Here is a 56768-nt window from a genome sequence, read left to right as displayed (position 1 = left end):
GCTTTTTGTGGTCCAGAGCTTTAAAAAGACCAACTGCACAATCTCTTTGGTTTTATCAGGATTTCCATTTGTGAACTTAAAAATAAAACCATAGATTAATTTAATATGCCTGTCATAAAGTTCTTCCAGAGCAGGACGATGCTTTTTCATTACTAATGCCATCAATTCCTTATCAAGTTTTTCTTTCAATCGCACCTGCAACTCCTCACAAGTAAATTTGGAAAAAACGTGTAACAGGAACGACCATCAATGATCGTCCCTTTTTCTTATTTTGGAAAAACCGTCTTGTTATTTACAATATACCAAACATTTTTCACGCCTTCGCCATTGACATCTCCCGCTGCCTTATCATTCACAAAATAGTAGAGCGGAAAACCTTTGTACGTTACCTGCTCTTCCCCTGTATCTTCCCTTTCAATGGTTCCAAAGTCTTTTTCCTCAAATCCTTTTGGAACAGCAAAATCCCTTTCCATGAACGGCGGCCATTTTTTCAGACAATCACCGATGCAATTGCTTTTTCCTGATTTATCATTCTTGAAAAAGTAAAGTGACATTCCCTTCGAATCAGCCAAGTATTCGCCTGTTGTTTCACTTTCCATTAATTTTAGGGTTTCTGCTTTTTCATCGGCAGTACCACTAACCACTTGATCATTTTGGGATGAATCATTAGCTTCATTTCCACATGCCGCCAAAACTAGAACCATCATAAAAACTGAAAATACCATCCACTTTTTCATATACTCTCACTCCTCGTCAATTTACTTCCATCCCCATTTTTGAAATACTTGATGGGATTCTTCCGTTTTAAGATAATCAATGAATTGTTTTGCCTTTTTCTTGTTTTCACTCTTACTCGTTATGCTTATCGGGGTTCCTCTATAGAGCTTGTCTTCCTCAGGGAGCTGAACCAGGTCCGTCACATCCGCAAGACGGTAATGCCAGGATTCATATGTGATCCAAGCGTCCAATTTTGAATTTGCCTTCCATAGATCGATAGCTTCGGCACTGGACTTCACTGAAATGTCAATATTCCTGCTAATTCCAGGAATCAATCCTTTCCTTCCAGCCAAATCTTCCCATAGCCCCAGTTGCCCGGCTCCATTAACATCCACAATCTTTACGCCCTTCTTCGATAAATCCTCCAGGGACTGTATATTCTTTGGGTTTCCTTTTCTAACCAGGATGCCAGCTGACCGTGTATACAATTCAGTGCGGCTCTTTTCATTAATGATACCTGGATGATCATGCATAAAATCTGTTAGCATATACTCTGACCCTCCGTAAATGATATCCGCATCCCGTTTGGCTTGATCAATCCATTTTTCTTCGGGTCCCGCTGTTACTTCAACTTTTATCCCGGTTTCTTTGGTGAATTGTTCCGCCACTTCCTTGATTGGTCCAAGAGGTCCACCTGGTCCATATACTTTTACTACGTCGTTGACAGCTTGCCCCCGTTTCGCACCCATTTCCGGTGAAAATCCTAACAGTACTAGCATCAATGATATACACCCGACAATAAGAACCTTTTTCAAGTCTTTTCTCTCTCCCTTCTAAAAAGCCTTTGTACTATAGATAACGGGACAAACTTCAAAACGGTTTGAAAAAATTGTTAATTATTTATAACTTGCAGCAAAGCACACTGATGATTTCTAGTTTTTTACTTTTTCTCTCAACAAAAAAACCATTCGAAAACGGAATGGTTGCAGACTGTGGACAAACTCCTTAGTAATTGAGTTTGTCTACTATTTGGCTTTTAAAATTTGACGTTTTGGAATGTAGGGCACTTGCTTTCCACGGGCGATCCTCCCCACTCAGGTGTCTCGACCACCCGCTCAAATCACCTTTGTTTTAAAATTAAAATAGAACTCTTTCTACCAGCTTTCATGCACATACTCTTTCAAATCTCTTAAAACAACTGGCAGAAAAGCTTAGCTTGATTTGCTTCCCTTTCTCTGTCTTTTTCTTTTACTGATCATAGCAATTCCCAACAATATCAGAGGAATAATCGTTTGCATCAAAACCCCATAAAAAGGGAAGGCGATAATATCAAAACGACTGACATCCATAGCGCTAGGATACGACCAAAAGCTGAATTCTACAATCAAAAACCCTATCGGCCATACAACCGGACGATAGTCGGAGAGATTCAGCCACTGCGCGGTACCTAAAGCAGCCGCATAATAAAACACAGAAATTTTGACAAACGCTCCTACTATCCATACGGCCATGATGGCGGACTCCAAATGTTCAAAAAAGTCGGCAAAACTGATGTACCGAGATACATTCATCAGGGGATAATTCTTTGTGGATGTTGTTGATCCGAGTACAAAAAGAACGATAAGATTCACCACAACTAACGTCATCATTACGGCAAACACAGTCATCATCCCATATTTCATTCCTTTTTTCATATCCGCCAAATAAGGGAGGAGAAAAATCATCAGAAAAAACTCGCTGAACCATCCACCTGGTACAATCGAACCCTTGATTGGAGGCATAATTCCATTCCCCAATATCGGGAATATATTCTTAAATTCAAGATCAGGGCCCAGTAAGATGATTAAGAGGAGGATTGGAATGATAAAAACGGGAACAAACAATTGGGCAGCTCGCCCCAACACTTCTATCCCTCCGCGTACGATAAAGGCACAGAGGAGTATCATCGATGCCATGACCACGCTTATCGGAGTTTTGACCAGAAAAGAGTCGACAATATATTCTCCGTAACTTCTTAGGATTTGCCCTGTGATCGGGATATAAAAAAACAAGAATAAAAAACCGAGAATTTTCCCCGGAATCCGACCAATGATCTGTTCACTGAATTGGATCACCGTTTGTTTCGGATAAAGTTTGTGCAGTTTATAAGCGATATACACCGTCGCATACCCGATGAGAGACGCCAAAATGGGGGACAGCCATAAATCAGTTTTGGCATATTTGGCTGTGATGCTTGGAACACCGAGAATGGCCGTTGCCACAATCGTCGGATACATCATGAATGCCATCTGTAGAGATGAAATTTTCCCTTTCTCCATCATCTTCCTCCTTTCTGTGATAGTATGGAAATTTGAAATCACGCAACCCACTGATAGATCTACTTTTTCATAAACTCTTAAAACGGCTAAAAAAGAGATGCAATCCATTCAGTTGGTCCTGCCCTCTGCGCGAGTACGAATATTGATAGCACCTTAACGATAGGATATTTAGCATAAAAAATGCCCAGTCAGCTGGTTTCGGTTCCTTTACGATTTCTTTTCCTTAAAACAGCAATCACCAACAATAACAGAGGAATAATCGTTTGCATCAAAATACTTTGTAAAGGGAAGACGTTGATATCATTACGACTGACATCCACAGAGCTAGGCAACGACCACAAACTGAATATGACAATCAAAATCCCTATCGGCCATACAACAGGGCGATAGTCGGAGAGATTCAGCCACTGTGCTGTACCTAAAGCGGATGCATAATAAAACACGGAAATTTTTACAAACGCCCCTACTATCCATACCGCCATGACGGCGGACTCTACATGTTCAAAAAAGTCGGCAAAACTGATGTATCGAGATGCATTCATCAAGGGGTAAAGCTTTGTGGATGTTGTTGACCCGAGTACAAAAAGAACCGTAAGATTCACCACAATTAACGTCATCATCACGGCAAACACAGTCATCATCCCGGATTTCATCCCTTTTTTCATATCCGCCAAGAAAGGAAGGAGGAAAATGATCAGGAAAAACTCGCTGAACCATCCTCCCGGTACAATCGCACCCTTGATTGGAGGCATTATACCATCCGCCAATATCGGGAATATATTCTTGAATTCAAGATCGGGAATCAGCAAAAGGATTAAGATACAGATTGGAAAAATGAAAACAGGTACAAACAATTCAGCAGCTCGCCCCAACACTTCTATTCCCCCGCGTACGATGAACGCACACAGAAGCACCATCGATGCCATGATCACACTAATCGGGGTACGTACCAGAAAAGAGCCGACAACAAATTCTGCGTAACCTCTAAGGATTAGCCCCGTGTTCTGGATATAAAAAAACAAGAATAAAAAACCGAGAATTTTCCCCGGAGCCAAACCAATAATCTGTTCACTGAATTGGATCACCGTTTGCTTCGGATACAGCTTGTGAAGTTTATAAGCGATATACACCGTCACATACCCTATGAGTGCCGCAAAAATGGGGGACAGCCATAAATCGGTTTTGGCATATTTCGCTGTGATGCTGGGTATCCCGAGAATAGCCGTTGCCACAATCGTCGGATACATCATGAATGCCATCTGTAATGATGAAATTTTCCCTTTCTCCATCTGCTTCCTCCTTTCTTTAATAGTATGAATTTAATCCTGCAACACCCACTAATAGACTTACTTTTCCATAAACTCTCCAAATGGCCTGAAAAGAGTTTCCACCCATTGAGTTGGCCCTGACATCTGTGGGAGGTTGAACATGGACAGAATCAATCCAGTGAGGAGCAGTGTAAGAAATGCCATTTTATCTTTTTTAGGATTTTGTTTCATTTTCGGCCATTCAAACAAAATGATTAAAGCTACGATCACGGCTGTACAAATAAAAGCCCCCCATCTCATTTGTCCTTCACCTCTTCCTCAGACAATCCTGCCGGTTTGTTTATATAACCCTGTCTGCGAATATTGGCCGCAACATCGATTTCCACTTCCATTTCCGCGAATATCTCATCCCAGTGGTTTTCGACCTTATTAAACTGTTTAGGATATTTCCTATAGAAATCTTTACCCAACCCTAAAATGTCCGCTTTCTTCTGCTGAGTATTCAGAAAAGCCATCTTGATGCGTTTTTCTATATCTTTTTGATATGCTCGTTCTGCAGCTTTTAGAGACTTAGGATTTGAAAGGTTTAAATTCGTTCCATTTTGTATAACAGCTCCTTCTGTATTTACCTTCATCAACAATTTCCATTTATCATTGATAATTTGCGGAATGATCTTGACTTTGGCTGACACTGGACTTAAAGATATCTTCCCCTTCACACCTTTAGGTTGTAAGGTCACTGTGTATGATTCCACTTCATCTCTTAACCACAATAGCCCTCTAGTTTCCTTTTCAGTCATCGTTCCAGTCATTTTATCTTTTTTGAACACGGCTGTTCCGACAATGTAAGGAATTCCCTGTAATTTCGTTTGCCCTTTTGCTGGTGGTAAAATTTTAACGAATGGAAGTGCGGCCGCTCGGGGTTTACCCGTTAACATTTCATCTAAATCCTGCATTGTGACCAGCATCCCTATATGTAAATCAGATAGTTCTCTAAGCACTTCTCCTGAATAGTTTTCCAGGGGTGGCAAAGATTCAAGGATAGGCTTTGCTTTCCCTTTGCTGACATACACATTTGCTTTCTCTCTTGGCTGCGGATGGCGCAGCAAAAAATCCAGCTGCTCTTTAATTCCTTCCTTCGCTAACTTTTCACCGAATACAAATACTTTACAATGTCCCCAAAATACTTTTCGCGGAAGCTTGCTTTGAAGCTTAGACAATGCATCTGAAATATTGGCGCCTTTTTCATATCTCACCAATGTCGTAACAGCACCCCCTCCTTGACTGGTCCCTCCTCCTTGACCGCCGCCTCCACCACTTATTGAACTTGGAATAAAAACTTGGACGGATAGTTCGATTTGATTATTATCGTTCTTATCGATGGCGGCTGCTGTGACAATCGCCAAGTCAGTGATTTCTATTCGATCCCAACAACCGCTTAGAAAAGGGGTCGTTCCACAAATAACGAGCAAAAGAAAGACGCTTTTCATGAAATGACGCCTCTTTACTTTCTCCAATACCTTTGTTCTCCTCCAACCATTATTCACTCCGTTTCACTTCCCCTTTTTGAATTTGGTCCCTGTTCCTGTGCTTGACGGTATACATTAGAATCCCCTGTGAGGCGCGGGCGTGTATCCATCTTCCACCAAGGAGCCCTCCACAGCACATCTTTCAGCTCTTTACCTTTTAACGGTGCCAGTGGCGTTAAGTAGGGAACGCCGAAGGAACGCAAGCTGCATAAGTGAATGATTATGGCGATGATTCCCATCATGATGCCAAGCAGTCCTAAGGTACCGGCAAGCAGCATCATTGGGAAACGCAGCATCCGGAAAGCAATTCCGGCAATATAACGAGGCATCATAAAAGAAGCGATTCCCGTAATCGCAACCACAATGACCATTGGCGCTGAAACCAACCCCGCTTGTACGGAAGCTTGACCAATCACTAGCGCTCCAACAATGCTGACAGCAGAACCTACCTGCTTCGGCAAGCGAACCCCTGCCTCTCTTAGTGCTTCAAAGGTAATTTCCATAGCCAATGCCTCTACTATTGCAGGAAAAGGGACCGATTCCCGGGATGCCGCGCTGCTTAGCAGGAGTGCGGTTGGGACCGCCTCATGATGGAACGTCAAAATAGCAACATATAGGGACGGAAGCAAAAGAGATAGTCCCATAAAAATATAACGTAACCAACGGATAAAAGTGCCTGCCATAAAACGTTGAGCATAATCCTCTTGTGATTGAATCAAAGAAAAGAAGGATATTGGTGCAATTAAAGTAAAAGGGGTTCCTTCTACAAGAATGACAGCTCGTCCCTCCAACAAGCAAGAACAGGCTACATCCGGCCGTTCTGTCGTCATGATCTGAGGGAAAGGTGAAAACGGATTGTCCTCGATCATTTCCTCGATGTACTCGCTTTCTAAAATACCGTCTATTTTAATTCGTTCCAACCGAGTTGTAATCTCTTCAATCAGTGTTTTATCCGCAAGGCCATCAATATAAGCAATTGAAACATTCGTCCTGGTATACGTTCCGATCTTCATCGATTGTAATTTAAGGGCAGGACTTTTAATAATACGTCGCAATTGGGACGTATTTACCTCTAGAGATTCAATAAATCCCTCTCGTGACCCCCTAACTCCCCCCTCTGCCATAGGTTCTTCAATCGCCCGCTTTTCCCATTTGGACAATCCTAAAGAAAATCCATCGCTTTCCCCTTCATATAGAAGGATCGGGTTTCCAGTGGAAATCGATTCAATGCAATCCGCCAACATATTCACTTTTACCACTTTAGGAACGGGCATTTTATGTTCAATAAACTCATTTAATGGTTGTGGTTCTTTTGATGACTCCTGCATGAGTGGAGATAGCACATATTGCTCTATCGCCTCGATGTCTGAGAGTCCCGCAATGTAAATGAGCATCGCCCGCGTCTTTCCGAAAAGTAAGAACGAGCGGAACATGACATCCGAGCAATTATCATAAACAGAACGAAGTGTTTCTACATTTTGATTGAAATTCGCAGCAAGTGCATCTGCAGGCTTGGAATCCTGGTAATTATTTTGTACACTGGATTTTTTTTCTTTCGTTTTCCTTAACAATCTACCTACATTACGAATCAAGCTGAATACCCCCATTTTTTTGCAGGTCGCTCTAACTCCATTTTTCTATGTTTCTTCATTAAGGGTATTTTATACAGGAAATCCTGTTTCCGGCATTAACTAATTTTCATGGAAAAGCTATGTTATAAGTGATTTTGAATAAACCGTAAACTCTTGTGATATCCTGTTTGTAATTAATAACTAAGGGGTATATCAAAAATCGAGGCTACATATTAAAATACTGTCTCTGGCTAAATATTGTTTTTTGAACAAGCTACACAAGACCATAAAATAGGGGTTATTTTTTAAAGATGGATATTCGCTTTAAAATACCTCTTTTTTTCTTTTTAAATAAGTTTCATGGGCAAGCAGACTAAAACGATAAGGGAGATTCTATGTCATTCTTAATCACATTGCTCGGATTATTGGTGTCCACAATAATCGCTACAATATTAAATGCCATATGGCCTCGTATCCCACTTCCGATATATCAGATATCCATGGGAGCAGTGCTTTCATTATTACCATTTCAATTATCATTTGATTTTCATTCAGAATTATTTATGATCTGTGTCATTGCTCCGCTGCTTTTTACAGAAGGAAAAAATACGTCTCGTAAAGAAATGCTTGAATTGCGTAAGCCTATTCTGTTATTAGCCTTTGGGTTAGTATTTGTGACGGTTTTTGCAGGAGGCTTTTTCATCCACTGGTTAATACCTGATATGCCGATGGCTGTGGCTTTTGCTTTAGCAGCAACAATTACCCCTACGGATGCGGTAGCGGTACAATCGATTACAAAAGGATTGAAATTGCCCGGTAATATGATGCCCATCCTTGAGGGTGAATCACTTTTCAATGATGCTGCTGGAATCGTCGCTTTTAAAGTTGCCCTGGCAGCTGCCTTAACTGGAGTGTTTTCTATAAAAGATGCATCGCTTAATTTTATATTTGTAGCTTTAGGCGGTATCTTTATAGGGATCCTATTGGGCTATTTAATCGTTAAATTACGATTATTTTTACGGGTTCATGGACTTGAAGAAATCCCAATGTCTATTGTCATTGAACTAATTACGCCTTTTGCCATCTATATGGTAGCTGAAGAATTCCATGTTTCCGGAATCTTGGCAGTGGTTGCTGCAGGTGTAATTCATGGCATCGAGCGGGATCGCCTTCAGAATTCCACGACTAAATTGCAAATTGTATCAACTAATACATGGTCTGTATTAGGTTATGTCTTGAATGGACTTGTATTTGCTTTGTTAGGATTTATGTTGCCGAGTGTTTATCAGGAAATTGAGTCCAACTTAAATAGGGGCATTCTTTTTGGGATAAGTGTCTTGATCGTTCTTTTATTATTGGTGATCCGTTTTATATGGGTATACATCCTGCATGATACTTTTACGAAAAACAGAGTGAATCCATTAGAGCAATTCATTATGTCCAGGGTTCACCCAGAAGATAGCGAGGACACTGATGAGGAGAATGTTTCAAGATCCCGATTTGCATTTTTGACATCCGTTTGCGGCATTCATGGAACCATTACATTAGCTACAGCTTTATCCATACCATATTTCATGCGGGATGACACTTTATTCCCGATGCGTAATACTGTCTTGTTCATCGCAGCTTGCGTAATATTGTTAAGCGTCACCTTGGCTACGGTTCTCTTGCCACTACTGGTAAAGACACCGACTGAATTCAAAGATGAGCGGCTAACCTCTGAGGAGGCTTATAAAATTGTTTTAAATAAAACGATCAATCAGCTGAGCAAAGAAACAACCATCGAAAATCAGAAAGCGGTCCATCAAGTAATGGAGGATTTGAATGAACAACTGATAGATTTGGAACGGGGAATAACGAATCGGCCGGATAATCGGACAATACGCGATTTAGTGGAGCTGGGAGCCAATAAGGAATTGGAAGTCGTTTCTGGATTAGTCGAAAAAGGGACTATATCTGAAACAGCCTTTGAACTATATAAAGTGTATCTTTCAAGAACCTCGAATTATATGCAAAAATCCTCCATGAAAAGGGCTTGGATCAATTTGCAGGCGATTCTTTTCAAGAAAAAGATCAATGTCAAATGGGATAAGAAATGGGAAGCGAAATTAGAGGACTCCATCGTTAAAAATGCGGACCTGATCCAGGAGTTTCGTAAAGCCCAAAAAGAAGCTTCAAAGGAAGCCATTTCATTGCTCAAACAACAAACTACACCTGAAAACCGTCATGAAGTGATGCTTGTCATTCAAAGATATAATCGTTATTTGAATCCATTCGGAACATTAAGTGAAAAAGAAGCACATCGCTTTGAAGAGATGGTGAGTCATTTTCAGTTGATTGCAATGCAAATCGAACGTGATATCATTCAACAAATGGTTGAAGATGATCAAATATCCATGCAAACAGCAACTGAGCTTAGACAAAACTTAATCTATGATGAAATGATAATGATACAAAGTTAAGAAATGTTAGAGACACCGTTACGACAGGGAGCGGTGTCTCTTTATTTAAATCCACAACCGCTCTCAATTCCTTCTTTTATCAAGTCCATCATTCAATATTTTCACTTGGAAGCGAAAGTAGAGATAGAATACGGTCCAGATGATCATATAGAAAGGTATGAAAATCCCAATTCCTATAGCCAATCCTTTTAAGCTGAATGGAATCCAACCAACAAAGAAAGATAATAGGAAGTAAAGAATGCTGACAGTAAGGAAGTGCAGAATGGTTTGAGATAACAAACTCCATTTTTCATTTTCAAAGAAGATTGTTGCCGTGCTGAAGAACCAGCCACATAATATGCAGCCTATCGCGTTTTTTACAAATATTCCACTGTCTAATGCAGTGACCTCTCCAAAAGCGATCACTGCAAAACACGTCAGCACCATCACGAGTGCCCCAAAGCAAATCCCAACAAAGCTACGGAATAATAGTGTTTTCATCATAATCCCTTCCTTTTCCATTGAAATGCTTTCTTGATTCCTTGAACATAGTGCCGAGAAACATATTCTTTTTCCCCTGATCGGAAATACACACATAAGGTCCCGTTGAAAGATGCCTCGAATCTGCTTAACTCATCTAAATTGGCAATCACTGACTTGGACAATCGCACGAATTGATTACCAGGAAGGTCCCTTTCCAGTTCATATAACCTTTCTTTCATTTCGAAAGTCCCCTGTTTCGTCCGCACCATTATGGAATCTTGCTCTGTAAATAAACAGATAATTTCCTCTGCCCGAAATACGTGCTGCATTTCTTCTTTCCTGCCGACAAAATACGGTCTTTTCTTTTCCTTCAAACGCTCCATCAGTTCCTGGACTTCCTCATTCCATTCGTGATTTCTGATAAGCACCTCTATCGCCTTGATCTCCTTATCTATCTCTACGTTTATTTTCAACTCTGCGACCTCCCTTTGCTTATAATGTAAGTATATTGATATTTTTGACAATTCGCTTGTGATTTCCGGTTACATGTAACTTTACAGTGATAACATGCTTGAAATGGATACTCAGATACACTAAATAACCGTCCAAATAATTGGACGGCCCTTTAATACAAAAAATTTTGTTCTGCTTTTGAATCCGTTTTTATCAATCAGCTTACTATTGACCTGTTCCAAGGGTCCGGATCACTCTTTGCTTGTAAAAGTGCTTGGCATCACCACAGCGATTACCTCTCCACGAGCGCAAAGTTTATCGATGGCAAATACCTCTGTTTCGATTCTCCATTTCTTTGGATGAACCTCATGAATGGTCCCAACGGCTGTTAATGGCACATCATTTGGGGTTGGCTTTACGAATTCCACTTTCAGTGATGCAGTCACAAACCTGGGAGGCTCCACTCCATCTCCAACTTCATGCCCATTTTTACGATGCATTGCCAATGCAGCGGAGCCTGTCCCATGACAATCAATTAAAGAAGCAATCAAGCCTCCATAAACAAATCCAGGAATTGCGATATGCTCTGGACGTGGTGTATAAATTGTCCTTGTTTGCTCGCCTTGCCAACCGGTTCGAAAGTGATGACCCTCTTCGTTTAAACGACCGCATCCATAACACCATGCAAATGCATCTGGATAATCATCTTGAATCGCTTTTATCACTATCTCCTCCATCATCTCTCCTCCTTTTTCAGAATATTATAACATCATTAAAGAGAATTCCCAGATAGTTTATTGAGCTTTCAGCTTTATACATACTGCAGAAATCGATAACATACATAAAAAGTTTGCAAGAATCCTTGCTCCTTTTCTCGATAAATGACAAAAGCCCCTGTTAGCAAGCAGCATTCAGGGGCTTTCATTTGAAAATATATATAGCTAAGAAGTGTATCTATTATTTTGTTGCAGTTTACCTTCTTAAAAGTTAAGCCTTTTTCTTAAATCCCAATACTTGAATGTCATTTTACCCATTTTCGACTTCGAAAGTGAATTATATTTACGTTTAAGTGCTTGGTTTTGTTTTTCTAGCTTAGTAATTTGTTTCAGTTGAACTGTGTTCAGTTTTTTTAATTGCTTTACTTCTTTAGCTAATTCTTTATTTTTCCCTTTCATATCATATTTTTCTTTATCAGCAGTTGCCCGTCCCTTCATTGAAATTTCCACATCTTTTGGCTTTAATTTAGGATTTCCATAGGTTTCAAATCCTATAGTTTTTAAATATGGCATGTTGTTTTGAAAATTTTGTTCATAGTTTCCATAACTTTTATGGATGTGGAGAAATGAATAACATCCGGCTTTTTCTGCTGAAATGATTTGCCCATATCCAGACAGTTTAAACAGTTTTTCGACTCGTTTTATTTCTTCAGGTATGTTTTTGACGATATAGGTGAAAACTTCGTCAGCACTTAACTCTGCAGGCAATTTTTTCACTTTATTTGATGGTGCATGCTTAGTCAGTTCATCAAAGTCATCTACATCAACATAAAACATATTTGTGCTTTGCTCTACAAAATCTGTAATACGTTTGCTCCACAATAGTCCTTGCAGTTTTTTTATGGCTTCCGAAAATAAAAACTGCCTGCTGACCTGATACATTCGTTTTGCCGCAAACTCATATATATCCTTATTGCATAGTGCTAATTTGACAGCGTCACGAAAATCCTTCTCTGTAACAGCATATAACGGGTAATCTTCGCCAAAAAGCTTTATATGCATTTTGGTTGGATTCATTATTACAGCCTTCCTTAAAATCCCATACTCCAATAGCTTTGTAGACAGTTCAAGACTGCTGTCCATTTCCTCGCTTCTCCAGGTTATCCCAATATCACTGTTCACGATTAATTGTTGGGCATTCTCCCTTGTCAATGCACCGTACCATGTAAGACCATCTGTATTTTTAAGAAGGTATGCCGCTTCTTCCTTAAACTGAGAATCATCCTTAACCCATTTGAATTTATCCCCCGCAACATCAAGTGAAAGATTCGGAATTTCGCGCTTTAATTCTTTAAAAGCAGTAATGATCGGAATGGTCTTCCAATCAGGGTCGAACTTCCCTGTATATACAAGTTTGTTTTTTAACCGGGTCTGCCCTTCTGCTGATTCAATGTTTGGTATCATCGGGGTAAGCAGGGAAACTTTGTTTTTTTCTTTATTCAAATTAAGAATCTCAATGACAAATTCGCACATCTCTTCTGTTTGACATAAGAAATACGCACACTGATCATATATATTTTTGATGCTCTCAAATTTTTCTTCATCAACATCCTGGCCTATGTGAGTCAATCCTGTAGCATAAACTAAAGTATTCTTTATGATATGCTTATGCTTTGCTATTTTTTCAACAGTCTCAATGCTTCTAACAAATAGCCAATCATATCCCTTTTGACTCCAATAGTGAGTAATGAGCATTTCAGCTATATCAAAATCAATGACACCTTTTTTTACCCATTCATCATCGGTGGCACTGAAAAAAGGATCAACAAAAGGATTGAGAATGGTTATATTATCAAATTTCTCAAGAGGCCGAATTAAGATATCACGTTTGACCGGGCTAGCTAGAAGTAAGTCAACTTCGATGTTGGAATCTAGCGCAATGGTCGATGCTAAGGAAGATAAAAATACTGCAGATCCATCCATTGAATTCATGTCAATAAAGCCAAATAGAAGTACCTTCATTTTTCTGTTTTCAACTAGTTCATGTGAATTCAAAGTTTTCACTCCAATGACTGAAATCTGATATGAATCTTTATTTTTTTATTTGTTCTTTAATAGATGATTTAAGCGCAAGATATTTTAACGTGAATTTTCCTGCATATGTAACGTTGAATTTGTGTTCTAATAGCTTAAGTCTTCGTATTTCTTTGTTAAGCTTAATATTTTCTTTTTGTGCGATCTTACTTTTTTCTAATTCTTCTCGCAGCATATTATTTTCTTTTGTAATGTTCTCAATGATTTTTTGTTTTTCAGTGCCATTGCCCTCTATGAGCTCCAATGTCATGGACATCATGTCTTTCATTTGTAATTCGAGTTCCTCGTACATAGTTTTCCAATATTCGTTTCGCTCTTCCATATTGAAAAAACTCCCTTCGATTAACCTTGGATAATCTCCAATTCTCTTTTAATAACAACATCTACTGCGCATATTTCTCGAATCGACTGAGAAGCTTGTTTTGACACTCTTAAAAATACGTCCGGATTGTAATATAAGCGCTCTATTGCATCGGCAATTTCGATAGGAGACTCAGGTTTTGTTAGAAGGCCAGAAACGTCATGTTTAACGAATTCCGGGATTGCCGTAATATCTGTTGAAATCGGCACTAGCCCGCTCGACATTGCCTCACACATTGAAACCCCTTGAGAATCCAAACGGGTCGGGCAAAGGAAAATTCCATACTCCTTATGTAATGCAGCGATTTGATCCTGAGATAGGAAACCTTTATGAATCGTTACATTCTCAAAATCCCTGATTGGCTCAACGGTTTGATCGAATAATTTTCCATCACCATAAAATGCAAATTCCAACTTATCGAAGTATGGTCGCTTCGATAGTTCAATAACTGCTTTCACCGATAAATCATTGGCGTATTTTCGCGAAGCGTATGGCCTGATTGAAAGGACTTTTGTCCGCATTTCAACTGGCTTTTCAATAAAGGTAAAGAGATTGTCATCTATTACATTAGGAATGATTACTGAATTTTTCGATTCTGCTCTTGCATCACATTCCGCTATATGTTCTTTGAACCATTTGGAAATATGAACAAAGGTTGTATTCAACTCATTCGTTTGATAAAACCAATTCATGAAAGAAAGCTGAGCTACATAATAGTCGTCCGACATTTCAAGTATCTTCCGCAAGCTTTCAGGGCTCTCAAGAAAATTAAACCACCTTCTATGCCATGCCTCCGTTTCAAATCCATGTATCCAGGTAATAATCGGTAAATCTGTGTTCGTTTCTTTTATCGCTTGTACCATTTTTGGATTAACAAAATGAATGAGCGCTTTTTTATGTACTTTATGATTTAAGAAAATGCGCAGATGCTGTTCAGTTCCACGATAAACAGGTACATCTTCATACGTATACTTTTCTGCTTTTTTATAGGCAGGATGCAAAACAAAAACATCAACTTTCAAACCCTCATCCAGATAGGCCTTGACTCTTCGGTGGATAAACCCATTCCGATATAACTGATCTTCATGTGGATAAGCATTCGTAATGATTACATATCTATCTTTTTCACTAAATGTAAGCTCATATAGATTTACAGATTCATCCATTTTTGTTCACTCCTACTATTCAGTCATCTTCAATCAGCCTGCTACTTATCTGTAAATGAAGGATTTTTAAGAGACTCTTTTCCAATCACCTTTAAAACCGTCAACCGATTATAACAAACATGTATTACTGAATATTGACATCAATATGAGAATTCTGTAAATAAAAGTAAAGTTTTCATGAACTTTTATATGCTTTTGTAAAGCTTCATTAATGTCATGACTGGGAGCATCAGTAATAGCATGAAGGTGGATGGTAAATAAACAGCAACATAGAGAAGGAGGGCGTTCCATTTAGCGGAAACGCCCTCCTTCATTAAACAGTTATAAAGTGTCCACTATTCCCCCCATAACTTGTCTACACCATTACAATAAAAATTCATATTATATAAGAAAAGGAATTGTCTAAAAAAGAGGTGCGATCTTACATGATACCCATAGATGATTGTAAATTATTGATTTCATGCTGCAATCATAAAGGCGGTCTATATTTAGTCCAATTTAAACAACAACAACATGAAATAAAAAAGATTTTAAATGTTGGATGCACAGGCATTACAAAATACGGCAGCTCTTTTGTCGTAATTTCCAATTCTCATGGAATCTTCATTTTGGATGAAAGCTTAAAGGTTATAAAGAATAAGGCTTTATCTACAGAATTAGATTTACATGGTGTAGCGGTAGATAATGATAAAGCTTTTATTATTGAAACCAAAACTAACTCAATTGGTGTTTATGATTTGGAAAACGATTTGGAAAGAATTGATGAAATTAAATTTTCACCTAAAAATGACGATGTTTGCCACGTCAACGATTTGTATATAGCAAATGATAAGTTATATGTATCGATGTTTTCATATCCTCCAAGGAAAAATTTACCCTCTTTAGCAAGTTATTTCCCTAATAAAACAATCCACAAAGGTGTGATCCTTGAATATTCTTTACAGGAAAGAAAAGTGGTTAAGATTTGTCATGATAAATTACTTCAACCTCATAGCGTACTTCATTATGATAATAAGATGTATTATTGTGTTTCAGGTGAATTCCTAGTAAAAAGAAATGAGGAAGATATTTTTAAATGCCTTGGTTATACTCGCGGATTAGCAGTTAGAAATCAAACGATGTTCATTGGTCAAAGTGAGAGTAGGCACATACCGGTTTTACTAAAAAAACATACGAACATATTATTGGATTGCGGGATTTATGTTCATGACATCTCTACGAAACTTTCATCTTTTATCCATATACCTTCTGAAGAAATTTATGGAATATTGGTTATTTAAAAACAGTGAAATCATATTTTTCAGTTGTTGAAATTTTTTTATCCTTAATGGAAGTTATTCGTTTAGTTACCAGATCATAAGGATATCTTTCTTTATTCACTTGAACAGTCAGTGAACTTTTTTCTACCTTCAAGAATTATTCAAGCATGTTTTTGTAAGAATAGAATAGAATCGAAAAAAGACCAATTTGCTGAAGAGAGTGATATAGATGGAACCAATTACCTTTAAAGCATTTGCAATCACTAATGAAATCGATTTGAATAAAATCGCCATTCATTGCGGCATACCGAAAAAATTCACCTGGGAAGAGCCTTTAATCCTTAAAGGCGATTTTCTAAGTTCCATCCTAAATAAAAATGTGGACGAATCGCAGCAGGTGCTGGTTTTTTCCTTTGGCAGCATTGTCTTCATCAATTACTCACACGCAAATGAGATTAAGGAATTTTCATCCTTTATCCATTCTTTCGAGCCGGTTATTGATCTCGACAATTTAGATAGATATACAGACGATTACAGCCTTCACTTCAGTGAAACCGGAAGCATCAATTTGACAGACGAATATGTAGTTGTACCTAAATATGAATTTTTCTACCCTGAATTAATTTCCACCATTCTCGCAAAATCGGTGGCACTTGAAAAAACTGAGGAACAGCTCGGAAAAATCCACGACAAGCTCGAAGCCATGATAGACCGACTGGAAAAAGGCAAGCTGAGAATCGGTAATAAGGAACTAGCGAGGACGACTGCCAAAATCGTACGTCACGAGTATAATACCCTAGCGTACATCATGATTCTGGACAAACCTGATATTACATGGACAAGCAGCATTGCCGGCGAATTTTATGACAGAATGCTTGATTTTTTTGAATTGAATGATCGGTATAAAATCCTGAAAAGTAAAACCGAAATTTTATATAACATTATGGATGGGTTTTCTAACATCAGCCATTCGATCAGGGGACTATTCGTTGAATGGATCATTGTAATCCTCATTGTCTTTGAGATCGTTCTGACGTTATTAGAAATTGCAGGATGGATTCCATGAATTCTGAATCATATCGTATGGAATACCTTCCAAAAAAATAAGCATCGTTTAAGTGCTTCAGACTGTAGACAAATTCGAAAAACCGGTTTGCCTACAGTTTTTTCTTTGAAAAACGTTCCCATTGATTTCAATAATCCGCTCCCTTTCCGTGGACTGTCCATTTCCTAAGTTTTCTGATGGTCGTCTCATAGGTGCCTGTTTTTCTTTTATCTTACTTTCCCAAAGTATTTCATTTGTTTAATCCAGGGCAAAGTGGAAAATTAATTCCTCCCCTTCTTCCCCATTGAATCTATATCCTTTATCAATGAATCCTGCTTTTTTATATAAATTTATCGCTGGAACATTCGTATGATGCACTGTTAGAATAATCTCATCTTTATCTGGATGACTTAGTTTGATCATATCAGGCAACACTTTTAAAGTCTCAAAAGCTAGACCCTTTTTTTGATGGCGCAAATCCAAGGAGAATGATTTTAGAAGAATCGCATTCTCATTACTTGTATATTGATTTCCCGCTTTATCCGTATATAAGGCAAAACAACCAATCAAATCCTTATCTAAATAAATGACCATGGGGAAGTTATATTTATCCTTCCTGAAGTCTTCAATAACTTTCAAAGGTAAGGAAGTATAGATTGCTTGTTCTATAGGTAAACAATAATTGCTCAGCGCCTCATAGTCATTTTCCATAAAAGGTCTGATAGTTAATCCAGTCATCATACTTGCACCCCATTTTTACATTTCTATAAATCCATATTAACAGATACTAAAGTTTTACAATTCACTGCAAAATAAAAAAAGGAATGGTTTGTTTACCATTCCTTCAGACTGTAGACGAACTTGAGATAAAGCGGCGAGAATCCGCTCCCTTTCCGCCGACAGTCTGCCAAGCCCTCATCAAAGGAAGCGGCTATGGGGTACTGGCAGACCAGTTATTCGGCAGGTGTATCGCAAATTTCTTCAACCTATTAAGAGTTTCATAACCATGAAGATGTTAAATCATTCAGACGCTGATAATTCACTTTCCGTTACCCATTTATGATTCTTCACTTTTTCTCCTCCCGCAGTCGGTGTGAAGTCGACCATATAAACAGTCGTTTTTTCAGCAGATTCAACTTCAGCGACAGCCCCGTTCATTCCTTCCATATGAGAAGCATTTACTGTGACCTCCGCTCCGGGTTCATATGCTTTCTCACCTGCATCTTTGATTTCTTCGTGAATGATCCATTTATGATTTTCAACTTTTTCTCCGCCAGTTGCAGGCGTATACGAAATTGCATAAGCAGTCGTATCAAAGGCACCCACTATTGTTGCTTCCGCCCCCTTCATGCTTTCCATATGACCTGATTCGATAATCGCTTGACTTCCAACTTCATAGGTTGGATTTTCTGCAGCTTTTAACTCTTCTGGAACATCACCCGTGCTAGAATGGTTCATGTCCATTTCACTATGTTCCTTTTCTTTTTTTTCTTCTTTGTTTTTATCATCGCTGTTGGAACATGCGCCAAGGACTAAAAACAGGGCTGCTAATAATGATAAGATGATAGGCAATTTTGTTCTTTTTTTCATATTAATAAAACCTCCCTTATGATTACATCCATCTTACCAATTAAATATGCAGAAAATATGGAGTACACTCGTGGCAAAAGAAATGAAGCCTCATACTTTTTTAGGAATAGTCCTGCCTCAATTTAAGCGTTCATTAGCCACCACAGTCGCTACTTTTATTGCTATTCGATTTTTCTTGAAGAAACTTTTTGAATTGCTCTTTTGTAACATCCGATTTCATTGCCAATATTACTAGTTCCAGCCATTCGTCAGGAAGGTTTTCATCAAAATCCTTCATATCATCATCTCTTTCTTTTTATCTTTAGTTGGTTTAACTGTATGGGGTAAGGTTCAATATTGAGGCTATTTTTCCACGTGAAACTATATTCGGAATATCATTATAAATTATCTCAAGCGTCCATAGCTGGATTTTAGTGTAAATTTAATAAGTCTTTACATTTACATATAAGGCCTCAATGTTTGTTTGTTATCTAATCAAGGAATTCCCCATTCTTCTATATACCTTTAATTATAAAAGTGAACAGCATGCTATCGGGAGTGTTTTAACAGAAGTAAAAAGAGATGGTTTATTGATAGAGGTTATATGAGGGGTATTCAATCCAAACGGATATTGCTTGGAAACCAAGCAAGAAGGACTTTGGTAAAAGTCCTTCTTATGTTTAGTCTCCCAAAGCTGATTGTTCGATTTTTTGCATGATATGTGAAAGGTTCATGGAGGCATGTCTTTTATAATCCCTGCCTATGGATTTAAATAATCCTTTTGCTATTCCTCTTAACATGATTTTGGTATGACCATCCGAAATAATGGACTTATTAGGGAAACTTGATTCAGCTTGTGCACCGCCAATCTTATTAGCTGTTTCCTTAATAAAATCAATGATTTTAATTTCCTGTATTTTACCTTCGATATCGGTTTTATAGATAATTTGATTTCTCCAAAGCTTTAGCTCAATCCTCTGTTTAGTATAATCGAAGATGTCTTCCGTAATATGAACATTGCTCATTTGAATGGAGTCCTTAATAGGATACAATCTCGGGTTAGGATTGATTTTCTTTATTAAGGATTGATCAATCGTGACCTTTTCCCGCTTTATGCGCGTATTCTTCGTTTCACATAAAATCAGCCTTAACTGTCCGGCAATTATATTATTGAACTCTTCTAATCCAAAGAGCTCAACGAGCATTACGCTATATTCCAAAATGGTGATAGCTTCATCGAACTTTCGTTTAGCAGCAGCATTCGATCTAGTGAAAACCAATCGATTCTTCCTCTCCATATCCTTCTCACCCCACTGAATTCATATTTATTTAGTGAATAGTAAAAACATCCAGTTGATTTCATCCGGAGTCTTTTTTGGCCGTTCTCGATTTTTTTCGTCCTTAACAGCACTTTATCCGGCCATTCTCGGACTTATTCGACCTTCAACGCACTTTATTCGACCCTTCTCGGACTTATTCGACCTTCAACGCACTTTATTCGACCGTTCTCGGACTTATTCAACCTTCAACGCACTTTATTCGACCGTTCTCGGACTTATTCAACCTTCAACGCACTTTATTCGACCGTTCTCAATTGTTTCTTCCTTCACCTCAGTATACCTGCGCGGTCTCGACAATCATTTTATTCATAAAAAGACTGTCGAGAATGGACAGTCTTTCGGTATGGACGCCTTTGATATTCAGTCCTTTTCCACTATCTATCGAAGTGCTGTTTCATTAACTCTTTAAATCGTGTTCCATCTATTTCTTCTTTCGTCACTTCCCCATCTTCCCACCGGGTAAAGGATGTATCAGTTAAAGTGATGTTCCCGCTGTTTGTCAAACGGGTGATTAATGGATGCTTATTGAATGGCGATTGGGGATGTTCCCTGATGATCGTTTGGACCTCATTAAGTTCCGCTACATTTCCTACGGGTTTTGAAGAATCGAAAGCATACCCAATTCTCCAATCGCGATCTTTATGTTTCAGTTTTAATTCAAGGACATGACCTCCATGGTCGGTACTTTCTTTTTTTATTCGGAATTCACCATTTTGGGAAACGACCGTTTCTCCGTTCAGCGGAACTGGTTTTAAAGGCAGATTCCCGCCAAAACCCGTATCGATCAGATAGGTTTGGCCCACATGGTTCAATAGAATGGTAACATGGGTCCTTCCTATGGTCATCCACCCCTGATTATAGATGACACCTCGAACCAAGAATACATCAAAGTCATTTTCCTTCAGGAAAAAATAAAGAGCTGCATTCAATTCATAGCATAATCCACCCTCATTCCTCACGAGGACTTTGTTCATGATATTGGCTTTATTGATATCACTTAGATGGGAGGCCATGATTGATAAGTTTTCAAACGGAATGGTTTTCGCAGTTTTATCCAGAATTTCATCTAATTTTCCAAATGTCAGTTTCACATCTTCCTGGAGCCCTATTCTTTTCCTGAATAATGCATTCAGTTCATTCATTACGATTCCCCCATTTTAACAGATACCAATGAAGAGCATCTTGACTTTGTATATATTCATTATACTTTGCCCATATTTCATTCTTCAACGATATGCCATTAACAAAACCCACATTCCACCTAGCACCATGAAAAATAGGCCGCCAAATAATGTCGTAATTTTGGGTAACTGTCTCCAAACATGCTTCAAAGCTGCTTTAGTCATTCATTTACTTGTAAAATGATTTTACCCAAATTCTTATTTGCTTCCATATGTTCATGCGCCCTTTGTACCTCTTCAAAAGGGAAGACATGATCGACGATTGCCTTGATTTCATGTTGGAGGAACAACGGCATGGCTTTTGTAATGAATTCTTCAGTTAACTCTTTTTTATATTCATCACTCCGAGGAGTTAAAAGAGTTCCTTTTAATTGAACTCTTTTTAAGAGAAGTTCCATCAAGTTCACCTTCTCGACTACTGTTCCTCCTAGAATCCCTATCAGTACCCAGCGTCCATCAGTTTTTATGCTTTTAAGGTTTTTCTCCCAGTAAGAAGCACCGATGAAATCCAGGATAACATCCACTCCTTGATTATTTGTAGCTTTCATTACTTCCTCATCAAAAGATTGTTCTTTATAATTGATACAGATATCCGCCCCTAATGAGTGACAGAAATCCAATTTTTCCTTTGAGCCGGCTGTAGTGATGATCTTCGCTTTTGTCAGTTTTTTTGCCAGTTGGATAGCTGCTGTGCCTACACCGCTTCCGCCAGCATGAATCAATACCGTATCTTGATCCGTCAATTCACCTAACCAAAATAAGGTTTGGTACGCCGTTAAGAATACTTCAGGAATTGCAGCCGCTTCTTCAAATGACAAGTTATCCGGGATCTTCATTGCTCTATCAGCCGGCATCAAGGCATATTGAGCATAACCGCCGCCGTTTACAAGTCCCATCACCCTTGTCCCTAATTGTAAATTTGCACCTTCCCCTGTTTCCACAACTTCCCCAGAAACTTCAATCCCCAATATTGGATTGGCCATATAACCCGATTTCCCTTCTCGTGAAACAATATCCGTTCTATTTATAGCAGAGGCTTTCACCTTAATTAATATCTCCCCTTTTCCGGGCATCGGCTTGGAAAAATCCTTAAATAGTAATTGATCTGCTCCACCCGGTTCTTTAACTACCACTGCTTTCATCTGTCCCACTCCTTACTATTAAATTAGTGACCACACTTTTAAAATGGTTTGTCTTGAAGATGGAAACTATGCTACTCCAAAAAATATCCACAAGCAAATAATTAGGTTTTGTAAACATGTTGATAGAATAAAAAAAGCCGATGTCCCATTAGGGGCCATCGAGCTTTTTTTGAAAAGTTTCCTATTATTATCTTTTATTAAGCGTTTGACTTCTATCCAGGTCATGATGCAATTGTGCTGCCGGAACCTTAGGGTTAGGAATCTGCCCTTTTGCAACTGGTTCAGCTACATAAACAAAATCTCCTGTACCATCTGGGGCGCTTCCTGTTGCCCATAGTCCGTCTGCTGATTCATTACCTTCTGACAAGTTCCAGAATTCGTACGCTTCCGGTTGAGATTCCATTTCCGCTTCCGGTGGGAATGACGCGGGAACGACAACGCCATTTTTTTCTTCAAGTTCTGCAATGGCCGCCATCCATTGATATTGGTGGTAACGATCACGGGCTAACATTTTACGGAAGGTGGCACGTACCCCCTCATCTTTGGTCATATGATATAAACGGGCCACTTGAAGGCGTCCTTGGCTTTCAGCATGAAGATTCGATCGCATGTCCGCTAATAGATTTCCGCTGGCTACAATATAAGATCCGTTCCAAGGCACCCCATTCGAGTTGGTTGGCAGTCCCCCAAGACCGCTTACGAGCAAATGCTGGGGATTGATTCCACCCATGATGGCTGCTGTTGCAGGATCTTTTGCGGCTTCTGCTTGATCTTCCGGAGAAGCGCCATCAAGCAATTGACTAATGAGCGAACAAAGCATCTCTACATGTCCAATTTCCTCTGTACCAATATCCATCAGCATATCTTTGTATTTTTCTTCTCCACGGCAGTTAAAACCCTGAAAAAGATATTGCATCATGACAGTCATTTCCCCAAACTGTCCACCTAACACTTCCTGAATTTGACGGGCAAGCATCGGATCTGGTCGATCTACCTTAACTTCAAATTGCAATTCTTTTTGATGGCGAAACATATTAACTCCTCCTTTTTTTATATGATGTACGGTTTTTTATTACCCGCCTGTCCATGCTTGAAACCTGAATTTAGTTATAACGAACAGTAATTAGAAAAAATTTACATACCATTAACAATGATTACTGAACTAAAAAGCCAAGGACTATCTTTGGGCTATGAATCGCTCAATAAATAAGATTTATAAAAGGTCCATTTACTGTCTATAACTTTACAATACAGGGTAAAGTAGAAAGAACCATATATAGGAAATTCAAAAAGGAGGATGGAAAATGGATTTCAAGCCCCGAAATCAAAAAGATCAATCTATTTCACAATTACGTTATACTTATTCCGCTCGTAATCTATGGTCCGGTTTTCTATTCGGGATCGGATTGGTGGCATTCATCGATGAGTCCATCTTTCATCAACTATTGCATTGGCACCATTTCTATGACAAGTCCACATCCAATATTGGGCTTATCTCGGATGGTTTATTTCATGCCCTTAGCTGGTTCGCAACGGTCGGGTCGTTATTCATGTACGCTGACCTTCGCCGTCGAAAGGGATTATGGCTGAAAAGGTGGATAGGGGGAGTTTTGCTCGGGGCAGGTTCTTTCCAGTTATATGACGGGATCATCCAGCACAAGCTCATGCGTCTCCATCAAATCCGCTACAATGTCGATATTCTCCCATACGACTTGATTTGGAACATTGCAGCCACAATCATGATCTTGATCGGCATTATCCTTATCATTCAAACAAGGCGCAGCGTACTTAAAATGAAAGAAGATACCAGCAATGCACAGTAATGGACATATTCATGATAATGGGGCTGGTTTTGAACCGATTTTATTGATTCTTCTGGCGCTTGTGATAGTGATTTATATCGCAGCTGCCGTAATTTCAAACCGCCGCTATAAAAAATGGCCCTTATACCGTACGCTCTTTTGGATTCTTGGCACCATCTGTGCAGCCTCTGCAATTATAGGTCCCATAGCCAATCGCGCGAATATGGATTTCACGGCGCATATGGTTGGTCATTTACTGCTTGGAATGATTGCACCCATCCTACTCGTGTTTACCGCACCTATTACTCTTGCACTGCGAACACTTGATGTACAATCAGCAAGACGCCTTTCAAAGGTGTTGAAAAGTTGGCCGCTGCGCATTATAAGCAATCCAATCACTGCCTCTGTGCTTAATATTGGGGGGCTTTGGATTCTTTATACGACTGAGTTATATGGGTCGATGCATCAGAATGCCCTTCTACATGCATTAGTGCATTTTCACGTGTTCATGGCGGGCTATCTATTCACTGCGTCTATGATTTATATGGACCCGACGCCCCACAGGTTCAGCTTCATGTTTCGTGCTGTCGTATTTACAATTTCACTGGCCGGCCATGATATCCTTTCTAAGTATATTTTTGCCCATCCTCCAAGCGGAGTCACAAAGGAACAAGCGGAAAATGGAGGAATGTTAATGTACTATGCCGGCGATGCCATTGACGTTGCACTTATTTTCATCCTTTGCTATCAATGGTTCAAAGCCACCCGGCCTAAGGAATCACTTGCCTTGTAGGAAGGAAGGCTACTTATTACTTAGTTAAACTCCTATGTTTCTGTTTAATCGTCCAACATTTAGCTCATACTAATTTTTGATGAAAAAAATTTAGGATGGAGCTGAATGGAAAATGGAATTTGAAGCTAACAATTCTACTGAAAATGCTCTTCGTGATTATAAAGCTGGAATCGGTGCCTTTACGCATAAAATGCCTGTTCTCGCAGAGAAATTCAATTCGTTTACGGAAGAGTGCTTTAAAGAAGGTCAATTATCCCAGAAAGAAAAACAGCTTATCGCATTAGGAATAAGCTTATATTCACAAGATGAATACTGTATTATCTACCATACAAAAGGATGTCTTGATCAAGGCTGTTCCGAACAGGAAATTCTTGAAGCCATTGGTGTGACCGCAGCATTTGGCGGAGGAGCCGCCATGAGTCAGGCTGTAACACTCGTCCAGGAATGCATCCAAGATATAAATCAGATGAAACAGTAAGAAAGAAGGGATAGGACAAATAGTCCTATCCCTTCTTTCTGTTGTTGACAAATGCTTTTAATGACTCATGTTGTTGTTATTGTTATTTCCTTGTGCTGGTGCATATGAATTCAACATTTGCTGCATATCCTGCTGTGCAAGCTGCGGAACTTGATAGTAATGATGTTTGTTTTGATATATCGAAATCTCATATGCCATTTCAATGCAGTTCGGAACGGAATCTGCAAATACGCGGCGAACCACCGGATTCGTTATTTCAAGCGCTGCCATCGCTTTCATGGATGCAGCAGACTTAACAGCTCCAAGCATCAAACCTGAAATGCATTCATCCGTAATTTCCGATACGGATTGCAAAGGTTTCTTTGGCTGAGTTGGTGTCAATCCATATATAAAATCGTTACCTTGATTCATTTTGTAGCTCTCAGTCCGTTTAGAAGGATCCTGGCCCGATTGGAAGCACTCCAGTGAAATATTATATTCATCTTGGATGAACTGATATTGACGATCCAGAATATCAAGTAATTCCTGATCCTGAATATGCTGACGCAAAAGAGTATACGTGTTTAAAGTACCAATCGTTCCCGACAACACTTCATGTACATCGAATACTTCGTGACCACCGTGATTCATTTGTGGGGGAATGGCACCCGTTTGCATGTTCTGGTGTACTTGACCTTGTTGATATTGGTTTTGCATTGTATTTCCCTCCTCGTTTTATCAATGATGCGAACAAGTTTAGTATGTTAAACCCCAACTGGATTATTCAATCTAAACTCTTCCAAGAAGACCAATAAGCTGCTGCATCATGTTTTCTGTATAAAAAAAACGTGGCGTTTTAAACTATAGACACTTTATATGTATGGGAGGATTTCCAATGACACATCAATGCTTCTATTGTAGTGATGTTACGGAAGAAAAAAAAATCCATGTGGTAACGTTTCAAGTTTCTGACACGGATAGAAATGAAATGCTCTGTGATGAATGTTATCAAGAATGGCTACAAGGAATAAAAGGTTAAGCGTTAAAGCCCTCTAACATTTCACAAACATCAACAATGCATACTTGGATGAACTCAGGGTAACTTAAATCCGTTAAATAGTGAATTTCAAGGAGGATGGTTATGGGAATTTTAAGCGGTAATCCGAAAGAAGAGCCAATGCATTACGGAGAGGTATTTGGAACATGGGCATTTCTAACAACTACAAAAGGACTGATTGCCTGTCATCAAACTATGCTTAATCATACTGGCGACAAGGGCCAGCATAAATTACTTGTTGAAGTGATCAATCAAGGGAAACAGGAACATGACCAACTTGAATCATTATTAAAAGAAAATAACGTAGGACTGCCTCCGTCACCACCTGAAAGGCCTAAAGCTAATTTGGAGGATATTCCAGTCGGGGCACGTTTTCAAGATCCTGAAATCTCTGCTTCAGTATCAATCGATATTAATGCAGGATTAGTTGCTTGCAGCCAAATCATGGGTCAATGCATCAGAGAAGATATTGCACAGATGTTCGCACAATTCCATACGAATAAAGCTGCATTGGGTGCTGACTTCCTAAGATTGAATAAGGAAAAAGGCTGGCTGTCCCTCCTCCTCTTCATATTAATAAAACAAGCATGTAAATATAATCAAATATCCCCTAATCATGTTGACATCGTGATTGGATGCCCAACATGATTAAGGGGTTAATTCCGATAATGAAAGGACGATTAAGGAATCATTACCATTGCAGACTTTCGATTAAGTGGCACTTTGTGCATTGTTGACTATAATCAGTTTTTACAAATTCATGATTACACTTCTCGCGAAAAATGTTCAGCTCCCTTTTCAGTTGTTCCAATTGAGTTTCCAACTGTTTCATTTCAACTTTTATTTGGATTACCCGATTCATCGAATTCTCCCTCTCATCGGAATCATAAATAGATTTCCCCGTCCGTTTTCCTAAATTCATTCGCTTTTTCTTTAAGACCTTCATCGATTACCGACTCAAAGCCCAGACCCTTTTCCTTCGCCAAATCACGGATGTCTTGAGAAATCCTCATACTGCAGAATTTGGGTCCGCACATTGAACAGAAATGGGCTGTTTTGGCACCTTCAGCCGGTAGTGTTTCATCGTGATATTCAACTGCCCTTTCAGGATCGAGGGAAAGATTGAATTGATCTCTCCAACGAAATTCGAATCTAGCCTTCGAAAGGGCATCATCCCGTTTTCGTGCCTGGGGATGGCCTTTAGCAAGATCAGCTGCGTGGGCTGCAATTTTATAAGTAATGACCCCTACACGAACATCCTCTTTATTCGGAAGCCCCAAATGCTCTTTCGGTGTCACATAACAAAGCATGGCCGTTCCAAACCATCCAATCATGGCAGCACCAATCGCAGAAGTGATATGATCGTATCCAGGAGCTATATCCGTTGTCAATGGTCCCAGGGTATAGAATGGTGCTTCTTGACAGACTTCCAGCTGCTTATCCATATTTTCTTTAATCAAATGCATCGGTACGTGACCGGGTCCCTCCACCATGACTTGAACATCGTGCTTCCAAGCAATCTTCGTCAGTTCCCCAAGTGTTTCCAATTCAGCGAATTGAGCCTCATCGTTTGCATCTGCAATGGAGCCAGGACGGAGGCCGTCACCTAATGAGAAAGAGACATCATACGCCTTCATGATTTCACAAATCTCTTCAAAGTGAGTATAGAGAAAACTTTCTTGGTGGTGGGCCAAGCACCATTGTGCCATGATGGAGCCCCCCCGGGAAACGATTCCCGTAACTCGCTTTGCTGTCATGGGAATGTATCGCAAAAGCACTCCGGCGTGTATCGTGAAGTAATCCACACCTTGCTCAGCCTGCTCGATTAATGTATCCCGGAAAACTTCCCAATTTAAATCTTCCGCGACTCCATTCACTTTTTCCAATGCTTGATATATCGGAACCGTCCCAACTGGCACAGGAGAATTCCTGATAATCCATTCCCGGGTCGTGTGAATATTCTTACCGGTGGAAAGATCCATTATGTTGTCTGCACCCCAACGTGTAGCCCAAGTCATTTTCTCCACTTCTGCTTCAATCGATGAACTAACAGCGGAATTTCCAATATTCGCATTTATTTTCACATGAAAATTACGTCCAATGATCATGGGCTCACTTTCAGGATGGTTAATATTCGCCGGAATGATCGCCCTCCCGCTAGCTACCTCATCTCTTACAAAATCAGGGGCTACATTTTCCCTGATCGAGATGAATTCCATCTCAGGAGTTATGATACCTTTTCGGGCATAATGGAGTTGGGTTACGTTTTGCCCTTTCGCTGCACGCAATGGTTTTCTTTTCAATCCCGGAAAAATTTCTGCTTTCGTTTGTGACTCTTTTTTATACCCGTTATCTTCGGGCTTTATTTCACGCCCTTCATACTCTTCAACATCTTCCCTTTCCAGAACCCAGCTGCGTCTAATCGGGGCAAGACCTTTATGAATATCAATGGGATATTCTGAATCCGTATAAAAGCCGCTTGTGTCATATACTCGTAAAGGCGGATTCTCCTCTTCGCCGAATGAACCTGTAGTCGGACTTAGCTTAATTTCACGCATGGGCACCCTAATATCGGGTCTAGATCCCTCAACATACACTTTTTTACTCCCGGCAAAACTGGACATAATTGAAACGTTCATGTCATTTACTGAATTACTCATCATGATTTCATTTCTCCTTTTTAAGTTCATTTAAAAAGGACAAAATCCAATCCATTTCGCACGAAAAAGCCAGATCTCATATTTAAGACCTGGCTAACGTTAGTATGGCTACAGAAATGACCAATTGAAATGTCATTGTTTAGTAGATTCTAACTTCCCCACGCTGGTATGAACCAGATCAGGTCCTGAGGGTTAAGAAGCTTAAGCGCTTCTCTCTCAGCCCAACTTTTATTGGACACCCCTAGTCTGAATAATTTAATTGATTACAGGGTAACTATATCTCACCCTTTGCATTCTGTAAATAATTTGAAAGACCTAATATTTTCATTACAACTATCCAAAATTTATTATTTGAAGAAGAGCCGTTCATTAATTTCCCAGGCTCTCAAGGATAGGGTAAAGCTCCTCTAAATGCTTGATTTCATAGGTTGGAATCACTTCATTCCGTTCCTTATCATGGCGATTTATCCAAACCGACTTTATGCCTACCCGTGATGCTCCAAGGATATCCGTCATTAAATTATCGCCGACCATCAATACTTCATCCTTATCAAGCTCCATGATCCCCAAAGCATGCTCAAAAATGGAGGCATCCGGTTTACCTCTTCCAAATGCGCCTGAAATCACGATTTGGTCGAAATAAGGAACCAGTTCAGGCGTAATTTCAAGTTTGGTATTTTGCAGCTCAGGAGATCCGTTCGTAAGCAATAGCAACTGATACTTCCCTTTTAATTCATCCAGAACACGGAATGTTTCTTCATAGATAAATGGCTTTTTGCGTCTCTCCGCAGGGAAACGTTCTGCCAGTTCAAGTCCAAAATCCGGGTCATCGATCCCTAATGCCAATAACCCTCTCGTCCACGCTTCTTTCCGATAAGCCGGTGCAATCCCGGCCATCTTCCTGAATTCATCATGATCATCCTGAAAATTTCCCCATAGCCCCTCAAATGGGTTGATTCCGATCATTTGGGTGAATGCATATGTATCGTAAGAAGAATAAAGCTCACGCGCTTCCTTTCGCACAGCTTCTTCAAAATCCTCGACATTCAGATCATATTTCTCCTTGGCCACTTCACATGTGGCCACAAAAGCCTCTTTTACACTTTTCTGATCCCATAGTAATGTATCATCTAAATCAAAAAAAACTGCCTTCAGCAAAATGTCCACCCCTCTTTCCCTATTATTGAATTCGTAAAAATTACACTATTACAATAATAAACCACAACCAATAAAAAAAGAATAACTATTCGGAAAATGACTTACCTTTTCTAGTGGGAAACCCTTATCCACTTATCATCTTTCAAATACATACAGCTTTCCATTACTGGCAATCTTGAATTTGGGACCGGTGAACCCCCGTCGGATCAGCTCTTTCCTCATATATACCATGAGGGCGGCATGACTCACGATCAAAACATCCCTTTCCCCCTTTGCAAAGACTTCATCCAATACTTTATTGATCCTTCGCTCTGCGATCTTAATTTCCGCCCTTGTCTGCTTGTTTAACACCGAGCAGCAACGAATCCAGATGGCCCAAAGGATGAATGGCAGCTTTACCCTTCCTTTAAGAGGCGGGGAAGGTATTTCCCGCAGCTCCTCCATCCGGTGAACCGGACCTGGATAGATATGTTCCGCTGTCTTGACAGCTCTCGACATATCACTGCAATAACACTCCTCCCATTCCTCCGCGCCAAATAAAGTCGTTCCATAAATAATATCCGCTGCATCATAGTCCTTAAACCATTGCTTCATATCATCCGCCGTCACAGATCTCCCAGTAGGAAATTCATGTGCCACCTTAAAATGCCGTACCAAACCAATTTTCATATCTTCTCCTTTTTATCTTTTAAAATATACGTTTCTTTTTCTTGTAAACAGCCCTTATCAATATATTACCCTATGTAAAACTATAAAAAAAAGTATGTTAAAACCATTAAAACCTTTGAACTCTCCTTGACACTGTGTATATATTTAAAAGTTTTTAAAGATCCAGTGTTTAATTATGATAGCATCGAAAAAAGAGAAAGCATCTCGCCTTCTCCATTTATCGTTTAATCTATGAATTGTAGTTCTGTTATCGTACATCTTTTCCTGAATTTATATTTTCCGCTCAAATCACTGAATTGATAATCATTGAGAGATTTCCCCAGTTGTTCCCTCAGCTTCTCTACAGTGATGGATTCCTTAACTGTCTCTTTCCAATTTTCATTTCCGATCAACTCATCGAACGGAATGGTAGTCAGGACTTCATCATATATCTGGATGCTTTGATCGATGCCGAAGCTGCCATAGATACTGCCATTTTCATCAGCAAAGATATGATCCGATTCCAATTCCTCCACCAATACTTCCAGATATTCCTTTGACTTAACAGGCTTGATGGCAATCTCTGCTTCCGCCTTTACAGGTCCCAATCTCTTATCGACGATCTCTATCGTCAATTTAACATGAACGGGCGGATACCCAAACCCTTCACAAAGTTCTGTTGCCGAATTATATACCATCTGTACGTCCTCCTTTTGCCACTATCATTATATAATAAAAATAGTACATTTCATTACCAAAAACCCTTATTCAAGTTCACTTGCATCTTATTTTTATAGCGACTCTTTTTCAATTCATACGCTCCTTCAACACTGAAGGGTCAATCGTCATATTTCGAGGATTTCCCTAATACGAAATCCACGAATCCTGATTTTCTCAGTTCACGGGCATAATTATCATTCATATTTCATACCTCATTTATACGTTTATCGATAATACACCATTAATTTTGATCTATTTATGAACTCAACTAAAAATCCAATGCCGCTCAGGACATTGGACTTTTTATAAGCTTCACATTATGGCTTTAGCACCACTTTAATACATTCATCCTCGTGATCGTTAAAGATTTGATAAGCCTCACTCGCTTTTTCTAGAGGGACTTTATGGGATATGATTTCCGTGGGGTCGAACTCTCCAGCCGTGATCTTATCAAAAAGCTTGGGCATGTAGTGAATGACCGGTGCTTGTCCCATTTTAAGATTAATGTTCCGCTCAAATAAATTGCCTAATGGGAACATATTATATTTGGATCCGTATACGCCAGTCAGTTGGATCGTGCCGAATTTACGTACGGCGTTAAGTGCAATCTCGATCGCACTTAACGTTCCACCCTGAAGTTTCAGCTTTTGCTCAATCGCTTCTATCGTTGATTTCTTGCCGTCCATTCCTACACAATCTATGACCACATCTGCCCCGCCAGAAGTGATTTCCTTAATGTAGCTGCCCATATCGTTATATTCATCGAAGTTATACGCTTCAACCTTATTCATTTGTTTAGCCTTATTGAGTCTATAAGGAAGATTGTCGATGGCAATGACCCTTTTTGCTCCTTTCATCCAAGCGAACTTCTGAGCCATCAACCCAATCGGCCCACAGCCCAATACCACTACCGTATCATCTTTCTTGACGCCAGCGTTCTCTACACTCCAATATGCGGTTGGCAGCACATCGGACATGAACAAAAGCGCTTCATCTTCAAGTTCACATGACTCTGGGATGACAAACGGCATGAAGTTTCCATATGGGACCCTTAAATATTCTGCCTGCCCGCCTGGATAGTTCCCATATCGTTCCGTAAAACCAAAGTACCCGCCTGTATCCACCGCTTCATTGGGGTTGGAATTATCACATTGACTCTCCATATCATGTTCACAATAATAACAGTGCCCACAAGAAATGTTGAAAGGCAGGACAACCCTGTCCCCTTTTTTCACCTTTGTTACTTCCGGTCCCACTTCTTCGACGATGCCCATCGGTTCATGGCCAATGACATAATCTTTATGCGTCGGCAAAGCACCCTGATATATATGGAGGTCGGACCCGCAAATAGCCGTTGAAGTCACTCGGACGATGATATCATCCTTTTGCTGAAGTTTCGGATCTTCAACTTGTTTTACCTGTATATCTTTTGCTCCTTGAAAAGTTACAGCCTTCATATTCAACCTCCTAAAATATTCTTTATACATTTGATATACCCGTCAAAAAAGGCTACTAAGCCTATGAACATCTAATTTCCCAAGAATCTCTTCATCATGCTGCACTAGGATACAAAAAAAGCCCCGGAAACCGGGACTCACCTATGAAACCATTTATTTAGGAACCTTATTATTGTGCTTATACTCACTTAGTACCTCGTTGAATACATCGGGATAATTCGTAAACAGCCCCGTTGCACCCCATTCAAGAGCCTTTTTCATATCCGCTCTTTCATTTACTGTATATGGATGGAATTGGAGGTCATGGTCGCGAACCATCTTCACATATTGTCCGTCCACCTTATTGAAGTTCGGCCCAACGCCAATTGCATATTCCTTAATGGACTCCAATTCTTCATCGGAAATGGTTGCTGGGTTTTTATAAGAAAAAAGTTGCACAAGCGGTAACTTTGGATTCATGTCATGAACCTTCATAAGGCTTTCTTTACTGAACGATTGAATTAATACATTCTTGGTTCGGCCTTTTGAATCCACCATTTTATATTCTTCCAGAACCTGCAGAAGTTCTTCTTCCATTCCCGGATATACTTCAGGAGACTTTGTTTCTATATAGTAATTGGCCTGCTTTCCGAACTTCTTAAAGACTTCTTCAAGAGTGGGAACCGTTAACCCTTCATATACCTCTTTTGCCAATTGCGGATATTTTTCATTGAACCATGTACCGGCATCCAGTTTCTTGATTTCTGTCAGCGTTAAATCCTTCACCAGACCAGTACCATTCGTTGTACGATCCACCTTTTCATCATGCATTGCTATCAATCTACCATCCTTGGTCATTTGAAGATCGATTTCTATGTAGTCGCCTTTCATTTGTTCTCCCATTTGATAAGCTGGAATGGTATGTTCAGGTGCATAACCAGAAGCTCCCCGATGTGCAATATTCACGATTTTCTTCTCATAAATAGATGAATTGGTATGATTTCCATTTGCAGCTAGGGTCCCGATGGAAGTAGCCTGCAATATAAAAGCCGCACTCATCATACAAAAACTGAATTTCTTTATATTCGTTTTCATTTTCCCTCTCTCCCTCCTACTATTACCATCATTTTAGAAGGGGATTGTGAACTTACAGCAAATATAATGTAAAGAAATAATATATTATCTAAAATGGTTAAAATAACCTATCAAATACAAGGCATTCATGTAGTTTTTTCTACCTGATTAACCGTTTCATTGACACTTTAAGCCTTCCAGACCCTTATTAAATCAAACTTAATGCCGATAAATTCCAGATATTAGATCAGATATTCCAATGTTGACATACCAAGAGGACCTGTACAGAATTGCTCCTTAACTCCTTTCCCTGACTGACCTTCAGGTACTGAATTCCACCCGACCCATGCCTGGAGTATGGTCTTTTCTAAAATATAGATACAAAGACTATAAATGCAAAATCTATCTTTTTCTGATTTACAAAAAACTAGTATCATATTACTATTAAACAAACAGAATATTAATCCTAAGGGGAATTATGTTAAAAAATTATCAATATTATCAAAACAAACACCGATTTATACTGAAAGCATTCATGGCAATGATATCCTTTTTACTATTAGTTGGGATTTCTGTATCACCTATAAGTTGGAAAGATAATCCCTACGAGATGACATTACAGGTCATTTTAATATCGGGGATGATAATTTCTCTGTTATTTTTCTTAAAAACAGAAGTCAATTTTTATAAGACCCTATTCATTTTCTTAATTACTGTTTATTTATATAGCAAATTTTTGATATTTCCAGATACAGCAATCATGCTTTCTTTATTTGCTATAGCACCCTTGTTTCCCATTTTTCTCTTTGATAAAATCGGGTTTTATGTTGTGGCAACTTTAAATATCATATTAGGTCCCGCTTCCATCATGATCATTTCAAAAACGGATCTTCAATACACTTATGAATATGTCGCTTTGGATAGTTTCGGCAACACGCTTAATTTCATCGCCATTCAAATCATATTGGTATTCGTGTTCATAGGCACCAATAATAGGATGGAATCCACTAATGCATTCCACAAGGAAATACAGCAGGCCAAACAATTGAACTCAGTCGGACAGCTAGCTGCCACCATTGCACATGAGATACGTAATCCGATTACAGTCGTTAAAGGGTTTGCCCAGTTATTAGATCAAGAGAAGGAACTGAATGAAACGGAAAAATTTTATGTACAGACCATGCTTACGGAACTTGAATATACACAAGTGATAATCAATGACTATTTGTCTTTGGCAAAACCGCATACGGATAATGTACAGGTCATACCTTTAAATTATGAAATCCAAAAGATTTCCGATTTATTAACCAGTTTCGCCAATAATCGTAACATAGGCTTTCTCCTGGATTTCCGTGACGACCTGCACATTAACATGAATCCCATCGAACTTAAACAGATACTGGTCAATATCATGAAAAATGGAATTGAGTCAATGAACAAACCTGGATTCATCAAGGTGGAAACAGAGCAGGAACGCACTATGGCAAAAATACGAATAACGGATACAGGAATAGGTCTCTCAAAAGAACAGCTTGAAATTCTAGGTACCCCATTTTATTCACTTAAAGATAGGGGAACCGGTATCGGCCTGACCGTTTGTTATTCCATCGTTCAAAAATACAAAGGGAAAATCGTGGTACAGAGCGAAGTGAACAGAGGAACATCGTTCACCATTTATTTGCCCTTATATAAAAAAATAGATTAAATATATATCCCTAATAAGAAAAAGGATGACCACCCATCACCGGGCGGTCATCCTTTTTCAATTAGGCTTTAAAACTATCTTGCCATTTCAGCAAATAATTTTCTAAAAAGCGGACAAACGAGTCTGAGATTTTACCAGCGAGGGCAAAAATGATGATGCCTACGAATACGACGTCCGTTTGCATGAATGAACGGGCATCCTGGATCATGAAGCCCACCCCTCTATCCGCACCCAGCAATTCAGCCACGACCAGGCACATCCAAGCCGCACTTAAGGCTAAACGGATACCAAGTAATATGTTTGGCAAAGCTGCAGGAATCATGAGCTTCGTTATTTGTTCCCGTCGGCTAAACTCCAATATTAGGGCAACATCGTACAGTTTTTTATCCACATTCCGAAGTCCCAAAAAAGTTTGTAAATATAAAGGAAAAAAAGCACCTAAAGCGATAAGCAGCACTTTGGATAGTTCACCAAATCCGAACCACATAATGAATAAAGGGGTAATAGCAAGTAAAGGGACCGTTCGTAACATTTGAATGCTCGGGTTTAAATATTCCTCGGATTTTTTTTGCATGCCAACGATGACTCCAAACAATAATCCTAAAAAACCACCTAATGCAAAGCCTAGAATAGCCCGCGTTAAACTGATTTGTAAATGCATGCCCATTTCCCCCGACTGAACGAGATCAATGAAAGTCGTGACGATCAATAAAGGTGATGAGAATAATTGGGCAGGCAGGATGCCAACCGATCCTAATGTTTGCCATGCAATCAACACGACAACGGGAAGGACCGAACCCCGCAATGCCGATTTGGCGAGTTTGGATTGTTTTGTCGTTTCCCTAATGACAAGCGGCTTGTTTTGAGCAACGGTCTGTGTAGACATAATTTTCATCCTTCCTTTTTTCAAAAATTTAATTAAATGCTCCAATCTTCCACTTCTACTGGATGATGATCAAGTTGGGTTAATATGACGGACCTGAATTCCTGAAACGCTTTGCTTGTTCGAGTTCTTGGATATGGCAAATCAATTGGAACGATAGCTTTAATCCGTCCAGGCTTTGCATCCATGACGACCACTTTCCTCGATAAAAAGATGGATTCATCTATATCATGGGTGACAAGCACCATCGTTGTCTTATTCCTCTCCCATATTTCTAGTAAAGCCTCTTGAAGATGCGTTCGCGTGAATGCATCCAACGCACCGAATGGCTCATCCAGTAATAATACTTCCGGATTACGTAATAAAGCCCTGGCAATGGCAACACGCTGCGACATTCCACCGGATAATTGGCGTGGATACGCCGTTTCAAATCCTTTTAGTTTAACAAGTGAAATCAAATCATCCACCCTTTTTCGAATGTCCGGTTTCTTTAATGGAAGGTTACCTGCAATATTCTTCTCCACGTTTAGCCATGGAAATAAGCGATGCTCCTGAAAAATGAAACCACGGTCTTTAGAAGGGCCGCTAACCGGATGATCACCTGCCATGATTGCTCCGTCAAAGTCTGAATCAAGTCCTGCGATCAACTTTAATAATGTGCTTTTCCCGCAGCCGCTCGGACCAATGATGGTGACGAATTCACCATTGTTGACGGTCAGATTTAAATTATCCAAAACATGGACACTTTCATTCTCATTCTTAAATGTTTTGCTTACTTGATTAATTTCTAACGTCGCAACCAATACCCTCACCCTTTCTTAAATAAAAAAATAGAGATCCAGCAATAAGGCACATATTGTCCCTTTGCTGAATCTCTAGTTAACTAGTCGATTCAATATTTCATTTTATATTAACTTATCGATTATTTATAATCAACACCTAATACCAATTTATTTTATCGGATTAATAGTGAAAAAGTAATTGACAGATAATTCTAACAGCTGTTAAGATGCATTCATACACAAATCCGCTTCACACAGGAGCCAATTAAATAAAGGTCATGTGAATCAACTGGACTACCGGAGATTCAATGAAGAGTAACCCCGGCATACTCTTCGTTGAATCTCTTTTTTGTCATTAATCTGACTATCCAGATGTGGTAAGTGTATTAGAGAAGGAGGGAATTCATGAAGGAATATCGTAACAAGTTAACCGCATTACTACTTGCCATCATTAGCATCACTGTATTGGCAGGCTGTAATTCCGATGCCGGCAAAGCTTCCGGGAAAAGTGATCCACTGAAAGTTCATATTGCCTTAAATGGCAAGATGGGACCATTGGTCATTGCAAAGGAAAAGGGATTGTTCAACGAAGAGTTTTCTAAACTGGATGCCCAAATCGAGTGGAGTGAATTCTCGAGTGGTCCCCCGCTTTTGGAATCCCTTGCTTCCAATCGGGTTGACCTGTCTTTTTTAGGGGATGGTGCACTGATTGCCGGCATTGATAAGAATCTGCCATTCGAAGTGATTGCACAAACAGGACGGGGTGAGTCATCTGTCCGGATCCTGGCTCAAGCAGAAGGTAACATAAAGAAGATTGAAGACTTAAAAGGAAAAACGGTCGGTGTTGCCTCGGGGACAACGGGTCATGTGTATTTAATCAAGGCATTGAAAGCCCATGGCTTAACGACTGATGACATTAAACTGATCAATTTACAACCGGATGATGCTCAAGCAGCTTTTGAAACCAAACAATTGGACGCCTGGGCGATATGGAACCCTTATTACCTTAATAATATTGAAAAAGGGAATGCTGTCGCACTTAAAGTAAAAGGAAAAATATTAGCACCTGGAGCTATCATTGCACGTAAAGGCTTTGCCGAAGAGCATCCTGAAATTGTAGAAGCATATTTAAAGGTTTATAAAAAAGCTGCCGACTGGCAAATTGAAAATCCAGATGAAGCATCTGAAATTTATTCCAAAGAAACTAAATTGCCTGTGGGTACGGTCAAGACAATAATAACGGCCGAAGAACCAAATATCTTCTTTACCGAAGATGCCATCAAAGCACAACAAGAATCCATCGATACTTTAGCTGGTGTGGGTTATATCAAGAAATCATTTAATTTTAAAAATCAGATCCACAATGAATACATTGATGAAGCCTTTAAAAAATAAAAAAACATACCTTACAGGAGGAGATTGATTATGACGGAAACTAAAACACAACAATTAAAAGTGGTACCGGTAGCAGGAAGGATTGGAGCGGAAATTCAAGGAGTCCAATTAAGCGGAGACTTGGATTTAGCTATTTTCAGTGAAATCAAACAAGCGTTAAACGATCATAAAGTCGTATTCTTCAAAGGTCAAAACCATTTGGACGATGCCAGCCAAGAAGCATTTGCCAAACTATTGGGTGAGCCTTATGCACATCCTACAGTACCGGTCAAAGACAATACTAACTATATTTTCGAACTTGATTCCGAACGGGGTGCTAAAGCAAACCATTGGCATACTGATGTCACTTTTGTTCCAGAAGTTCCTAAATACTCTGTTTTAAGAGGTGTAACCATCCCTGATGTTGGCGGCGATACAGTCTGGGCAAATACCAATAAGGCATATGAGGACCTGCCGGATGGATTGAAGAAATTAGCTGACGGACTATGGGCAATCCATACAAATGAATATGATTATGCACAATTCAAACCAGCCGAAAACATTGATGATGAGGTTAAAAAGAAATATCGTGATATATTCGAATCCACCATTTATAAAACAAGGCATCCAGTCGTTCACGTGCACGCAGAAACAGGAAAAAAGCATTTGTTATTAGGTGGTTTTGCTGGAAGAGTGGAAGGATATACAACAAGTGAATCTGAAAGATTATTAAGTATCTTCGATTCATACGTCACGCGCTTAGAAAATACCGTCCGTTGGCAATGGAGTGAAGGGGACGTGGTCATTTGGGATAACCTGGCCACGCAGCATTATGCTATTGCCGATTACGGGGAACAGCATCGCGTCGTTCGCAGGGTCACTGTAGGTAAAGACGTTCCCGTAAACAAGGAGAACGAGTCAAGCAAACTAATTATTAAAAAATAAACTCCTGTATCGATTGAAAGGTTCGAAAATACTCAAACCTCCTGAGGAACTGGCCTTAGTGCAGGAGGTTTGAGTATTTTCTTTTTGAACAGGTCTTTCCACTCGCCCTTTGGCATTTTCAGTACTTTATCCCCTCATTTAAAATTAACTTCAATGAATTCAACCTCTTCTGCCCGACTTAATGTTCCATGGGCTTTTCCAACGGTGCCTTCTTTGTCTTCCCAAAAGAAGTTATGGTCCTGAACGATCGTGCTAAAATCAAAGTCTCGCCACCGGGCAGCGATGGCCAGCAATCTATCTCTATGCTGAAAATCACTTGAATCCACTATTTTATAAACTTCTTCTATAATCTTAGGGGACATCGGTATAGCTCCCCATTTATCTTGCGAGCGAACCTTTTGATGAGTCATTTTATGCATGACGTCCATGACTTCCGTTTCGGTTGAGCCTTCATCAAGTCCTGTTTCAAATTCGATCCCATCATATATCGCAGTTTTGGCCTCAAGTTCCGCAGCTTTCGCTTTTGCTTCCCTTTGGGCTTCGATTTTTTCATCTTCTCTTTCTCTTTCAATTTGTTCTTTGGCTTCCCTGGCTTCAATTACCAGTTGAGCTTTTTCGTACTCATTGGAGTTCTCCATGATTTTAAAGGAAGCAGCCCCCACCCCGAATAATGCAACAGCAGAGATTCCACTAACAAGTAAAACCTTTTGCGTTTTCTTCATAAAACTTCCTCCAAGATTGATAATGTCAGATAATATTTATTTTAACATATTAAATGGATGTACTATCCAGAAAAGGTAGACATCCAACCTTCTCATCCCTTCAAGAAGAATTACAGTAGTTTCAGATATCGATAATTCCCCAAGGTACCATTCTATTTTTTCAAGAAGATTCATTCGTCACTTATTCCATGCTGGATGACATATTTAATGCAGCAACAGTAGACAAAGAAAAATTGATAATACCGGGTGCCGGGCATTGTGAAGCTGAGGTAGTGGATCCGGAATAGTATGGGAACAAGGTATGGGGTTTGTGGATAAATATATGGAGTAATGTAAGAGGGTAAAAAGAAACTGCCGATATGCAATCGGCAGTTTCCTTTCGTTTTCGTCCAGAATATTTTGAGCTTACATCGCGTTTTTATCAGGATTAATTAGCCTGAACGATTATTTCATCGATTATACCGTAATCCTTCGCCTCATTTGCGCTTAAGAAATAATCACGATCTGTGTCCTTCGCCACCTTTTCGATAGGCTGACCGGTCCTTTCCGAGATGATTTGATTGATATGATCCTTTAGCTTTAAAATCCTTCGGGCAGAAATTTCAATCTCCGTGGCTTGCCCCCTCGCCCCACCTAGCGGTTGATGAAGCATGATTTCACTATTTGGCAAAGCGCACCTTTTCCCTTTCGTACCCGCCAATAAAAGCATGGCACCGAATGATGCAGCCATCCCCGTACATACAGTCCGGACATCAGGCTTAATATATTGCATCGTATCATAAATGGCGAAACCGGCACTGGTCGATCCCCCTGGACTGTTTATGAAGATGGTAATTTCTTTATCAGGTGCATCCGCTGCCAAGAATAACAATTGGGCAACCACGCTATTGGCTAAATGATCGGTGATCTCTTCCCCAATCATGATGATACGGTCTTTTAGAAGTCTGGAATAAATATCGTACGAGCGCTCACCCTTGCTTGATTGCTCAATTACATATGGAATTGTGGTCATATCTCTTCTTCCTCCTAACAATATAATTGGCTATGCAGCCATTGAGAGTGTGTTTGAAGGAGTGAAGCTTGATTGAGAAAGAATCGGACGATTCATCAGTTTAGGAATCATCGATTCACTGTTCAGGGATTTAAAAGATGGGATGCTTCTAATGAGGATATCAGGATTTTGGGCTTTTAAAGCCTGTGTCATCAGGGACATGAGCCGCTGTTCCTCCTCATCCTGCCAATCTTCCACACAAGACAACATACGCTCATCAACGTCATTGTCAAAACGCTTTTTCACACGGTTCAAGATGGCTTTTACTGCTGTTTCCGTGGTGTTCAAATAATCTGAGATTTCTTTTGACCGATAGAGGAACCCTTCCTTTAATATGAACACTACAGCTTGTTTCGGGGTAAGGGATTTAATTATATATTCAACCGTTTCAAAAACATTTTCCCCTCCTGCCCCCTGCTGTTCGGTATCCAACAGATCGTCTAAGGATTCTTTTTTCCTTTTTCTAATCGTATCAATCCAGGAATGGCGGGCAATCGTCTTCAATAGAGCGGTTGTTATCTCCGTTTTCTTTCCATAGCCCTGCATTGCCCTCAATATCGTTTCCTGTGCCAAATCATCCCCATCCCAATTATTTTGGGTCAGGAATCGGCAAAACCGCAGCAATTCAGGATAGACTTCACGCAAAATCGCACCGTTATCATTTTCTTCAGAAATATCTTCCCTTAACTTATTTATCATTTTTTCTCACTCCTTCAACACCCTCTATCCTATAAACGTTTCAGAAAGAGAAAAAGATATGGGGGTGAAAAATTTTCCTTCATTCTTCTTTATATCCTATTCCATTTTTTCCATTGGATTTCCTTTCATACTAAAAACCTGTTTGGTTAAGCTCCAAACAGGCTAATGTCAATGTTCTGTATGCAACAAATAAGACCTCCCCCGCTGTGTACCCGGTTCGTCACCAAGCATTTCAGTGAAGACCTTATTTACCAAACCAATTATTATTCTCCGTACACGCCATTAAGACAATCAGCAAAATCTTTGGAAGTGACTTTCAGGAATGTTTCGTATATATCCAAACCTTTTCCCAATTCTCAACTTGTTCCGATATCCCTGACCTCCCCGGATGTCCTTGTAGTGAATCCTGAATTTCAAATTTCCGGATGATCCATAGGAACTCAGCTGCTATTCCAGGTGTTCAATGCATTCGACCGTGTATTCGCTAGGTTCCATTTCGTTTTCTTCGATACCAAACCAACTGGAGGTGCGACCTTCATTAGCGCTATCTTTACAATAGTTCACCATAGAACCTGCTGGATTATCTTCAGATTCAGACTCTTGATCGCTCATCTCTTCAAAATTCACCGATCGCTCGTTATGACGCTCTCTGTCTACCTTTTCATTCTCCAGGTCTGCGAACATGAACATGCAGTAAAAAACGGCTATCATAATTGCCATAGTAATCAACCTTGAGCTTAAAGGCAGTACCTTTTTCAATATAGCTAAAACTCTCTTCATGGTGGTTTCCCCAATCCTGCTAGCATAATAAATTCAGAATGAATTAATTCATCTATTAAATATCCATCAATAACACTAGTTTAGAAAAATATTACTATTTTCAGTATATCAAGTTCCAGAAGTTTTTTATTGCTATTATTCAATAAACAACTAAAATACTCCGAACCCTATAAAAAGGACAGTCCAAAAAATATCAGTATACTCCTCAAATTGACTTCCATCCTTTTTCAGTGTTACTCTTAAAAGTATACATTCAAAATACTGATTCCATTGGCGTGAAATAAGGGTGATCACTTTTGCCAAAAGAACATTTAATAGACGTTCAACCAATCAGATCATCGGAAAAATTAGATGATCTGAAATGGTCATTGAAAAGACATTGCAGCGAGAGAGACTACATATTGTTCTTGTTAGGCATCAATACCGGATTGCGTGTAACTGATTTATTATCGCTGAAGATAAAGGACATTGAAGGCAAGATGGAGGTCATCATCAAGGAAGGGAAAGCAAAAAAGCCAAGAATGATACAGCTTAATACTATATGTAATGAATTGGCCGCCTATATAGCCACCATTGATGGTGAATGGCTATTCCCCTCACGCAAGGGCGATAAGCCAATAAGTAAGATACAAGCTTACAGACAGCTTAATAAAGCAGCTGACATGGTGGACATCGAGGGCGTCGGTACACATACCATGCGGAAAACATTCGGGTACTGGCACTATAAACGAAGTAAGAACCTCGCTGAGTTACAAATGATCCTTAACCATTCACACCCTGTAATTACACTTAAGTACATTGGGGTTGCTGAAGAAGGAACAGAGGGCAGCTTAAATGACTTTACACTATGGGAGGACGGAAGAAATGTCACTGACTGAATACAATGCAAAATATGAATCTATCATTCGCAGCAATATTTCCGACAGACAAAAGGCATTGAAGTTAGCTGATCTAATGACCGATATGGAAGGCCAGCTAAAAAATGAAATCGGGGAACATCGAAATAAAGAGGTAAATGCTTTATATAAAAAAGTATCTCTTTTCTCCAACTTGTTATAACCAGCTTAAGACCTTGCCCTTATGTGCAGAGGTCTTTTTTTGCTGCTGTGAAGGTAAATGATCTGTTTCCTCAAGGGTTTACACTGAACTCCTTTAACATCCGACTCACTCGATAATGGTTTCAATGTTTACAAATTAAACATACTTAAGGAATACTTTTTCGCCATTATTTGCAAGATTTTTATCCCGGCAACGCTGTTCCCCTTCTCATCCAGCGCTGCACCATAAATTCCAATCCCACATTTTCCGGGGACGGCCCCCATGATTCCCCCTGACACACCGCTTTTAGCCGGTATGCCAACATTAATGGCAAATTCACCTGATGCGTTATACATGCCGCAAGTAACCATGAATGTCTTGCAAATACGTGCAATGTCCCCGGGGATGATTTGCTTTCCCGTCAACAAATCTTTCCCATTCATGGCCAGCACACAGCCTATCCTCGCTAAATCCTGACTGTCCATTTCAATGGCACACTGCTTCGAATACAATTCGATTAAATCCTCCACATCCTCATTTATTACATTATGCTGCTTTAAAAAATAGCTTAAAGACCTATTCAAGTCTGCTGTATTGTATTCTGACCGGGCAACATCTTCATTAAAACCGATAGTAGGATTTTGCGTCAACTCCCGGATAAAATGTAAAATACGCTGAAATCGCTCATTTACACTGTTACCTGCAATCATGTGGGTCACAGTCAATGCTCCTGCATTGATCATCGGGTTTAACGGCTTGGATGGCTTGTTTGTCTCTAACTTGGCAATTGAGTTAAAAGGGTCGCCGGTAGGTTCTTTTCCTACATAGGAAAAGACATATTCCTCTCCCTTTTCCATTAATACCAGAGCAAGTGTCAAAACTTTCGATATGCTTTGCAGGGTCATTTTACCTCTTACATCCCCCGCACAATATCCTTTTCCGTCAGGATAGTAAATTGCAACAGACAAATCCCCAGGATTCGCCTTCTCAAGAGCCGGTATATAGTCTGCCACTGTTCCCATATTTGTATATTTTTTTGCCTCATCGACCAGTTGCTGTAATTCTTCATTGGAACTGCATTGACATCCCATATTGTTCACAATTTTCCGCCCCTTAGAAAATTTGTTTTGTGAAGCGTTCTTAGATAGTGGTTTTATTATTTATTACCATATTTCATCGATATTATTTAAAAAACTACGAAGCGGCACTTTCCTGGTTTTAGATTTCTTAAATAATAATTCTTTAAAGAAATTTTCATATGCTTCTTACTGATACTAATTCACCCATTATAAGGTCTAACCATACTCCCCTAATCTAAATGCATACGGTTCTGAATTATTTTCGTCGTGTTTAAAGAAAAAAGACCTCACATAATCGTTGAGATCTTGATTTTAATGCTGCGTTGGAATCAAATAGGGTTCATCTTTTTTTGTTATGTGTATATATTCAAAGACATATCATTGGTTAATCATCCAATTCTTCAACTCTTAAACCTTCAATACCCATAATTTTTGAAGCTTCGGTTTCATTCTCAGGAAAAATGAAGCATTGTTTTTCATGAGAAGAAGTAGCCAGCCAGACCTTTCCTTGTTTAAAAAAAGACAAATCCTCAGGCAAATTAGGCATTTCCCACTGAAAAAGAGATTTTGCAATCATTTTTATTATTGATTTTGCATTCCCATCAGCATAAAAATAATAAACATTTGCAGTTTGATTATCACCAAGAGTTGTACTAGCCCATGTTGATTCGCTTCTCATTTCTTTTAATGATGCTTTGAACTTATTTATGATTTCCTCTAAGTCTTTTATTGCACCCATATCGGTTCTAATAACTAGATGAAATTCATCACATACTTCAAAGCATAAATCAATTAGTTCCTGATAAACTCTATTTTTTGGATCCCTTTCAACGCTTAACATCTTGTCCCCCCTATTTATAAATCAAGCATATTACAATACGAGATTATTTTGCACTGCCATAGAACGCATGTGCACCCTCAATCCGAATACCTTTACCATTTCTATCGTATCCAGAGAGTGGATGATAGTGCCAAACCATGTTCTTTCCATTTGAAACTTCTGCAGCTGTCACTTTCTTAATTGGACTTGCTTCTTTAGCGATTGTCTGTGCATTAGTTTTAGAAGTTGACCAAGTATTATTCTTACTCTTTAGTCTATTAACTGCACTGGTTTTGCTAAGACCTGATCCAATAAATAACTTTTTAGATTTTTTATCTACTGTAGCAACATAATGATTATATCTTTTTTTCTCTTTATTAATAAAATTATTAACTTCAATATATGCAACAGTTCCTACTAAGAGTACAGCACCTGCAGCATATAAAACTGAGATAGCTTTTGCAGATAATGTTATTCCCCAAGGTATAGCAAACAGAACAGTTGGTGTAGCAACAGAAGAATCATAAATAAATATCTCTCCAGTTTCCATGGACGTATATGTCGCTTGCATTCCGTACTCATCTAATTTTTCAATTACGACTTTATATTCTTCTATTTCATTTTCACTATTTTCACTAACAACACTTAATTGATTATTCCCCGGATCAATATCAATTGCTACCGTTGTGTCCTTAATCTCCCCAACTTCACTATCCACTGAAACCTCTATACCAACATTATCCGCGGAATAATCAATATTAACCAAATCAATATTTTCATCTAGTAACAGTTCTTCATATAATTCAGTAGAAGTAATTGATCCTTTTTGCGTAGCTCCGTATACATTATTATAAGGTACTATTAGAGAAAAAATTAAACTTGTAATAAACAAAATTATCATACTCTTTTTTTTATTTGTATTCATAACTAAAATCCTCCTATCTATAATAGGTGATAACATTAATTCTATTTTCTTTTTTGATTTGTTTGTTATGTTTTAATATTGAATTAAGTGATAAAACTCCAGTAACATAGGCCGTTGCTAGTGACGATCCATCTTCTAAAACAGCCTTATTATCATTTTGAAATACAAGTATTCCTTCACCTGGTGCAAATATATCTATCTCCCCAATTGAATTAAATGAACTAGACTCTAATTTTTCATTTATACTACCAACTGAGATAACATTTTCATATCTGGCAGGAAAATCTAAGTTTAGTCCATAATTATTTCCTGCAGAAGCTATAATAATTATCCCTCTTTCTATGGCCTCATCAACTACTTTTCTCAACTCAGGAACATCTTGCTTAAATCCAAAACTAATATTAATTAAATCTACCTTTTTATCCATACTCCATTTGATTCCTTCTATAACATGAGAAACTTCTCCCCCTCCTTGATCATCAATTACTTTTACATCGTATATTTCTATTAAAGGGTTAATTCCTTGCACAGTTTCATCATTTTGCTTTGCTGCAATTATGCCTGCAATTGAAGTTCCATGACCATATATATCTTTTGTATATTTACTTTTATTGATTACATTATATTTTGCAACAATTTGTCCTCTTAATGCAGGGTGTTTATCATTAATACCGCTGTCTAAAATTGCAACTTTTTTAGGTTTATCCAATCTATTAATTGTATATTCTTTATCAGGAAATACTAAACACATTGCCCAGTTTTTTTGACATTCCACTTCATTAAATTTCATCTTAATTTCTTCATTACTAGAATCGCATGCTGATAAAATAAACATAATCATCAAGTAATAAATAGATTTTTTCATGATTACACCTCAAATCAACAACTGCATTTATCTAAGTTACAACCACCTCTCTTAATAAACAGATTAATTAATCAACATACAATTTTATTATTTAACTTTGAGATATCAAAAAGATTGAATAATTCGTAGTTTACCATTTATTTCTTTTTAATAAATTTCTTTTATGAATCAAAACACATCAATAATAAGTCATAAAACTGGAGAAAACGTGACTTATGCATCATGAATCAATATTAATTTCTGAATTTATGACTTTTTTCAAACTATATATTCTTTAATTTGAAATAGTTGCATTTAATATTGAAATCAATTTATCTAAAATATTATCGAATCATTAGTCCAATAAACGCAGGGTTATTTCTTTAACTAAGGGGTTGGTCCATATTATAGGGCTAAACAGTTTTTACAGATTGACCTTCTTGTGGAATTATAGAAAAAAGGCGACCAATTGCGGTTGCCTTTTCTACTTGCACGGAGGTATCGTCAATGCCCCTGTTCATAGAGTCAACAGTGGTCTCAGGATACTCTGTATTGGTTACCAATAAAAAAAATTTATCTATATATGGTTACTTAATAGTTTAAGATTATTTGTTAATGTTTTATGTTAATATCATAATGGTTAGCTTATCCATAAAAGGATGTAACCGAAATCAGTGAATAATCGAACTATGACTCGGAGGAACTTATCATGAATAAATTTAGATGGTCAATGGTTTCAATTATAGTTGCTGCAGCAGTTCTTGCAGTGGTAATAACATTACAGCAGAATGCCAAAAAGTATGAAGCAACGCATAATGAACCAAATACCGATATTTCTGTTATGGATGTTACGGGGAAAATTAAGAAAGATAAAGATTTGGAAGAGCAAACTTCAGAAAAAGAACAAATTCTATATGAATTAGGCCTTGGCCCAGCTTCAACTGCAGAAGACGTTATGAAAACTATGCATAGTATGACTCATCAAAAAGTAATTTCTGAAGAAAAATGGTACAACCTTGAGATGGCTCCTGAAAACATCAGTGCAGTTTATGAATTTATTAAAGACAGCGACATCGGCTTCACACTTAAAAGAGAATTGTTAAAAATCGCAGGAAACTGGAAAGAAGGAAACTTCGACAATATAGTGGAAGATCACAACTACCTTTGGGGTGCTCAAAATGGAAATGTTGGTAAAGCTACCGGAGTTCTTACTCCTGAACAAGAAGCAGAATTTGTAAAAGATAACTTTTAATAGTCATTAAAAATCGAGGCCATCGAGTATTTTTATTAATCAAAACAATGGCCTATTTTCGCCAACAGTAAAAATTTGATTCGCGGATTTTTGGTACAGCAGAAGAGAGGATTTAGGCGAATATGCTTGGGGTAATACGGGTATGCTCCGGCTGCCCCTTCCGTATACACACGAGTATGTCTTTGTTGGCATGCGAGTTGCTTTAATCGTTTTATTTATTTCATTGCATGAACAACGCAATTATTTCCGATATCTTTAAGCGCTCCACTTCGTAATCTTCCCCGCATAGTTTTATTCCATCGCATAGCAAATCCGTTGGTCGAATTTTTCGGAATGACGTCTATAATCGGCTTTTGTTGTCGGTATAATCCGTATCTAAGTCACGCAGCATATTAGTATTTTCCGTTAGAAAGGCCGCTGGCGCTATTATGTTCTAATGCGTTTTAACACATTCGATACATAAACCCTCATGAAGGATATTAAAACGTCGTGTCAGTACGTTTAAATGGGGCATTTTCATTTAAAATGTTTAAAGATAAATATACAAAACCAATATCAACCACCCCCCCGCCAATTTAGGCAGAGCTCGTCCTCATAGTTTGATGAAAACGAGGAAAATCACCCCTTGTAAAAAACGGAGCAACTTCACTGTTCTTTAAAGAAGATTTAATTTAAAAAAAGAAGGAATTAGAAGCGCTTAGACGGAAATATATATTATTGCATAAGCTTTCATATGTATTTAACATTTGATGGAAAGTAGGAAAAGCCATGGGGAAATCGAAGAGTTTACAAGAAATCTATAACGCCAACCGTCCAGAAAATAATGAACTTTTCCGAGCGATACAACAGCATCTACAAATGAAGCATCCAGACAAACGAATGACAGCTACGAGAACATTGCAAATAATTGTGGCTGATAGTGTTTCATCTGGAGAGCTGCGTAACGTGGAAGCCCGCCTTCTTCACAGTTTATAACGACCTGTTGTTTCATAAGCCCTTTGAAATGTTGTTAGAACACAGAAAGGATCTTCGTTTCGTAACTCAGCAACATTCATTCTTTTGCTTACTTAGTGCACTTTGGTGCAATCACTTTGCCTCTGGAAAAGTGTCTGTTTTCTATTTATTTAATTTGATTACAGATTCAAATGGTGAGTAAAAATGCTCGAAAGATAAAGATTGACAACGTTTTTAGTGTGCCTCATACTAGTGGTGACTCAAATGACAGAATATTACGAATAGTGGAGGGGTAATTATGAATAAGGTTTTCGTTCCTAACGCAATCGCCACATTAACAAGACTTTTCTACAGTTCGACTACAATGAATGAGTATTTAGCGATGAGAACCGCCCAATTCTACATTGAAGACCTGAAATTACTGCAAGACGTGGAAGCTGTTGCCTTGGCAATTGAAAATCAAAATGCTTTCGCATTAATGTCTAAATTTAAATTATTTGATTATAAGGCTGCTGAAAAAATTGAAATCGCACTATCCTCTTCTGGCTATACGGAAGCAGACCTAAATGCTATGAATATTGAAATCTAAATTTATTTTTTTAAAACGAATGGTAGAGTTAATACTCTTTGACCCATTCGTTTTTATTTTTAATCGTAAGAACAAACATTGATAAAATAAACGATTTCTGTGCATAAGATTCTATCACCATTCAAACTCCGATAAGCTGCCAAACTGTTTGATTCGATTTTGTATGCTCCTTGGTTTCAATTTCCTTCATTCTAGAGTGATTAAAAACCATTGCATAATACCCCCGCACATTATTTGTACATATTCTGTATTGCGTGATGAACACAAAAAAGCTTCACACAATTAAGTGTGAAGCTTGATGTAATAGCGATTCTTCGCTATTGGTGATACCGGTGGCCGGGGTCGAACCGGCACTCCAGAGGAACACGATTTTGAGTCCCGTAAAAAATTAAAATGCTTATTAAACCAACAGCCCCAACCAATGTCGGACTATGGTATTATTTGTATTAACACGACTACTGACAATTATGCCTTTGGTCTTCAAAAACGTCAAGTGTAATTTACCTTCTTATTAAACTTTGCTTGCCCAAGCAGCTTATAATATTTTATTAGCTTCGCTTCATATTCTCTTGCCTTTCCAACTTTCCTAAACTCGTCTACAATTTTATAAGTTACTTTACCTTGCGCCATTAGCTGCTTATGTTCCGAGTTTCTTCTATAATATTCATTCGTTATTATTTATTTCATCTGAAAAGAAAACCCGAAGGTCCCTTTTCATAATCTATTCATTTATTGTGGTTTGTTTTCATTCCAAAGTTTTGCATTTTCTTCAAGGCTTTCAACACGAGCGGAAAGATCTTCTAATTGTTTTTTCAATTCTTGATTTTCAATTTCCAAAGTTTCATTTCCCGTTTGGAGAGCATTGATTTCTTGTTCATATGTGCTAATTTTCCCTTTGGTTCCCTGAACTTCAGATGAAAGATTTCCTAACTTTTCATTAATGGATTTGTCTTGGTCTTGAAGTGGTTTAAATTCATTCCAATACAGCATGTTTCTAAACTTTAAGAAACTGCCTGCAAGTTCATATCTTAGAACTGTATCATATGGTCTAAATTCATATCTGTTATACTCTGGTTGTTCAAATTTGTTTTTCATGATATTATAACCCAACACATACTGAACATCACTGTAGAAGGGGTCTGTCTGTTTAACATCTTGGGCAACCATTTCTGCTGATGCGTTAGATGTAATTCCTCCAATAATTCCTACTGCTAAAAGTAATCCAGCAATTTTCTTTTTCATAATGATTTTCCCCCGATGTTTATAAATATTTCTTTATTAACCGATTCTGTTTCAATCTGCAATATATTGTAACATTAGTAATAAAGCTTGTACGCAAATCTAGAAAATTACCAGATTTTTAACATAAAATATTGATTTTAAAATAAAAAATAAGCCTTGATGGGCTCGTTTTTTATTAAAAGTTATTATCGATAAATTCTGCTTCTTCATCCGAGTTAAGGACTCCAGTAGCTTTTCCAACAGTTCCACCTTGATATTCCCAAAAGAAGTTATGATCTTGATCAACGTTTTCAAAGCTTCCTTCTTTCCAGCCAGATACGATTCTTAACAAATGACGTTTAAGAGAGAAATCGCTGTCTTTCACTATTTCGTAAACTTCGTTAATGTTTTCAGAATTCATCTCAACCGATCCCCATTTATCTTCAGAAATAACTTTTTGATGTGTCATGTGATGCATAACCTCAATGACCTCATCTTGAGTTGAAGTAGGACTAAGACCAGTTGATTCTTGAACTCCACCAATTGCTGCAGTTTGTTCTTCCATTTCTGCTTCTTCATCATCCTTATTCAAAATTTCCACAGGAGTACTTCTAGCTTCCCGCCTTTCTTGATAACTTTTAGCATTCTGATAAATTGTCATTACCACTGAGATAACTGCTGCAGCTGCTATAAGTCCAACCATTGACCATCTAAATTTGTTCATTATAAGTTCCTCCGAGTCATAGTTCGATTATCACTCATTTCAGTTACATCCTTTTATGGATAAGCTAACCATTATGATATTAACATAAACTATTAACAAATAATCTTAAACTATTAAGTAACCATATAGATAAAAATAAATTGAGCATAAGTTATTAATCCTCAAAATGCTCTAAATCTAAATTGATTAGATGGGATTAATAATCACTCTGTATTGGCCATTAAACTATTCCCTATATAATTTTCTATATAAAATTTATTGGAAACCAATACAGAGCATCCTGAGACTTCTGGGGTACTATATAAATCTTACCAGTTTATCAATTGAACATTGGAATCTTTTAATCTTTCATAAGGATCAATTTGTCCATGCTTCAATTGGCTTTTATATAAGGTATTTTCTAAGCAAGTTCTAAAGTAAGCTCCAAAGTTATCTATATCAGGATTTGCTTCTACCTCTTTTAAGACCCTATAACAAACTTCTTTACTCAATCCTTTTAATCGATATTCAGAAATTAATTTATTTATTATTTCATCGTTGTTAACCGATTCTTTGTTAACAAAATATTTATTAATATTTTTATATTGTTCTTTTTTATTTTTCTTTTTATAAGCTGGTAACTTTTGTACAGGCTTGGATTGCTCTTTTGTCATAGCTCAAAAAATCTTCAGACTGTTTCTGTACTGAGGTTTCTTGTTCATTTTCCTCGTTTAGGTCTGCGCTTTTGTCAGAGCTGACAGCTACTTTTGGAAGTAACTGCTGCACTATTTTATCTGTGATATGAAAGTACTTCTTAGATGGTGAACCCATGATTACCGATTCGATATAGCCTGCATCTTCTAAATCCTTAATTGCTTTCAATTGCTGCCTGTATGATAAAGCTGTTTCTTCTTCCAAAACTCCACTAGTTAAATAGAAGTACTCTTTACCATCTCGTACAGTCAGCATTTTCTTACTTCCAAAACTTTCATAGCTTGAACATAACTGCCCGAAAATAATTGCTCCGTTGACTGATACTTCATGAGCTAGTTCTTTATTGAACATAACAAACGTATTGCCACCAAGTATGGATAATAAATTCATGTTCTTTTTCTCCTTTTGACACAGAAAAGGAAACTTGCTAAAATTTAATTAGAAGTTAATTCTTCTGTTTTTTGTTTAGAGATGGTAGAGCCGCCAAACTCAGTTGCCATCTCTTTTATTATTATAATACACCGAACACTAGTTCATAAAATATAAATTGGTATATATTACCTATATATTCAATCCTTTTAATGCTCCGTGCAACTTATGCTTTTGCTCCAGATCTTGTCCCCATAAATTCACATATCTTTTAGTAACAGTGATATCTGTATGACCAAGTAAATGCATTAAAGAGAATGCATCCACACCTGAAACAATCATACATTTAGCCATCGTATGTCTAAATGTATGAGGACTAACTCGCTTATTTATCATTGCTTCCTTCCCATACTTAGTAAGCCTAGTTTGAATGCTATGTCGATTTAATTCTTTATTATCCTGGCTTATGAACAGTTTGGTCGTCTCAACGTCTCCTCTTATTTTTATATATCTGCTTAGCTGCTCTTGTGTCGTTTCAGATAAGTAAACCGTTCTTTCAAAGAGATTCTTTGTTCTTCTAATAATGATAATGTTCCCTCTAACATCATTTCCTTCAATGCCTACAAGTTCAGACAATCTGACTCCAGTATCTAGGAATACAAGTATGATTACTTCATCTCTAAAGGATATAAACGTTTTTTCTTTTCTAATTGTCTTTATAAGTTTCTCGATTTCTTTATTGTCCAATGTTCCATTTGTCTTTTGTCTATCCCTTAATAATTTGATGTTCTTCATTGGGTTCTTATCGATAAGTTTGCTCTTACATAAAAAGTTATAGAATGCTCTATAGAATGCTCTTAGAGCTCTCAACCGGGTATTAATAGTAGTAACTTTCATTAGTTCCTTACTCTGGAGAATTAAGGTTTCTACGTCCTTTTGTACCCATTCAACGAGCTGCTTATTAATTATCTTCTTTGCTCCATGAAATTCATTTTTGTAGTATTCAATCGTTGCTGGTCTTAAATTTCTTAAATAGCAGTCCTTAAAAAAGGCTTCATATGCTTCTTCATCTGAAATCTTCTTCTTAATAATATCTTAAGTTCATCTTCCGTTAATTCTTTACGTCTTTGGTTTATTTTTGTCGTATTAAAGACAAAGAAAAAAGGCCCCAACATTTAAGTTGAGACCTTGATTCTATAAACATTTTTGATACCGGTGGCCGGGGTCGAACCGGCACTCCAGAGGAACACGATTTTGAGTCGTGCGCGTCTGCCAATTCCGCCACACCGGCATGTTTGTTGGAGGCGGCAACCGGAATCGAACCGGTGGTAAAGGTTTTGCAGACCTCTGCCTTACCGCTTGGCTATGCCGCCAACGTTTTTGGAGCGAAAGACGGGATTCGAACCCGCGACCCCAACCTTGGCAAGGTTGTATTCTACCACTGAACTACTTTCGCATATGGCTGGGCTAGAAGGGATCGAACCTTCGCATGACGGAATCAAAATCCGTTGCCTTACCGCTTGGCTATAGCCCATTAACGTTGTAATCATTATATCATGTTTTATTAAATGGGGCGACTGATGGGAATCGAACCCACGAATGCCTGAACCACAATCAGGTGCGTTAACCACTTCGCCACAATCGCCATTATAGGATTTAAATTGGCAGGGGTAGTAGGACTCGAACCCACACTGGAGGTTTTGGAGACCTCTGTTCTACCTTTAAACTATACCCCTGTAATAAAGATGGTGGAGGGGGGCAGATTCGAACTGCCGAACCCTAAGGAGCGGATTTACAGTCCGCCGCGTTTAGCCACTTCGCTACCCCTCCGCATATGGATGAAACATGGTGCCGGCAAGAGGACTTGAACCCCCAACCTACTGATTACAAGTCAGTTGCTCTACCAGTTGAGCTACACCGGCACTACTATGGTGGCTCAGGACGGAATCGAACCGCCGACACAAGGATTTTCAGTCCTTTGCTCTACCGACTGAGCTACTGAGCCAAACAATAAAAATGGCGGTCCCGACGGGAATCGAACCCGCGATCTCCTGCGTGACAGGCAGGCATGTTAACCGCTACACCACGGGACCATAGATTGCGGGGACAGGATTTGAACCTGCGACCTTCGGGTTATGAGCCCGACGAGCTACCGGACTGCTCCACCCCGCGACGGTAATAATGTTGCTTTTTATGCATCAAGTTTTCGTGTTAAGTGTTTCAATGGGCTGAAATGATCAATCCTTTATGCAGAAACAACTTGATGTTATTGAAAAATGGTGGAGGATGACGGGATCGAACCGCCGACCCTCTGCTTGTAAGGCAGATGCTCTCCCAGCTGAGCTAATCCTCCAATATGTTGTCTAAATGGTGACCCGTACGGGATTCGAACCCGTGTTACCGCCGTGAAAGGGCGGTGTCTTAACCGCTTGACCAACGGGCCAGGTATAAATGGCGGAGAGCAAGGGATTTGAACCCTTGAGACAGGGTTACCCGTCTACACGATTTCCAATCGTGCTCCTTCGGCCACTCGGACAGCTCTCCAATAATGGCTCCGCAGGTAGGACTCGAACCTACGACCGTTCGGTTAACAGCCGAATGCTCTACCACTGAGCTACTGCGGAACAATATAAGCTTGGCGACGTCCTACTCTCACAGGGGGAAACCCCCAACTACCATCGGCGCTGAAGAGCTTAACTGCCGTGTTCGGAATGGGAACGGGTGTGACCTCTTCGCTATCGTCACCAAACAATGTTAACATTTTTTCAAGACATATATTATTATAACGTCTTTTTGAGAAAATGCAAGAAGAAATTTTCATTCCTTCAAAACTAGATAATAAGAAGGTATTTCATTTTTTT

At 38.7% G+C, this 56768-nt stretch carries 58 protein-coding genes, 15 tRNA genes, 1 rRNA gene, 2 pseudogenes and 1 riboswitch (1 of these 77 cut by a window edge); of the genes and pseudogenes, 17 read left to right on the top strand and 59 right to left on the bottom strand.

The genetic code is table 11. From position 1 onward, the window contains the following. From ACSR9O_RS22350 to ACSR9O_RS22315, 8 genes are all read right to left on the bottom strand, one after another. Positions 1-189 carry the 5' portion of an RNA polymerase sigma factor gene (locus tag ACSR9O_RS22350; protein ID WP_101223393.1) on the bottom strand. The gene continues 366 nt to the left of window position 1, outside the view, so 189 of the gene's 555 nt are visible here — the first part of the coding sequence; the start codon lies at positions 187-189; its stop codon lies off the left edge, out of view. A 77-nt stretch (positions 190-266) separates the two neighbouring features. Next, positions 267-737: a COG4315 family predicted lipoprotein gene (locus ACSR9O_RS22345; RefSeq protein WP_260359187.1), complete on the bottom strand. Its 471-nt coding sequence runs from the start codon at positions 735-737 to the stop codon at positions 267-269. Between the two features lie 21 nt (positions 738-758). Next, positions 759-1532 (bottom strand): extracellular solute-binding protein, encoded by a 774-nt coding sequence (locus ACSR9O_RS22340; RefSeq protein ID WP_260359188.1) that lies wholly within the window; start codon positions 1530-1532, stop codon positions 759-761. Positions 1533-1928: 396 nt separating this feature from the next. Beyond that, entirely contained in the window at positions 1929-3035 is a 1107-nt protein-coding gene (locus tag ACSR9O_RS22335; protein ID WP_260359189.1) for a GerAB/ArcD/ProY family transporter, read from the bottom strand. Positions 3036-3223: 188 nt separating this feature from the next. After that, the gene (locus ACSR9O_RS22330) at positions 3224-4324 is read right to left on the bottom strand and encodes a GerAB/ArcD/ProY family transporter (RefSeq protein ID WP_101223396.1); all 1101 of its coding nucleotides are present in this window, start codon (positions 4322-4324) and stop codon (positions 3224-3226) included. A 57-nt stretch (positions 4325-4381) separates the two neighbouring features. Next, entirely contained in the window at positions 4382-4603 is a 222-nt protein-coding gene (locus ACSR9O_RS22325; protein ID WP_101223397.1) for a hypothetical protein, read from the bottom strand. After that, the gene (locus ACSR9O_RS22320; RefSeq protein ID WP_260359190.1) at positions 4600-5820 is read right to left on the bottom strand and encodes a Ger(x)C family spore germination protein; all 1221 of its coding nucleotides are present in this window, start codon (positions 5818-5820) and stop codon (positions 4600-4602) included. Before ACSR9O_RS22320 ends, ACSR9O_RS22325 begins: the two co-directional genes overlap by 4 nt. Positions 5821-5846: 26 nt before the next feature. After that, positions 5847-7439, bottom strand: a complete 1593-nt coding sequence (locus tag ACSR9O_RS22315; RefSeq protein ID WP_491725122.1) for a spore germination protein — start codon at positions 7437-7439, stop codon at positions 5847-5849. A gap of 359 nt (positions 7440-7798) precedes the next feature. On the opposite strand from ACSR9O_RS22315, the gene ACSR9O_RS22310 reads away from it, so the two are divergent. Further along, positions 7799-9865, top strand: coding sequence for a Na+/H+ antiporter (locus ACSR9O_RS22310; RefSeq protein ID WP_491725121.1), 2067 nt, complete (start codon positions 7799-7801; stop codon positions 9863-9865). A gap of 63 nt (positions 9866-9928) precedes the next feature. On the opposite strand, the gene ACSR9O_RS22305 is transcribed toward ACSR9O_RS22310, so the two are convergent. The 6 genes from ACSR9O_RS22305 to ACSR9O_RS22280 all read right to left on the bottom strand — a co-directional run bounded on the left by ACSR9O_RS22305 (position 9929) and on the right by ACSR9O_RS22280 (position 15117). Next, complete coding sequence (locus ACSR9O_RS22305; protein WP_491725120.1) at positions 9929-10345, bottom strand: DUF3021 domain-containing protein; 417 nt, start codon at positions 10343-10345, stop codon at positions 9929-9931. After that, positions 10345-10800: a LytTR family DNA-binding domain-containing protein gene (locus ACSR9O_RS22300; protein WP_101223402.1), complete on the bottom strand. Its 456-nt coding sequence runs from the start codon at positions 10798-10800 to the stop codon at positions 10345-10347. Before ACSR9O_RS22300 ends, ACSR9O_RS22305 begins: the two co-directional genes overlap by 1 nt. Before the next feature lie 231 nt (positions 10801-11031). Then, positions 11032-11517: a PaaI family thioesterase gene (locus tag ACSR9O_RS22295; RefSeq protein ID WP_101223403.1), complete on the bottom strand. Its 486-nt coding sequence runs from the start codon at positions 11515-11517 to the stop codon at positions 11032-11034. Between the two features lie 243 nt (positions 11518-11760). After that, complete coding sequence (locus tag ACSR9O_RS22290) at positions 11761-13551, bottom strand: glycosyltransferase family protein (RefSeq protein WP_491725119.1); 1791 nt, start codon at positions 13549-13551, stop codon at positions 11761-11763. Between the two features lie 37 nt (positions 13552-13588). Further along, positions 13589-13912, bottom strand: coding sequence for a hypothetical protein (locus ACSR9O_RS22285; RefSeq protein WP_101223405.1), 324 nt, complete (start codon positions 13910-13912; stop codon positions 13589-13591). 20 nt (positions 13913-13932) lie between these two features. Next, positions 13933-15117, bottom strand: coding sequence for a glycosyltransferase family 4 protein (locus ACSR9O_RS22280; protein ID WP_101223406.1), 1185 nt, complete (start codon positions 15115-15117; stop codon positions 13933-13935). Between the two features lie 425 nt (positions 15118-15542). On the opposite strand from ACSR9O_RS22280, the gene ACSR9O_RS22275 reads away from it, so the two are divergent. Both ACSR9O_RS22275 and ACSR9O_RS22270 read left to right on the top strand, forming a co-directional pair. Then, entirely contained in the window at positions 15543-16397 is an 855-nt protein-coding gene (locus tag ACSR9O_RS22275) for a DUF4915 domain-containing protein (protein ID WP_491725118.1), read from the top strand. Positions 16398-16605: 208 nt separating this feature from the next. After that, positions 16606-17442 carry an RMD1 family protein gene (locus ACSR9O_RS22270; RefSeq protein ID WP_101223408.1) on the top strand — a complete coding sequence of 279 codons (837 nt, stop codon included), beginning with the start codon at positions 16606-16608 and terminating at the stop codon, positions 17440-17442. Between the two features lie 237 nt (positions 17443-17679). On the opposite strand, the gene ACSR9O_RS22265 is transcribed toward ACSR9O_RS22270, so the two are convergent. From ACSR9O_RS22265 to ACSR9O_RS22235, 7 genes are all read right to left on the bottom strand, one after another. Beyond that, complete coding sequence (locus tag ACSR9O_RS22265; RefSeq protein WP_491725117.1) at positions 17680-18162, bottom strand: GNAT family N-acetyltransferase; 483 nt, start codon at positions 18160-18162, stop codon at positions 17680-17682. 279 nt (positions 18163-18441) lie between these two features. Next, complete coding sequence (locus ACSR9O_RS22260) at positions 18442-19011, bottom strand: YdhK family protein (RefSeq protein WP_491725116.1); 570 nt, start codon at positions 19009-19011, stop codon at positions 18442-18444. Between the two features lie 133 nt (positions 19012-19144). Beyond that, complete coding sequence (gene sinI, locus ACSR9O_RS22255; RefSeq protein WP_157831045.1) at positions 19145-19288, bottom strand: DNA-binding anti-repressor SinI; 144 nt, start codon at positions 19286-19288, stop codon at positions 19145-19147. A 382-nt stretch (positions 19289-19670) separates the two neighbouring features. Then, the gene (locus ACSR9O_RS22250; protein WP_230178018.1) at positions 19671-20288 is read right to left on the bottom strand and encodes a hypothetical protein; all 618 of its coding nucleotides are present in this window, start codon (positions 20286-20288) and stop codon (positions 19671-19673) included. A gap of 416 nt (positions 20289-20704) precedes the next feature. Then, a complete protein-coding gene (locus ACSR9O_RS22245) occupies positions 20705-21472 on the bottom strand; it encodes an arylamine N-acetyltransferase family protein (RefSeq protein ID WP_260359197.1) in 768 nt (255 codons plus the stop codon). 200 nt (positions 21473-21672) lie between these two features. Beyond that, positions 21673-22653 (bottom strand): NAD(P)H-quinone oxidoreductase, encoded by a 981-nt coding sequence (locus ACSR9O_RS22240; protein ID WP_230178014.1) that lies wholly within the window; start codon positions 22651-22653, stop codon positions 21673-21675. 187 nt (positions 22654-22840) lie between these two features. After that, entirely contained in the window at positions 22841-23686 is an 846-nt protein-coding gene (locus ACSR9O_RS22235; RefSeq protein WP_101223413.1) for a manganese catalase, read from the bottom strand. A gap of 271 nt (positions 23687-23957) precedes the next feature. On the opposite strand from ACSR9O_RS22235, the gene ACSR9O_RS22230 reads away from it, so the two are divergent. The 3 genes from ACSR9O_RS22230 (at position 23958) to ACSR9O_RS22220 (ending at position 25726) form a co-directional block, all read left to right on the top strand. After that, positions 23958-24476: a DUF2243 domain-containing protein gene (locus tag ACSR9O_RS22230; protein ID WP_101223414.1), complete on the top strand. Its 519-nt coding sequence runs from the start codon at positions 23958-23960 to the stop codon at positions 24474-24476. Continuing rightward, complete coding sequence (locus ACSR9O_RS22225) at positions 24466-25248, top strand: cytochrome c oxidase assembly protein (RefSeq protein WP_491725115.1); 783 nt, start codon at positions 24466-24468, stop codon at positions 25246-25248. The genes ACSR9O_RS22230 and ACSR9O_RS22225 overlap by 11 nt, the downstream gene beginning before the upstream one ends. 112 nt (positions 25249-25360) lie before the next feature. After that, positions 25361-25726: a carboxymuconolactone decarboxylase family protein gene (locus ACSR9O_RS22220; protein WP_101223416.1), complete on the top strand. Its 366-nt coding sequence runs from the start codon at positions 25361-25363 to the stop codon at positions 25724-25726. Positions 25727-25783: 57 nt separating this feature from the next. On the opposite strand, the gene ACSR9O_RS22215 is transcribed toward ACSR9O_RS22220, so the two are convergent. After that, positions 25784-26422, bottom strand: coding sequence for a spore coat protein (locus ACSR9O_RS22215; RefSeq protein ID WP_101223417.1), 639 nt, complete (start codon positions 26420-26422; stop codon positions 25784-25786). Between the two features lie 178 nt (positions 26423-26600). Between ACSR9O_RS22215 and ACSR9O_RS22210 the strand changes: the two genes are divergently transcribed. Then, positions 26601-26744, top strand: a complete 144-nt coding sequence (locus ACSR9O_RS22210) for a hypothetical protein (protein ID WP_260359199.1) — start codon at positions 26601-26603, stop codon at positions 26742-26744. 102 nt (positions 26745-26846) lie between these two features. Then, positions 26847-27355 (top strand): annotated as a pseudogene (locus ACSR9O_RS22205) (DUF3231 family protein). A 291-nt stretch (positions 27356-27646) separates the two neighbouring features. Here ACSR9O_RS22205 and thiC read toward each other — a convergent pair. The 6 genes from thiC to ACSR9O_RS22175 form a co-directional block, all read right to left on the bottom strand. Then, a complete protein-coding gene (gene thiC, locus ACSR9O_RS22200; RefSeq protein ID WP_101223418.1) occupies positions 27647-29425 on the bottom strand; it encodes a phosphomethylpyrimidine synthase ThiC in 1779 nt (592 codons plus the stop codon). 135 nt (positions 29426-29560) lie between these two features. Beyond that, positions 29561-29675, bottom strand: a riboswitch (TPP riboswitch). Positions 29676-29791: 116 nt separating this feature from the next. Beyond that, positions 29792-30580 (bottom strand): HAD family hydrolase, encoded by a 789-nt coding sequence (locus ACSR9O_RS22195; protein ID WP_491725114.1) that lies wholly within the window; start codon positions 30578-30580, stop codon positions 29792-29794. A 135-nt stretch (positions 30581-30715) separates the two neighbouring features. Then, on the bottom strand, positions 30716-31249 hold the full coding sequence (locus tag ACSR9O_RS22190) for a histidine phosphatase family protein (RefSeq protein WP_101223420.1): 534 nt from the start codon (positions 31247-31249) through the stop codon (positions 30716-30718). Between the two features lie 224 nt (positions 31250-31473). Then, complete coding sequence (locus ACSR9O_RS22185; protein ID WP_491725113.1) at positions 31474-31926, bottom strand: hypothetical protein; 453 nt, start codon at positions 31924-31926, stop codon at positions 31474-31476. Between the two features lie 339 nt (positions 31927-32265). Beyond that, positions 32266-33405 carry a zinc-dependent alcohol dehydrogenase gene (locus ACSR9O_RS22180; RefSeq protein WP_452445212.1) on the bottom strand — a complete coding sequence of 380 codons (1140 nt, stop codon included), beginning with the start codon at positions 33403-33405 and terminating at the stop codon, positions 32266-32268. 153 nt (positions 33406-33558) lie between these two features. Next, entirely contained in the window at positions 33559-34479 is a 921-nt protein-coding gene (locus ACSR9O_RS22175) for a glycerophosphodiester phosphodiesterase (protein WP_491725112.1), read from the bottom strand. Between the two features lie 808 nt (positions 34480-35287). On the opposite strand from ACSR9O_RS22175, the gene ACSR9O_RS22170 reads away from it, so the two are divergent. After that, positions 35288-36163: an ATP-binding protein gene (locus ACSR9O_RS22170; protein WP_202190589.1), complete on the top strand. Its 876-nt coding sequence runs from the start codon at positions 35288-35290 to the stop codon at positions 36161-36163. Positions 36164-36224: 61 nt separating this feature from the next. Here the strand turns inward: ACSR9O_RS22170 and ACSR9O_RS22165 are convergent, their stop codons facing one another. Both ACSR9O_RS22165 and ACSR9O_RS22160 read right to left on the bottom strand, forming a co-directional pair. Continuing rightward, on the bottom strand, positions 36225-37058 hold the full coding sequence (locus tag ACSR9O_RS22165) for an ABC transporter permease (RefSeq protein WP_491725111.1): 834 nt from the start codon (positions 37056-37058) through the stop codon (positions 36225-36227). 23 nt (positions 37059-37081) lie between these two features. Then, positions 37082-37849: an ABC transporter ATP-binding protein gene (locus ACSR9O_RS22160; protein ID WP_101223425.1), complete on the bottom strand. Its 768-nt coding sequence runs from the start codon at positions 37847-37849 to the stop codon at positions 37082-37084. A 384-nt stretch (positions 37850-38233) separates the two neighbouring features. Between ACSR9O_RS22160 and ACSR9O_RS22155 the strand changes: the two genes are divergently transcribed. Both ACSR9O_RS22155 and ACSR9O_RS22150 read left to right on the top strand, forming a co-directional pair. Then, positions 38234-39223, top strand: a complete 990-nt coding sequence (locus ACSR9O_RS22155) for an ABC transporter substrate-binding protein (RefSeq protein WP_491725110.1) — start codon at positions 38234-38236, stop codon at positions 39221-39223. Between the two features lie 30 nt (positions 39224-39253). Beyond that, complete coding sequence (locus tag ACSR9O_RS22150; RefSeq protein ID WP_101223427.1) at positions 39254-40147, top strand: TauD/TfdA dioxygenase family protein; 894 nt, start codon at positions 39254-39256, stop codon at positions 40145-40147. Between the two features lie 134 nt (positions 40148-40281). On the opposite strand, the gene ACSR9O_RS22145 is transcribed toward ACSR9O_RS22150, so the two are convergent. Then, on the bottom strand, positions 40282-40869 hold the full coding sequence (locus tag ACSR9O_RS22145; protein ID WP_434167883.1) for a DUF6241 domain-containing protein: 588 nt from the start codon (positions 40867-40869) through the stop codon (positions 40282-40284). Between the two features lie 167 nt (positions 40870-41036). On the opposite strand from ACSR9O_RS22145, the pseudogene ACSR9O_RS22140 reads away from it, so the two are divergent. After that, positions 41037-41156, top strand: a pseudogene (locus ACSR9O_RS22140) (alpha/beta hydrolase); the annotation flags it as partial. A gap of 140 nt (positions 41157-41296) precedes the next feature. On the opposite strand, the gene clpP reads toward ACSR9O_RS22140, so the two are convergent. From clpP to ACSR9O_RS22125, 3 genes are all read right to left on the bottom strand, one after another. Continuing rightward, the gene (gene clpP / locus ACSR9O_RS22135) at positions 41297-41881 is read right to left on the bottom strand and encodes an ATP-dependent Clp endopeptidase proteolytic subunit ClpP (protein ID WP_101223429.1); all 585 of its coding nucleotides are present in this window, start codon (positions 41879-41881) and stop codon (positions 41297-41299) included. A 30-nt stretch (positions 41882-41911) separates the two neighbouring features. After that, positions 41912-42619 carry a sigma-70 family RNA polymerase sigma factor gene (locus ACSR9O_RS22130; protein WP_230177997.1) on the bottom strand — a complete coding sequence of 236 codons (708 nt, stop codon included), beginning with the start codon at positions 42617-42619 and terminating at the stop codon, positions 41912-41914. Between the two features lie 447 nt (positions 42620-43066). Then, the gene (locus ACSR9O_RS22125) at positions 43067-43399 is read right to left on the bottom strand and encodes a hypothetical protein (RefSeq protein ID WP_101223431.1); all 333 of its coding nucleotides are present in this window, start codon (positions 43397-43399) and stop codon (positions 43067-43069) included. 296 nt (positions 43400-43695) lie between these two features. Here ACSR9O_RS22125 and ACSR9O_RS22120 point away from each other — a divergent pair, with 296 nt between their 5' ends. Then, entirely contained in the window at positions 43696-44277 is a 582-nt protein-coding gene (locus tag ACSR9O_RS22120; protein ID WP_491725109.1) for a tyrosine-type recombinase/integrase, read from the top strand. Further along, a complete protein-coding gene (locus tag ACSR9O_RS22115) occupies positions 44264-44458 on the top strand; it encodes a hypothetical protein (protein ID WP_053533812.1) in 195 nt (64 codons plus the stop codon). The genes ACSR9O_RS22120 and ACSR9O_RS22115 overlap by 14 nt, the downstream gene beginning before the upstream one ends. A 128-nt stretch (positions 44459-44586) precedes the next feature. Here ACSR9O_RS22115 and glsA read toward each other — a convergent pair whose 3' ends face one another. The 4 genes from glsA to ACSR9O_RS22095 all read right to left on the bottom strand — a co-directional run bounded on the left by glsA (position 44587) and on the right by ACSR9O_RS22095 (position 48126). After that, a complete protein-coding gene (gene glsA, locus ACSR9O_RS22110) occupies positions 44587-45528 on the bottom strand; it encodes a glutaminase A (RefSeq protein ID WP_101223532.1) in 942 nt (313 codons plus the stop codon). Positions 45529-45901: 373 nt separating this feature from the next. Then, positions 45902-46357, bottom strand: coding sequence for a stage III sporulation protein AH (locus ACSR9O_RS22105; protein WP_101223432.1), 456 nt, complete (start codon positions 46355-46357; stop codon positions 45902-45904). A 43-nt stretch (positions 46358-46400) separates the two neighbouring features. Next, positions 46401-47261 carry a hypothetical protein gene (locus ACSR9O_RS22100; RefSeq protein ID WP_427571258.1) on the bottom strand — a complete coding sequence of 287 codons (861 nt, stop codon included), beginning with the start codon at positions 47259-47261 and terminating at the stop codon, positions 46401-46403. A 13-nt stretch (positions 47262-47274) separates the two neighbouring features. Beyond that, positions 47275-48126 (bottom strand): S8 family serine peptidase, encoded by an 852-nt coding sequence (locus tag ACSR9O_RS22095; RefSeq protein WP_491725108.1) that lies wholly within the window; start codon positions 48124-48126, stop codon positions 47275-47277. 688 nt (positions 48127-48814) lie between these two features. Between ACSR9O_RS22095 and ACSR9O_RS22090 the strand changes: the two genes are divergently transcribed. The 3 genes from ACSR9O_RS22090 (at position 48815) to ACSR9O_RS22080 (ending at position 50900) form a co-directional block, all read left to right on the top strand. Continuing rightward, positions 48815-49357 (top strand): DUF6241 domain-containing protein, encoded by a 543-nt coding sequence (locus tag ACSR9O_RS22090; protein ID WP_491725107.1) that lies wholly within the window; start codon positions 48815-48817, stop codon positions 49355-49357. A 768-nt stretch (positions 49358-50125) separates the two neighbouring features. Further along, positions 50126-50332, top strand: a complete 207-nt coding sequence (locus ACSR9O_RS22085; RefSeq protein WP_402940031.1) for a hypothetical protein — start codon at positions 50126-50128, stop codon at positions 50330-50332. Between the two features lie 277 nt (positions 50333-50609). Further along, positions 50610-50900: a hypothetical protein gene (locus ACSR9O_RS22080; protein ID WP_491725106.1), complete on the top strand. Its 291-nt coding sequence runs from the start codon at positions 50610-50612 to the stop codon at positions 50898-50900. A gap of 729 nt (positions 50901-51629) precedes the next feature. Here ACSR9O_RS22080 and ACSR9O_RS22075 read toward each other — a convergent pair. The 21 genes from ACSR9O_RS22075 to rrf form a co-directional block, all read right to left on the bottom strand. Next, positions 51630-52142, bottom strand: a complete 513-nt coding sequence (locus ACSR9O_RS22075) for a hypothetical protein (RefSeq protein ID WP_491725105.1) — start codon at positions 52140-52142, stop codon at positions 51630-51632. Between the two features lie 175 nt (positions 52143-52317). Further along, complete coding sequence (locus ACSR9O_RS22070) at positions 52318-52845, bottom strand: DUF6241 domain-containing protein (RefSeq protein WP_491725104.1); 528 nt, start codon at positions 52843-52845, stop codon at positions 52318-52320. A 308-nt stretch (positions 52846-53153) separates the two neighbouring features. Further along, positions 53154-53498: a hypothetical protein gene (locus tag ACSR9O_RS22065; protein ID WP_491725103.1), complete on the bottom strand. Its 345-nt coding sequence runs from the start codon at positions 53496-53498 to the stop codon at positions 53154-53156. Further along, positions 53452-53928 carry a hypothetical protein gene (locus ACSR9O_RS22060; RefSeq protein WP_491725102.1) on the bottom strand — a complete coding sequence of 159 codons (477 nt, stop codon included), beginning with the start codon at positions 53926-53928 and terminating at the stop codon, positions 53452-53454. Before ACSR9O_RS22060 ends, ACSR9O_RS22065 begins: the two co-directional genes overlap by 47 nt. 171 nt (positions 53929-54099) lie before the next feature. After that, entirely contained in the window at positions 54100-54804 is a 705-nt protein-coding gene (locus tag ACSR9O_RS22055) for a tyrosine-type recombinase/integrase (RefSeq protein ID WP_491725101.1), read from the bottom strand. A 313-nt stretch (positions 54805-55117) separates the two neighbouring features. Then, positions 55118-55198: transfer RNA gene (locus ACSR9O_RS22050), tRNA-Leu, on the bottom strand. An 8-nt stretch (positions 55199-55206) separates the two neighbouring features. Beyond that, positions 55207-55280: transfer RNA gene (locus ACSR9O_RS22045), tRNA-Cys, on the bottom strand. An 8-nt stretch (positions 55281-55288) separates the two neighbouring features. Beyond that, positions 55289-55363: transfer RNA gene (locus ACSR9O_RS22040), tRNA-Gly, on the bottom strand. A 3-nt stretch (positions 55364-55366) separates the two neighbouring features. Next, a tRNA-Gln gene (locus ACSR9O_RS22035) sits at positions 55367-55441 on the bottom strand. A gap of 35 nt (positions 55442-55476) precedes the next feature. Further along, a tRNA-His gene (locus tag ACSR9O_RS22030) sits at positions 55477-55552 on the bottom strand. A gap of 17 nt (positions 55553-55569) precedes the next feature. Further along, a tRNA-Trp gene (locus ACSR9O_RS22025) sits at positions 55570-55643 on the bottom strand. A gap of 10 nt (positions 55644-55653) precedes the next feature. Then, positions 55654-55737: transfer RNA gene (locus tag ACSR9O_RS22020), tRNA-Tyr, on the bottom strand. A gap of 16 nt (positions 55738-55753) precedes the next feature. After that, positions 55754-55829: transfer RNA gene (locus ACSR9O_RS22015), tRNA-Thr, on the bottom strand. A gap of 7 nt (positions 55830-55836) precedes the next feature. Next, a tRNA-Phe gene (locus tag ACSR9O_RS22010) sits at positions 55837-55912 on the bottom strand. A gap of 12 nt (positions 55913-55924) precedes the next feature. Beyond that, positions 55925-56000: transfer RNA gene (locus tag ACSR9O_RS22005), tRNA-Asp, on the bottom strand. A gap of 5 nt (positions 56001-56005) precedes the next feature. Next, positions 56006-56079: transfer RNA gene (locus ACSR9O_RS22000), tRNA-Met, on the bottom strand. A gap of 105 nt (positions 56080-56184) precedes the next feature. Then, positions 56185-56260, bottom strand: a tRNA-Val gene (locus ACSR9O_RS21995). 15 nt (positions 56261-56275) lie between these two features. Next, a tRNA-Glu gene (locus ACSR9O_RS21990) sits at positions 56276-56350 on the bottom strand. 9 nt (positions 56351-56359) lie between these two features. After that, positions 56360-56451: transfer RNA gene (locus tag ACSR9O_RS21985), tRNA-Ser, on the bottom strand. Positions 56452-56456: 5 nt separating this feature from the next. Then, positions 56457-56531: transfer RNA gene (locus ACSR9O_RS21980), tRNA-Asn, on the bottom strand. A 9-nt stretch (positions 56532-56540) separates the two neighbouring features. Further along, positions 56541-56656, bottom strand: a 5S ribosomal RNA gene (gene rrf / locus ACSR9O_RS21975). Positions 56657-56768: the final 112 nt, after the last annotated feature.

It is taken from the genome of Peribacillus sp. B65, assembly GCF_058513295.1.
Note: the sequence above shows the minus strand (reverse complement) of the source record. Positions and strands in the feature narration are given on the sequence as shown.

Coding starts and splice junctions, on each gene's coding strand:
- ACSR9O_RS22345 (WP_260359187.1), bottom strand. CDS start 737: ATGAAAAAGTGGATGGTATTTTCAGTTTTTATGATGGTTCTAGTTTTG.
- ACSR9O_RS22335 (WP_260359189.1), bottom strand. CDS start 3,035: ATGGAGAAAGGGAAAATTTCATCTCTACAGATGGCATTCATGATGTAT.
- ACSR9O_RS22330 (WP_101223396.1), bottom strand. CDS start 4,324: ATGGAGAAAGGGAAAATTTCATCATTACAGATGGCATTCATGATGTAT.
- ACSR9O_RS22325 (WP_101223397.1), bottom strand. CDS start 4,603: ATGAGATGGGGGGCTTTTATTTGTACAGCCGTGATCGTAGCTTTAATC.
- ACSR9O_RS22315 (WP_491725122.1), bottom strand. CDS start 7,439: ATGGGGGTATTCAGCTTGATTCGTAATGTAGGTAGATTGTTAAGGAAA.
- ACSR9O_RS22310 (WP_491725121.1), top strand. CDS start 7,799: ATGTCATTCTTAATCACATTGCTCGGATTATTGGTGTCCACAATAATC.
- ACSR9O_RS22305 (WP_491725120.1), bottom strand. CDS start 10,345: ATGAAAACACTATTATTCCGTAGCTTTGTTGGGATTTGCTTTGGGGCA.
- ACSR9O_RS22295 (WP_101223403.1), bottom strand. CDS start 11,517: ATGGAGGAGATAGTGATAAAAGCGATTCAAGATGATTATCCAGATGCA.
- ACSR9O_RS22285 (WP_101223405.1), bottom strand. CDS start 13,912: ATGGAAGAGCGAAACGAATATTGGAAAACTATGTACGAGGAACTCGAA.
- ACSR9O_RS22280 (WP_101223406.1), bottom strand. CDS start 15,117: ATGGATGAATCTGTAAATCTATATGAGCTTACATTTAGTGAAAAAGAT.
- ACSR9O_RS22275 (WP_491725118.1), top strand. CDS start 15,543: ATGATACCCATAGATGATTGTAAATTATTGATTTCATGCTGCAATCAT.
- ACSR9O_RS22270 (WP_101223408.1), top strand. CDS start 16,606: ATGGAACCAATTACCTTTAAAGCATTTGCAATCACTAATGAAATCGAT.
- ACSR9O_RS22265 (WP_491725117.1), bottom strand. CDS start 18,162: ATGATGACTGGATTAACTATCAGACCTTTTATGGAAAATGACTATGAG.
- ACSR9O_RS22260 (WP_491725116.1), bottom strand. CDS start 19,011: ATGAAAAAAAGAACAAAATTGCCTATCATCTTATCATTATTAGCAGCC.
- sinI (WP_157831045.1), bottom strand. CDS start 19,288: ATGAAGGATTTTGATGAAAACCTTCCTGACGAATGGCTGGAACTAGTA.
- ACSR9O_RS22250 (WP_230178018.1), bottom strand. CDS start 20,288: ATGGAGAGGAAGAATCGATTGGTTTTCACTAGATCGAATGCTGCTGCT.
- ACSR9O_RS22245 (WP_260359197.1), bottom strand. CDS start 21,472: ATGAATGAACTGAATGCATTATTCAGGAAAAGAATAGGGCTCCAGGAA.
- ACSR9O_RS22240 (WP_230178014.1), bottom strand. CDS start 22,653: ATGAAAGCAGTGGTAGTTAAAGAACCGGGTGGAGCAGATCAATTACTA.
- ACSR9O_RS22235 (WP_101223413.1), bottom strand. CDS start 23,686: ATGTTTCGCCATCAAAAAGAATTGCAATTTGAAGTTAAGGTAGATCGA.
- ACSR9O_RS22230 (WP_101223414.1), top strand. CDS start 23,958: ATGGATTTCAAGCCCCGAAATCAAAAAGATCAATCTATTTCACAATTA.
- ACSR9O_RS22225 (WP_491725115.1), top strand. CDS start 24,466: ATGCACAGTAATGGACATATTCATGATAATGGGGCTGGTTTTGAACCG.
- ACSR9O_RS22220 (WP_101223416.1), top strand. CDS start 25,361: ATGGAATTTGAAGCTAACAATTCTACTGAAAATGCTCTTCGTGATTAT.
- ACSR9O_RS22215 (WP_101223417.1), bottom strand. CDS start 26,422: ATGCAAAACCAATATCAACAAGGTCAAGTACACCAGAACATGCAAACG.
- ACSR9O_RS22210 (WP_260359199.1), top strand. CDS start 26,601: ATGACACATCAATGCTTCTATTGTAGTGATGTTACGGAAGAAAAAAAA.
- thiC (WP_101223418.1), bottom strand. CDS start 29,425: ATGATGAGTAATTCAGTAAATGACATGAACGTTTCAATTATGTCCAGT.
- ACSR9O_RS22190 (WP_101223420.1), bottom strand. CDS start 31,249: ATGAAAATTGGTTTGGTACGGCATTTTAAGGTGGCACATGAATTTCCT.
- ACSR9O_RS22185 (WP_491725113.1), bottom strand. CDS start 31,926: ATGGTATATAATTCGGCAACAGAACTTTGTGAAGGGTTTGGGTATCCG.
- ACSR9O_RS22180 (WP_452445212.1), bottom strand. CDS start 33,405: ATGAAGGCTGTAACTTTTCAAGGAGCAAAAGATATACAGGTAAAACAA.
- ACSR9O_RS22175 (WP_491725112.1), bottom strand. CDS start 34,479: ATGAAAACGAATATAAAGAAATTCAGTTTTTGTATGATGAGTGCGGCT.
- ACSR9O_RS22165 (WP_491725111.1), bottom strand. CDS start 37,058: ATGAAAATTATGTCTACACAGACCGTTGCTCAAAACAAGCCGCTTGTC.
- ACSR9O_RS22155 (WP_491725110.1), top strand. CDS start 38,234: ATGAAGGAATATCGTAACAAGTTAACCGCATTACTACTTGCCATCATT.
- ACSR9O_RS22150 (WP_101223427.1), top strand. CDS start 39,254: ATGACGGAAACTAAAACACAACAATTAAAAGTGGTACCGGTAGCAGGA.
- ACSR9O_RS22145 (WP_434167883.1), bottom strand. CDS start 40,869: ATGAAGAAAACGCAAAAGGTTTTACTTGTTAGTGGAATCTCTGCTGTT.
- clpP (WP_101223429.1), bottom strand. CDS start 41,881: ATGACCACAATTCCATATGTAATTGAGCAATCAAGCAAGGGTGAGCGC.
- ACSR9O_RS22130 (WP_230177997.1), bottom strand. CDS start 42,619: ATGATAAATAAGTTAAGGGAAGATATTTCTGAAGAAAATGATAACGGT.
- ACSR9O_RS22125 (WP_101223431.1), bottom strand. CDS start 43,399: ATGAAGAGAGTTTTAGCTATATTGAAAAAGGTACTGCCTTTAAGCTCA.
- ACSR9O_RS22115 (WP_053533812.1), top strand. CDS start 44,264: ATGTCACTGACTGAATACAATGCAAAATATGAATCTATCATTCGCAGC.
- glsA (WP_101223532.1), bottom strand. CDS start 45,528: ATGGGATGTCAATGCAGTTCCAATGAAGAATTACAGCAACTGGTCGAT.
- ACSR9O_RS22105 (WP_101223432.1), bottom strand. CDS start 46,357: ATGTTAAGCGTTGAAAGGGATCCAAAAAATAGAGTTTATCAGGAACTA.
- ACSR9O_RS22100 (WP_427571258.1), bottom strand. CDS start 47,261: ATGAATACAAATAAAAAAAAGAGTATGATAATTTTGTTTATTACAAGT.
- ACSR9O_RS22095 (WP_491725108.1), bottom strand. CDS start 48,126: ATGAAAAAATCTATTTATTACTTGATGATTATGTTTATTTTATCAGCA.
- ACSR9O_RS22090 (WP_491725107.1), top strand. CDS start 48,815: ATGAATAAATTTAGATGGTCAATGGTTTCAATTATAGTTGCTGCAGCA.
- ACSR9O_RS22085 (WP_402940031.1), top strand. CDS start 50,126: ATGGGGAAATCGAAGAGTTTACAAGAAATCTATAACGCCAACCGTCCA.
- ACSR9O_RS22080 (WP_491725106.1), top strand. CDS start 50,610: ATGAATAAGGTTTTCGTTCCTAACGCAATCGCCACATTAACAAGACTT.
- ACSR9O_RS22075 (WP_491725105.1), bottom strand. CDS start 52,142: ATGAAAAAGAAAATTGCTGGATTACTTTTAGCAGTAGGAATTATTGGA.
- ACSR9O_RS22070 (WP_491725104.1), bottom strand. CDS start 52,845: ATGAACAAATTTAGATGGTCAATGGTTGGACTTATAGCAGCTGCAGCA.
- ACSR9O_RS22065 (WP_491725103.1), bottom strand. CDS start 53,498: ATGACAAAAGAGCAATCCAAGCCTGTACAAAAGTTACCAGCTTATAAA.
- ACSR9O_RS22060 (WP_491725102.1), bottom strand. CDS start 53,928: ATGAATTTATTATCCATACTTGGTGGCAATACGTTTGTTATGTTCAAT.
- ACSR9O_RS22055 (WP_491725101.1), bottom strand. CDS start 54,804: ATGAAAGTTACTACTATTAATACCCGGTTGAGAGCTCTAAGAGCATTC.